General features: G+C 70.9%; 47 protein-coding genes and 1 pseudogene (1 of these 48 running past the window's edge). 13 read left to right on the forward strand and 35 right to left on the reverse strand.

Annotation, left to right across the window (positions count from 1 at the left end; genetic code table 11):
- The 17 genes and pseudogenes from FK267_RS00005 to FK267_RS00085 all read right to left on the reverse strand — a co-directional run.
- Positions 1–412 (reverse strand): annotated as a pseudogene (locus tag FK267_RS00005) (alpha/beta hydrolase); the annotation flags it as partial.
- An 81-nt stretch (positions 413–493) separates the two neighbouring features.
- Positions 494–1,078, reverse strand: coding sequence for a hypothetical protein (locus FK267_RS00010; RefSeq protein WP_141405745.1), 585 nt, complete (start codon positions 1,076–1,078; stop codon positions 494–496).
- Between the two features lie 118 nt (positions 1,079–1,196).
- Positions 1,197–2,450: a DNA polymerase III subunit delta' gene (locus tag FK267_RS00015; protein WP_141405746.1), complete on the reverse strand. Its 1,254-nt coding sequence runs from the start codon at positions 2,448–2,450 to the stop codon at positions 1,197–1,199.
- Positions 2,447–3,235, reverse strand: coding sequence for a dTMP kinase (gene tmk / locus FK267_RS00020; protein WP_141405747.1), 789 nt, complete (start codon positions 3,233–3,235; stop codon positions 2,447–2,449). Before tmk ends, FK267_RS00015 begins: the two co-directional genes overlap by 4 nt.
- Positions 3,236–3,370: 135 nt before the next feature.
- Positions 3,371–4,174: an ABC-2 transporter permease gene (locus tag FK267_RS00025; protein WP_141405748.1), complete on the reverse strand. Its 804-nt coding sequence runs from the start codon at positions 4,172–4,174 to the stop codon at positions 3,371–3,373.
- A gap of 43 nt (positions 4,175–4,217) precedes the next feature.
- Positions 4,218–4,946 carry a hypothetical protein gene (locus FK267_RS00030; RefSeq protein WP_141405749.1) on the reverse strand — a complete coding sequence of 243 codons (729 nt, stop codon included), beginning with the start codon at positions 4,944–4,946 and terminating at the stop codon, positions 4,218–4,220.
- Complete coding sequence (locus tag FK267_RS00035) at positions 4,943–5,656, reverse strand: ABC-2 transporter permease (RefSeq protein ID WP_141405750.1); 714 nt, start codon at positions 5,654–5,656, stop codon at positions 4,943–4,945. The genes FK267_RS00030 and FK267_RS00035 overlap by 4 nt, the downstream gene beginning before the upstream one ends.
- Entirely contained in the window at positions 5,649–6,476 is an 828-nt protein-coding gene (locus tag FK267_RS00040) for an ABC transporter ATP-binding protein (protein WP_141405751.1), read from the reverse strand. The genes FK267_RS00035 and FK267_RS00040 overlap by 8 nt, the downstream gene beginning before the upstream one ends.
- Positions 6,473–6,883 (reverse strand): GntR family transcriptional regulator, encoded by a 411-nt coding sequence (locus FK267_RS00045; protein WP_003787881.1) that lies wholly within the window; start codon positions 6,881–6,883, stop codon positions 6,473–6,475. Before FK267_RS00045 ends, FK267_RS00040 begins: the two co-directional genes overlap by 4 nt.
- Positions 6,884–7,142: 259 nt before the next feature.
- A complete protein-coding gene (locus FK267_RS00050; RefSeq protein ID WP_075379078.1) occupies positions 7,143–7,808 on the reverse strand; it encodes a DUF3060 domain-containing protein in 666 nt (221 codons plus the stop codon).
- An 80-nt stretch (positions 7,809–7,888) separates the two neighbouring features.
- Positions 7,889–9,127, reverse strand: a complete 1,239-nt coding sequence (locus FK267_RS00055; protein ID WP_141405752.1) for an OmpA family protein — start codon at positions 9,125–9,127, stop codon at positions 7,889–7,891.
- Between the two features lie 133 nt (positions 9,128–9,260).
- Complete coding sequence (locus FK267_RS00060) at positions 9,261–10,517, reverse strand: sensor histidine kinase (RefSeq protein WP_141405753.1); 1,257 nt, start codon at positions 10,515–10,517, stop codon at positions 9,261–9,263.
- Positions 10,514–11,242 carry a response regulator transcription factor gene (locus FK267_RS00065; RefSeq protein WP_075379077.1) on the reverse strand — a complete coding sequence of 243 codons (729 nt, stop codon included), beginning with the start codon at positions 11,240–11,242 and terminating at the stop codon, positions 10,514–10,516. The genes FK267_RS00060 and FK267_RS00065 overlap by 4 nt, the downstream gene beginning before the upstream one ends.
- A 7-nt stretch (positions 11,243–11,249) precedes the next feature.
- Positions 11,250–11,867: a DUF3060 domain-containing protein gene (locus FK267_RS00070; protein ID WP_075379076.1), complete on the reverse strand. Its 618-nt coding sequence runs from the start codon at positions 11,865–11,867 to the stop codon at positions 11,250–11,252.
- A gap of 415 nt (positions 11,868–12,282) precedes the next feature.
- A complete protein-coding gene (gene topA, locus FK267_RS00075) occupies positions 12,283–15,195 on the reverse strand; it encodes a type I DNA topoisomerase (protein WP_075379075.1) in 2,913 nt (970 codons plus the stop codon).
- Positions 15,196–15,417: 222 nt separating this feature from the next.
- Positions 15,418–16,752 (reverse strand): PAS domain-containing protein, encoded by a 1,335-nt coding sequence (locus tag FK267_RS00080; RefSeq protein ID WP_141405754.1) that lies wholly within the window; start codon positions 16,750–16,752, stop codon positions 15,418–15,420.
- Between the two features lie 169 nt (positions 16,753–16,921).
- Positions 16,922–18,274, reverse strand: coding sequence for a PAS domain S-box protein (locus FK267_RS00085; protein WP_009405879.1), 1,353 nt, complete (start codon positions 18,272–18,274; stop codon positions 16,922–16,924).
- 302 nt (positions 18,275–18,576) lie between these two features.
- Here FK267_RS00085 and FK267_RS00090 point away from each other — a divergent pair, with 302 nt between their 5' ends.
- Both FK267_RS00090 and FK267_RS00095 read left to right on the forward strand, forming a co-directional pair.
- Positions 18,577–19,323 (forward strand): response regulator transcription factor, encoded by a 747-nt coding sequence (locus FK267_RS00090; protein ID WP_009406511.1) that lies wholly within the window; start codon positions 18,577–18,579, stop codon positions 19,321–19,323.
- 10 nt (positions 19,324–19,333) lie between these two features.
- Complete coding sequence (locus tag FK267_RS00095) at positions 19,334–21,016, forward strand: sensor histidine kinase (RefSeq protein WP_198498111.1); 1,683 nt, start codon at positions 19,334–19,336, stop codon at positions 21,014–21,016.
- Between the two features lie 176 nt (positions 21,017–21,192).
- Here FK267_RS00095 and FK267_RS00100 read toward each other — a convergent pair whose 3' ends face one another.
- The 6 genes from FK267_RS00100 to FK267_RS00125 form a co-directional block, all read right to left on the reverse strand.
- Entirely contained in the window at positions 21,193–22,176 is a 984-nt protein-coding gene (locus tag FK267_RS00100) for a phosphatase PAP2 family protein (RefSeq protein ID WP_141405755.1), read from the reverse strand.
- A gap of 68 nt (positions 22,177–22,244) precedes the next feature.
- Positions 22,245–23,645: a class C sortase gene (locus FK267_RS00105; RefSeq protein WP_075379071.1), complete on the reverse strand. Its 1,401-nt coding sequence runs from the start codon at positions 23,643–23,645 to the stop codon at positions 22,245–22,247.
- Positions 23,646–23,861: 216 nt separating this feature from the next.
- Positions 23,862–25,463 carry a SpaH/EbpB family LPXTG-anchored major pilin gene (locus FK267_RS00110; RefSeq protein ID WP_141405756.1) on the reverse strand — a complete coding sequence of 534 codons (1,602 nt, stop codon included), beginning with the start codon at positions 25,461–25,463 and terminating at the stop codon, positions 23,862–23,864.
- Between the two features lie 89 nt (positions 25,464–25,552).
- Positions 25,553–29,731 carry a SpaA isopeptide-forming pilin-related protein gene (locus tag FK267_RS00115; RefSeq protein WP_232622450.1) on the reverse strand — a complete coding sequence of 1,393 codons (4,179 nt, stop codon included), beginning with the start codon at positions 29,729–29,731 and terminating at the stop codon, positions 25,553–25,555.
- Positions 29,732–30,117: 386 nt separating this feature from the next.
- Positions 30,118–31,782, reverse strand: a complete 1,665-nt coding sequence (locus FK267_RS00120) for a DUF7059 domain-containing protein (RefSeq protein ID WP_141405758.1) — start codon at positions 31,780–31,782, stop codon at positions 30,118–30,120.
- A gap of 86 nt (positions 31,783–31,868) precedes the next feature.
- Positions 31,869–32,879, reverse strand: coding sequence for an MsnO8 family LLM class oxidoreductase (locus FK267_RS00125; protein ID WP_141405759.1), 1,011 nt, complete (start codon positions 32,877–32,879; stop codon positions 31,869–31,871).
- A gap of 324 nt (positions 32,880–33,203) precedes the next feature.
- Between FK267_RS00125 and FK267_RS00130 the strand changes: the two genes are divergently transcribed.
- Positions 33,204–33,782: a peroxiredoxin gene (locus FK267_RS00130; protein WP_009747315.1), complete on the forward strand. Its 579-nt coding sequence runs from the start codon at positions 33,204–33,206 to the stop codon at positions 33,780–33,782.
- Positions 33,783–33,838: 56 nt separating this feature from the next.
- Entirely contained in the window at positions 33,839–34,369 is a 531-nt protein-coding gene (gene ahpD / locus FK267_RS00135) for an alkylhydroperoxidase, AhpD family (RefSeq protein WP_141405760.1), read from the forward strand.
- A 93-nt stretch (positions 34,370–34,462) separates the two neighbouring features.
- Here ahpD and FK267_RS00140 read toward each other — a convergent pair whose 3' ends face one another.
- From FK267_RS00140 to FK267_RS00155, 4 genes are all read right to left on the reverse strand, one after another.
- Positions 34,463–34,975, reverse strand: a complete 513-nt coding sequence (locus FK267_RS00140) for a PH domain-containing protein (RefSeq protein WP_141406226.1) — start codon at positions 34,973–34,975, stop codon at positions 34,463–34,465.
- A gap of 83 nt (positions 34,976–35,058) precedes the next feature.
- A complete protein-coding gene (locus FK267_RS13510) occupies positions 35,059–36,381 on the reverse strand; it encodes a type II secretion system F family protein (RefSeq protein WP_249039326.1) in 1,323 nt (440 codons plus the stop codon).
- Positions 36,381–37,634 (reverse strand): TadA family conjugal transfer-associated ATPase, encoded by a 1,254-nt coding sequence (locus tag FK267_RS00150; protein ID WP_141405761.1) that lies wholly within the window; start codon positions 37,632–37,634, stop codon positions 36,381–36,383. The genes FK267_RS13510 and FK267_RS00150 overlap by 1 nt, the downstream gene beginning before the upstream one ends.
- The gene (locus FK267_RS00155; protein WP_139018994.1) at positions 37,622–38,836 is read right to left on the reverse strand and encodes a cellulose synthase operon protein YhjQ/BcsQ; all 1,215 of its coding nucleotides are present in this window, start codon (positions 38,834–38,836) and stop codon (positions 37,622–37,624) included. The genes FK267_RS00150 and FK267_RS00155 overlap by 13 nt, the downstream gene beginning before the upstream one ends.
- 364 nt (positions 38,837–39,200) lie before the next feature.
- On the opposite strand from FK267_RS00155, the gene FK267_RS00160 reads away from it, so the two are divergent.
- On the forward strand, positions 39,201–40,130 hold the full coding sequence (locus FK267_RS00160) for an HAD family hydrolase (protein WP_075373906.1): 930 nt from the start codon (positions 39,201–39,203) through the stop codon (positions 40,128–40,130).
- A 54-nt stretch (positions 40,131–40,184) separates the two neighbouring features.
- Here FK267_RS00160 and FK267_RS00165 read toward each other — a convergent pair whose 3' ends face one another.
- Positions 40,185–41,162 (reverse strand): Fic family protein, encoded by a 978-nt coding sequence (locus tag FK267_RS00165; RefSeq protein WP_428839582.1) that lies wholly within the window; start codon positions 41,160–41,162, stop codon positions 40,185–40,187.
- 193 nt (positions 41,163–41,355) lie between these two features.
- Between FK267_RS00165 and FK267_RS00170 the strand changes: the two genes are divergently transcribed.
- The 4 genes from FK267_RS00170 (at position 41,356) to FK267_RS00185 (ending at position 46,328) form a co-directional block, all read left to right on the forward strand.
- Positions 41,356–42,294: a hypothetical protein gene (locus tag FK267_RS00170; protein ID WP_232622452.1), complete on the forward strand. Its 939-nt coding sequence runs from the start codon at positions 41,356–41,358 to the stop codon at positions 42,292–42,294.
- 89 nt (positions 42,295–42,383) lie between these two features.
- Positions 42,384–45,221, forward strand: coding sequence for a hypothetical protein (locus FK267_RS13515; RefSeq protein WP_232622453.1), 2,838 nt, complete (start codon positions 42,384–42,386; stop codon positions 45,219–45,221).
- A gap of 61 nt (positions 45,222–45,282) precedes the next feature.
- A complete protein-coding gene (locus FK267_RS00180) occupies positions 45,283–46,005 on the forward strand; it encodes an AzlC family ABC transporter permease (RefSeq protein WP_141406231.1) in 723 nt (240 codons plus the stop codon).
- Positions 46,005–46,328: an AzlD domain-containing protein gene (locus FK267_RS00185; protein ID WP_141405763.1), complete on the forward strand. Its 324-nt coding sequence runs from the start codon at positions 46,005–46,007 to the stop codon at positions 46,326–46,328. Before FK267_RS00180 ends, FK267_RS00185 begins: the two co-directional genes overlap by 1 nt.
- Here the strand turns inward: FK267_RS00185 and FK267_RS00190 are convergent.
- Complete coding sequence (locus FK267_RS00190; RefSeq protein ID WP_141405764.1) at positions 46,309–47,103, reverse strand: TMEM175 family protein; 795 nt, start codon at positions 47,101–47,103, stop codon at positions 46,309–46,311. The two genes, FK267_RS00185 and FK267_RS00190, sit on opposite strands and share 20 nt — an antisense overlap.
- Positions 47,104–47,373: 270 nt before the next feature.
- Between FK267_RS00190 and FK267_RS00195 the strand changes: the two genes are divergently transcribed.
- On the forward strand, positions 47,374–48,282 hold the full coding sequence (locus tag FK267_RS00195) for an alpha/beta fold hydrolase (RefSeq protein WP_141405765.1): 909 nt from the start codon (positions 47,374–47,376) through the stop codon (positions 48,280–48,282).
- A gap of 113 nt (positions 48,283–48,395) precedes the next feature.
- On the opposite strand, the gene FK267_RS00200 is transcribed toward FK267_RS00195, so the two are convergent.
- The 3 genes from FK267_RS00200 to nth all read right to left on the reverse strand — a co-directional run bounded on the left by FK267_RS00200 (position 48,396) and on the right by nth (position 51,614).
- Positions 48,396–49,784, reverse strand: a complete 1,389-nt coding sequence (locus FK267_RS00200) for an ABC transporter permease (protein ID WP_141405766.1) — start codon at positions 49,782–49,784, stop codon at positions 48,396–48,398.
- Positions 49,785–49,818: 34 nt separating this feature from the next.
- Positions 49,819–50,658 carry an ABC transporter ATP-binding protein gene (locus tag FK267_RS00205; protein WP_141405767.1) on the reverse strand — a complete coding sequence of 280 codons (840 nt, stop codon included), beginning with the start codon at positions 50,656–50,658 and terminating at the stop codon, positions 49,819–49,821.
- Positions 50,659–50,864: 206 nt separating this feature from the next.
- Positions 50,865–51,614 carry an endonuclease III gene (gene nth, locus FK267_RS00210; RefSeq protein WP_373693222.1) on the reverse strand — a complete coding sequence of 250 codons (750 nt, stop codon included), beginning with the start codon at positions 51,612–51,614 and terminating at the stop codon, positions 50,865–50,867.
- A gap of 311 nt (positions 51,615–51,925) precedes the next feature.
- On the opposite strand from nth, the gene FK267_RS00215 reads away from it, so the two are divergent.
- The gene (locus FK267_RS00215; protein ID WP_003787943.1) at positions 51,926–52,603 is read left to right on the forward strand and encodes a Crp/Fnr family transcriptional regulator; all 678 of its coding nucleotides are present in this window, start codon (positions 51,926–51,928) and stop codon (positions 52,601–52,603) included.
- A gap of 156 nt (positions 52,604–52,759) precedes the next feature.
- Here FK267_RS00215 and sp36 read toward each other — a convergent pair whose 3' ends face one another.
- Both sp36 and FK267_RS00225 read right to left on the reverse strand, forming a co-directional pair.
- Complete coding sequence (gene sp36 / locus FK267_RS00220; RefSeq protein WP_141405768.1) at positions 52,760–52,951, reverse strand: Sp36 family protein; 192 nt, start codon at positions 52,949–52,951, stop codon at positions 52,760–52,762.
- A 57-nt stretch (positions 52,952–53,008) separates the two neighbouring features.
- Positions 53,009–53,344: a WhiB family transcriptional regulator gene (locus tag FK267_RS00225; RefSeq protein ID WP_075249609.1), complete on the reverse strand. Its 336-nt coding sequence runs from the start codon at positions 53,342–53,344 to the stop codon at positions 53,009–53,011.
- Positions 53,345–53,860: 516 nt separating this feature from the next.
- Here FK267_RS00225 and FK267_RS00230 point away from each other — a divergent pair.
- Both FK267_RS00230 and FK267_RS00235 read left to right on the forward strand, forming a co-directional pair.
- Positions 53,861–55,936: a transglycosylase domain-containing protein gene (locus tag FK267_RS00230; protein ID WP_141405769.1), complete on the forward strand. Its 2,076-nt coding sequence runs from the start codon at positions 53,861–53,863 to the stop codon at positions 55,934–55,936.
- A 51-nt stretch (positions 55,937–55,987) separates the two neighbouring features.
- On the forward strand, positions 55,988–56,974 hold the full coding sequence (locus tag FK267_RS00235) for a metallophosphoesterase (RefSeq protein ID WP_141405770.1): 987 nt from the start codon (positions 55,988–55,990) through the stop codon (positions 56,972–56,974).
- A gap of 174 nt (positions 56,975–57,148) precedes the next feature.
- Here FK267_RS00235 and FK267_RS00240 read toward each other — a convergent pair whose 3' ends face one another.
- A protein-coding gene (locus FK267_RS00240) for an SDR family oxidoreductase (protein WP_141405771.1) crosses the window boundary here: on the reverse strand, positions 57,149–57,671 show its 3' portion. The gene runs 374 nt beyond the window's last position; 523 of the gene's 897 nt are visible here — the last part of the coding sequence; its start codon lies off the right edge, out of view; its stop codon occupies positions 57,149–57,151.

The following is a 57,671-nucleotide window of genomic DNA, read 5'->3' on the forward strand; positions in this document are numbered from 1 at the left end:
ATCCGCCGGGGCCGCCGGGGTTCATGAAGAGGGTGCCCTGGCGCACCGAGCCGGTGGCCAGGTGCTTCTTCATCGCGATCTCAATGGTCTGCCCGTCCGGCTGGGAGTAGTCCAGTGGCACGGTGACCTTGGCGCACTGAAAACCGGTCTTCTCAGCCGACTTCTCCACCCCGGCAGTGGCCACACAGTCGTACCACTCGACCTCCTGACCATAGAAGGACTCCAGCCCCTGGGGAACCGACGCCTTGGAAGAGGCTGCCGGAGCCGGCCCCACGGCGGGCAGCGCAGCAGCGGGGACCACACCGGCCCCCACCCCCAGGCACACACCCGCCACCGCCGCCAGCACCCCGGCAGACACCCGACGGCGTCGAAGCCCTCCGGGGCGTCGCCTCGCCTCCGCGAGCGCAGGCACGATCCGATTCCTTGGATGATGCTTCGTTCTCGTTTCCATACCCAGCATGGTATGAACCGGTCGGTCGGCGTGTGATCCCTCTCAGGGACGAGATGGGCCGTTGACTTCTCCCCCGCGAGTCCCGTTGCCCTTCGGGTCCTCGGCGGGCACCAGCCCCCAGGAGGCGGCCCATGCCCAGAGCCGATCGAGCTCCTCCTCCATGAGGTAGCGGGCCCTGGGCTCGGTGAGTGCTCGAGTACTCATTCCTCCCAGGACCACCGTGCCCGCCTCACCGCGCACCGTCGCCTGCACGCTCGGACCTGCCTCGCGGACACGCAGAGCGGATCGGGGTTGCCGGGTGATGTCGAAGGCCTCCCGGGAGCCGGGCCAGGAGAGGTCATAGGAGCGCATCAGCGTCCTGCTGTGGATGCCACTCCGGTCGAAAACGGTCCGCGGCCGCAGGGTCAGATAGCCCATGAGGAGGCACAGTGCCGCCGCCGCGAAGCAGGCGAGCATTCCCCGGTACTGCCCGGAGGCCATGATCGCCAGCCCGATGGCCAGACCCAGGAGGCCGACGGCGGTCAACCCCCAGGCGATGACTCGCTCCTGCAGGCTCGATCTGCGGATGATCGGCTCGAACCGAGCGGTGTGGCCGCCGTCCTCGCCCCCTGGCTGTATAACGGTCATGTCACGACTCTTCCACACCGGGCCGTGGCCGTCCTGGTTTTGACGGGCGCGTCGACAGTCGCTCGGGGGCTACGACGACGGCCTCATGCCCCACCCCAGGCCGGATGGGGCATGGCGCTCAGCTTCCTTCGGCCTGGGGTCGCAGCTGCACCATGAGGGCCTCGACGGCCAGCAGCGGAGCGGCGTTGGAGCGCAGGCGGCTGCGGCACTCCTCGATGGCGGCGATACGGGCCAGGGACTGCTCGGGGCTCGTCGTGCGGGCGGCCTGGTCGACGGCGTCGGACAGGTCGAGGTTGACGCGCTCGACATCGCTGCCCATCTGAGTGGTGAGCACGTCACGGTAGAAGGACAGCAGGTCAATCATGGCCCGGTCCAGCACGTCGGTACGGGCGCGCTTGGCGCGGCGCTTCTGGTCCTCCTCGAGCTGGCGGATCTGGGCGCGCAGGGCCGCCGGGATCTTCCCGTCGCTCTCCAGGCCGAGGGCGCGGGTGAGCTCGGCCTTCTCGCGGGCGTCGCGCTCGGCGGTGGCCTCCTTGGCCTCGGACTCGGCGGCCTCCACCAAGGAGGCGGCGGCCAGGACCGCGTCACCGACGCTGCGCAGGGAGACGGGGGCGAGCAGGAGGCGGCGGCGCCGGTCCCAGGCATCGGCGTCGGTGGCCAGGTGGCGGGCGAGCCCGATATGCGACTGGCTGGCCCGGGCGGCCCGGGCGGCCAGCTCGGGGTCGGCTCCGTCGCGGCGCACGAGGAGCTCGGCGACGGCGTCGGCCGGCGGGATCCGCAGCGTCACCAGGCGGCAGCGGGAGCGGATGGTGGGCAGGACGTCATCGGCGCTGGGGGTGCACAGCAGCCAGACGGTCTGGGGCGGGGGCTCCTCGATGGACTTGAGCAGGACGTTGGTGGTGCGCTCGGCCATGCGGTCGGCATCCTCGACGAGGATGACGCGCCAGCGCCCGGTCCAGGGGCGGCGCTGGGCCTCACCGATGAGGGTCTTGACCTCCTCCATGGTGATGATGAGCTTCTCGGTGGCCAAGCGCACGACGTCGGGGTGGGAGCCGGCCATGACGTCACGGCAGGGCTTGCACTGCCCGCATCCAGGGACGGGGCCGGTGCACTGCAGGGCGGCGGCGAAGGCGCGGGCGGCGTTCGAGCGGCCCGATCCGGGTGGGCCGGTCACGAGCCAGGCGTGGGTCATGGCGAGCCCGGCCGCCGCAGCCGCCGCGGAACCGGCTCCCCCGTCTGATCCTTCCTTGGGGGCGAGACCGGCGGCGGCCTGTGCCTCGCGCTGCTCAGCTGCTTCTCGGGCGGCCTGGGCTGCGGCGGTGAAGGCGGACACGGCATTCTCCTGGCCGACGACGTCCTCCCACACACTCATGAGCGCGTCTCCTCGCCCGACCCGGCGGCGCTGCGGCGGGCGGCGGCCTCCACGAAGGCCTCCAGGCCCAGGAGCACCCCCTGGTGGGCCCCGCCGTGGGCGAGGTGCACGCCGTGACGGCGCACGGCGGCGACAACGGCCTCGATGACGTCGTCGGCCACCTGGTCGACGGGCCGGTCGGCGTCGACGACGACGAAGCGCTTGGGCTCGGACTGGGCCAAGGTGAGGAACTGCTCGCGCAGGGCCACACGGAAGGCGTCCCCCTCCTGCTCGAGGCGATCCTTGGCGCCGCGGCCGGTGGTGCGTCGCTCGGCCAGGTCGGGGTCGCCGTCGAGCAGAACGGTCAGGTTCGGCAGGAGGCCCTCGGTGGCCCACAGGGACAGGTCGCGGACCTCCTGAGGGCCGAGCGAGCGAGCCGCCCCCTGGTAGGCGACGGAGGAGTCGAGGTAGCGGTCGGCCAGGACGACGGCGCCGCGCTCGAGGGCGGGCCGCACGCGGGTGGCGATGTGGTGGGCGCGGTCGGCGGCGTACAGGAGGGCCTCGGCGCGCGGGGCGACGTGCCCGCCGTGCAGGAGGAGGCGGCGGATCTCGACGCCGAGCTCCGTGCCGCCCGGCTCACGGGTGAGGATGTGGTCCACGTCCGCTGCGGTCAGCAGGTCGGCGAGGATGCGGATCTGCGTCGTCTTGCCGACGCCGTCGCCTCCCTCGAAGGAGATGAACAGACCGGGGCCGGACGGGGGCGGGACGGGGGCGCCGGGAGCAGCGGGCGGGGCAGCGGTGGTCACGAGCCCAGGGTAACGGCCCGTGGGGAAGGTCCCGGGAGCGCATCCCGGTCACCGTTGGGCGCACTGAACGAAGCCAGGCCCTCATCCGTGAAACGGCGTCCTCACCGACACCACTCGTATTCTCAGGCGATCCTCTCAGTGGTCCTGTGTGAGGTAGACACGGCAACAGATCTGCCAGGAGGCGCCCAGTCCCACTGCGGAGAGCGCGGCGATGAGCCCAGACCCCCAGGCCAGCACCACCTGCCGGGGCATGGCCTCCTGCGCGATCACCACCCCGATGACCGCGGGCAGAGTCACGATGACACAGACGGCAAGGCCCCACAGGTCGAGCACCGGCTGGGAGGAGGTTCCGCCGCGAGCCACGAGCAAGGGAGGCATCACCACGACAATCACCCCCAAGCCGATCAGAAACGTCAGATGCAGGCCCACGGCATCATCCGATGCCACACCTCCGAGCAGCACCGCTGCGGAGGTCCCGAGGAGCATGATCGCCCAGCCGACCACGAGCAGGAGGTAGCGGGCAGCCAGGACATCGAGACGGCTGACGGGCAGTGCCCCGTAGAGCTGGCGCATCTGGGTCTCACGGGAGGGCCGCCACAGATCCACGCCCACCACCAGCACAGCGCCCAGCAGGTAGTACACCAGGTTCTCCGGGGAGAAGATTCCCAACCAGCCCCTCAGCCCGGGCACGGCCGCCCCCAGGGCACCGAGCGCGCACGGCCCCAGCAGCGCCGCGGTGTCCCGTAGCCTCCAGGTGAAGAGCAGCTCCAGGCGCATGACGGCGCGCACCGTTTCCCACCGGCTCAGGGCACCCGGCCCCCGCACCGCCGCAGGCGCACTGGGAGCCTGAGTGCCGCAGGACTCGGCGGCAGCGGGCAGGGTGGCTGCGGCCCGCGCAGCAGACACGACGGACTCGGGCATGGGCACGGACTCGGGCATGATCTGTCTCCTCACTTCTTCTTGCTTCTTCCTCGGCCGGGCCTCAGTGGTCCTGGCGCCCGTACCAGCGGAGGGCCACCACCAGGGAGGCGCCCAGGAGGGCGGGGCAGGACAGGGCAGCCAGGACGGCTGGCACCGGCTCGCGCAGTACCTCGGCCACGGGTCCTGCCAGCAGCGGGGTGCCGCCGTAGAGGGCCCCGGCTCCCGCCCCGAGGCACAGCCCCCACATCCACAGGGCCCGCTCGGGGGCCAGGCACAGGAACAGGGGCAGCCCGAGGGCCGCGGACAGGCAGATGACGAACAGGCCGGCCATGAGACCACCCCAGTCACCGGTGAGAGCGGCCGCCGGTACGCGGACCAGGCCGGAGAGGAGCGCCAGGGCGACCCCCTCGGCCCAGCGGGCACCGACCAGCTCGCTGCGCCGCAGCGGCAGCGCCCCGTAGAGGCGCTCCAGGTGGTGAGCGGACTCGACAGCCCTCTGGGCGTACTGGGCGCACAGTCCCAGGGCGACCCCCGCCATCACCGTCGTCTGCAGACGGCCGGCCAGGACGTCCATGGCGATGAACAGCGCGAGCGACAGGGGCAGGAGGAGCAGTGGACCACGACGGCGCAGCACGATGAGGTCGAGTCGCAGCACCGCCTCCACCCTGGCGCGCGCCATCTCGCCGCTGCCGCTTCCGGGGTCGGACGGCCCAGTCGGCGCAGCCCCTCCGATACGCCACCCTCTCACCGACACCGCCCTCGTCGTCGTCCCCATCATCGTGGCGCTCACTGGTCCTGCTTGAGGTAGAGGCGGTGGCTCAGCACCCACAGGCCGATGAGGGCGCAGGCCCCCAGGGCCAGAAGCAGGCCGCCTCCCGTCGTCGTCCCCGCAGCGAGATCCCGGATCGGCCCGAAGCTGGATACCAGCAGGCCCAGCGCCCCGATGGCGAGGATCGCAACCGTCCAGACGAGCAGACCGAGCCCACGCCTGAAGTGCAGGAACACGGGAATTCCCACGGCCTGCCCCACGATGAGGACGAGAGGAAGGACGAGCAGCCGCCCCGGGTGTACGCCCAGGGGGAGGCCTATGGCCGCGTAGAGGGCCGAAGCGGTCAGAAGATGCAGCATCGCGAGCGCCCAGTAGGAGTTGACGACGTCGGACCGGGAGACGGGCAGGGAGGCCAGCAGACGGTTGATGTCGGAGTGCTCGGCCATCACTCCCGATAGACCCCCGGCCAGGGCGGTCCCCGCGAGGAACCCACTGACCGGGACGATACTGCCGGAGACGATGCCGGCGGCGCCGAGAATGAGGAGAAGGCCGAGGAGGGAGGGCAGAGGACCTCGCAGGCTCAGAAGGTGCAACCGCACCAGCGAGATCACCCGAGCGCCCCGTCCGGGCCCGCCCGCGGCACCCCTCATCGTCACACCGGCCGGCGCCTCGGCCACTGCGACTGCCTCGGCGGGGTGCTCGCGCAGATCCGTGGTCATGAGGTCATTCACGGCCCGCCTCCTTGGCGATGTGCACGGCGAGGTCCTCGATGGTGGGGGCCTCGACGACGATGCGGTCCGTCAGCGCGTCTGCGGCGTCGGTCGGCATCATGGCCTCCCAGCCCAGCGACGTGCTGCGCAGCCCGAGGCTGGCCTGGCGCACGGCGTCGGTCAGGTGCTCGGGGATGCCGCGCACGAGTCGGAAGGAGTCGATGATCTCCTCAGCGGTGCCGTTGGCCACGACCCTGCCCCGACTGAGGATGACCAGGTAGTCGGCCAGCCGATCGAGGTCGGAGGTGATGTGGGTGGAGAACAGGATGGTGCGGCCCTCCTCCACCATGAACTGGGCGAGCATGTCCACCATCTCGCTGCGGGCCAAGGGGTCCAGCCCGCCGGTGGGCTCGTCGAGGATGAGCAGCTCGGGATCGTGGGCCAGGGCCACCGCCATCTGCAGGCGCATGCCCATGCCTCGACTGAGCTCCTTGACCTTCTTGGTGGGATTGAGGCCCGCAGCCTGGAGCTCGGCGTCGTAGCGCTCCTGGGACCAGGTGGGGAAGAAGCGCCCGATGCCGCGGCCCAGGTCCTTCAGGCGCCACTCGGGGTTGTAGGGCGGGGCGTCGAAGACGACGCCGATGCGCTCGTGTCCCACAGTGGTGGCCGAGCCGGAATCCGGGTGGATCATGCCCAGGGCGGCCTTGATGGTGGTGGTCTTCCCCGAGCCGTTGGCCCCGACGAAGCCCGTCACGTAGCCGGCGGGGACGGAGAAGGTGACGTCGTTGAGGCTGAAGTCCGGGTAGTGCTTGGTCAGGTGGGAGATCTCGACGGGGTTCACTGCTTCTCCTTGGAAGTGGCGGGGGTGGCGGAGGTGGCGATGATGGTCTGCAGCATGGTGTGGAGCTCCTCATCGCTGAGCTGGGCGAGGCGCGCACGCTCCACGGCACGGTCGAGGTGCTCCTCGACCTCCCGCAGCACCTGCTCGCGCACCAGCTCGGAGTCCCGGGGCAGGACGAAGTAGCCCTTGCCGGGAACATTGGCCAGGAAGCCTTCGGCGACGAGGTCGGAGTAGGCGCGGGTGGTGGTGATGACGCTGACGCGCAGGTCCCGGGCCAGAGCCCGGATCGAGGGCAGCATCTCGTCGGCCTCCACCTGGCCGGTCAGGATCGCGTCCCTGACCTGCTGGGCGATCTGCTCGTAGATGGGAACTCCTGCCGTGTTGGACAGGACGACCGAGAGCGGCATGGCAACTCCTTCTGTACATACACACTATAGACAGTATGTGCACGGGGGAGTCAAGTGCTGGTCCACCGCATACGGCGTGGGACACCTGTGGCCGAGGCGCCTCGGAGCAGAGACGACCCCGGCGACCAGGCCCAGGTGCAGGCCCAGTCGCCGGGATTCAGGAACGGGGCCGGTCACCTCACCCTTCAGACGTCGCCGCTGCACGCCGTCGACTGCCGCGATGGCAGCCGGGCGGGGGAAGGCGCGGCGAGGCGGGGCTTCAGCCCTCGCTTCCCTGCTGGCGGGTCTCAGTGTTGCGGCCGAAGTCCTCCACCTTCGGACTGTTGCCGGCCCAGACCACCTCCGCGTTGGTTCCCTTGATGACGACGCGGTCGACGTCCTTGACGTAGACGGTGACGTTGTTGCCGGAGATGGTCAGCAGGCCGACGTAGTCGGCGAAGACCTTCGTGTTGTTGGCGGTGACACTGAGACTGTTCACCTCCCCCTCGACACGGACGTCGTCGCCGGACTTGTTCAGGAGCATGGTCGGGCTCGCCGAGACGGTCTGCTCCACGAACTCCAGGTCGCTCAGCCAGTCACTGTCGGTGATGGTCGCCCGAGCGCCGGGGCGCTCACCACTGGCAGGCTGAGCGCCGGCCTCGGGTGCGCTGGAGCCGACGGCGGCAGGCGAGGCCTGTTCCTGGGTACTGGGCGCAGCGGCCTGCGATCGGGGCGCCTGGGAGGCGGTCGTCGCAGTCGTTGACGGCGACGACGCTGCCGGCTGCTCCGACGGCGAGCCCTCCTGGCCCGCCGCTGCAGCGGTTCCCTGGTCGGTCGAGCCTCCACCCACTGAGATGGAGCAGGCGCTGATGCCGGTCAGGGACAGGGCCACGAGGATGACGGCGGCTGTGCGGCGAGGACGAAGGGGACGAGTGGTCGGGGACATGATTCTTCTCCGGTATTCAGATGTGGTGAGGGCAGTCGGGTGGGCATCATGCACGTGCGGTCTGATGGCCGGGTGACGGTTCAGAAGGCCGGGACGAAGACCTCGACGCGGCGGTTGAGGCGGCGACCGGCGGGGTTGTCGGAGCCGTCGGGGTTCTCGTTGGGGGCCACCGGCTTGGTCTCGCCGTAGCCGACGGCCTCCAGGTCGGCGGCCACGCCGTCGGACTTCAGGGCGCTCGAGACGGCCTGTGCCCGCTGCTCGGAGAGCTTCTGGTTGAAGGCGTCGTCGGAGACGGAGTCGGTGTGGCCCTGGACCTGAACCTTGGGGGCCTTGGAGTCCTTGATGACGGTGGCCAGGTTGGTGAGCGTGGTCGAGGCCTCGCCGCGCAGCTCCGATGAGCCGAAGTCGAACAGGACGCTGTCCTCCAGGGTGATGACGGTGCCGCAGGACTGCACGGGCTTGGCGGCGTCGATGGAGGGGAAGGTGCCCACCTTGCCGGCCTTAGGAACGGGCTTGGCCGAAATCGTGGAGCCGTTGACGATGGCGGTGCCGTCACCGTTGTTGGTGATGGAGAGCTTGCCGTCAGAGTAGGTGCCCGAGCCGTCACCGTTGTTGGTGATGGAGACCCCGGAGCGGCTGTAGGTGCCCGAGCCCTTGCCGTCGAGGGTGATGGACTCCCCCGTGGTGGAATTGCTGTAGGTGCCTGATCCGTCACCGTTGACGGTGACCGAGAGGTAGTCGTCGCTGTAGGTGCCCGAGCCGTCACCGTTGACGGTGATGGAGACCTTCCCGTCGGAGTAGGTGCCCGAGCCGTCACCGTTGTTGGTGATGGAGACCTTGCCGTCGCTGTAGGTGCCCGAGCCGTCACCGTTGTTGGTGACCGAGGTGCTCCCCGAGCTCGTGGTCATCGAGCCATCACCGCCCAGGACCGTGGAGCCGGAGACGAGCGATCCGCTCGCGTCGCAGCGGGCGGGCCTGACCGTGATGCCGGGCTGGGAGGTGATGGAGCGCGTGAGATCCGGGGTGAAGGCGCCCGTGGACTGGGTGAGCAGGCTGAGATCGGGCAGGGAGATCATGGGGATCGGGGGGATCTGTCCGGGCTCGTAGCCGGCGACGGCCTGGCCCGCAGAGGCGGCCGTTGCCGACGCCGGGGCGGAGGCGGAGCCCTGGGCGCTTCCCGCGGAGCCGGCGGAGTCCGAGCCGGCCTGACTGGCCTGGGTCTGCTGACCCTGAGCCTGCGAGGACGAGCCGCCTCCGACGGACAGGGAGCAGCCGCTCAGCGCGAGGGCGGCGATGAGGGCGAGGGAGGGCAGGGAGATGAGTGCTTTGTCATGACCTGAACGTTACTGAATCGTTGTCGCCACCCGGTTCCCGCCCTGTCGCAGGACTGCGACAGGGGCGCGGCAGGGTGACGGAGGGTTCTTCAGCCCCGGCCGCCGGCGCGCCATGCGGTCACGGCGTATCCGGCGGCCCCGCGACGGGCAGGCTCAGCCACACCCGGGTCCCCACGCCCTCGCGGGAGGCCATGCGCACGCTGCCGCCGTGGCGGCGCACGATCGTGGAGACCAGCGCCAGCCCCAGTCCCGAGCCCGGCAGGCCCCGGGCGTTGCCGGCCCGGGCCAGCTCGCTCCACACGGCCGGCAGGTCGGCCTGCGGCACCCCGATCCCGGTGTCGGCCACCTCGATGGTGACGGTTCCCGACTCCTCCCGACCGCGTACCTCCACGGTCCCGCCGGGCGAGGTGTACTTCGAGGCGTTGGAGATGACGTTGTAGACGGCCGAGTACAGCAGGTCGCCGTCGCCGCGCACATGCGACAGCGGCCACGGAACCTGCGGCAGATCCAGGCGGATTCTGGGCCCGCCACCACGCGCCGCTCCCTCTTCGCCGACCGCCTGGGCGGCGTCGTGGACGGTCTCGGCGATATCGACGTCCTCCAGTGAGAGCGCGGCCGTCTCCAGGTCGGCCAGCTTGCGCAGATCCGTCACCAAGCGCGCCATGCGGCGGGCCTGGGCATCGACGACGTCGACCCGGGCCTGCAGCTCGTGAGGCGGGGCCTGCGGCAGGTCGGCGACGGCGGCCCGCACCGCCGTCAGCGGGTTCTTCAGCTCGTGGTCCAGCCGGCGCAGGAACTGCTGGTGACGGGACCACGCCTCCTCCTGGGCCTGGCTTCGCCCCCGCTGCACCGCCAGGCGCAGCCTGCGGCGGATCACGGTCGCGGCCAGGGCGAGCAGCAGCACAACGATCCCGATCTCCGCCACCACCAGCGGCACTGCCGTCGAGATGACCACCGGAGCCAGCCCGAAGGTCGCATAGGAGACCGCCACTGCGACGGCCACGACCGCCACCGCCAGCACCCATCCGACCCAGCCGGCCCGCCGGGGCTTCTCCGCAGGGGGGTCCAGAGGTGCCGGGGCAGCTTCGGCGGCGGCCCCGGCCAAGGCCTCGACGCTCTGAGGCTCGGCCGTCGCCCGCTGCGGGTCGGCCTGCAGCGGATGGAGATCGGCCGACTGCGGACGGTTCCCCGGGTCACCCGCCATCGGGGGACTGGCCGGCTGCGCGGCCGGCACCCCGGGCCGGGTGACCGGTACCGTGCGCGGCCCACCCACGTCCACCGCCGGCTCCATGTAGCGGGTACGGCCGTCCTGCGCAGGCGCCGGACGCGGCGGGACCGAGGGCGGAAGCTGCGGCGGGATCGATGAGCCGCTCATACCCGGACCTCGGCCCGGAATCGGTAGCCGACGGAGGGGACCGTCTCGATGTAGGTGGGGTTGGCGGCGTCGTCGCCCAGGGCCTGGCGGATCTCGCGGATGCGGTGGTCGACGGCGCGCGTAGAGGTGGCGAAGTCGATGCCCCACAGGGAGGCCAGCAGGGCGTCCCGGGTGTGGAGCTCACCGGGATGGCTCATGAGGTAGTCCAGGAGCATCGTGGCCTTGGGAGTGAGCGTCACCTCGCGCCCCGACAGGGTCACCCGCCGCGAGGTCCGCTCCAGGAGCAGCTCACCGGCCACGAGCCGGGAGGCGGAGGTCAGCGGCTGCGCCATGCCACGGGTGCGGCGCAGCACCGCGCGGATCCGGGAGGCGAGCTCGGCGGGGTCGAAGGGCTTGGACAGGTAGTCGTCGGCACCGTCGTCGAGGGCTGAGACCCGCTCGTAGGAGGCATCCACCTGGGTCAGCAGGATGATGGGGGTCCAGGCCCCACCGGCCCTGACCCGCCGCACCAGCTCACGGCCGTCCATCCTGGGCATGAGGACGTCGGAGACGATGATGTCCACCTGGTAGGAGGCCAGGATGTCCATGGCCTCCGCCCCGTCCGAGGCGAGCAGGACCCGGTACCCGCCGCGCTCCAGGTAAGGACCCAGGGAGCGGCGGATGGGGGCCTCGTCGTCGACGAGCAGGACAGTGGCGGACGGAGCCGGTGCGGCAGGTTGGGTCACGACAGGCTCACTGGGAGAGCTTCCCGGTGGTGTTGTTGGCGCCGCCGTCCTGGATCGTCGGGTCGTCGCCCAGCCAGTGGACGGTGACGTTCGAGCCCTGAATGGTGAGGTGGTCGATGTCGCGGGCGTAGACGGTGACGTTGGAGCCCTGAACGATGAGGTTGTCGACGTCCTCCGCGGCGATCTTGACGGCAGAGCCCTGGACGGTCAGCGTGTCGAGATCACCGACCAGGTTGAGGGCCGCCCCAGCTCCCTGGACGGTGTACGCACCGGAGACCTCGGTGCGCTGACCCGTGCTCTGGATGTCCTTCCAGGTGGGGTCCGTGATGGGGGCGTCGTCGCCGTCCTTGTCGTCATCCTTGTCGCCGTCCTTGTTGCCGGGGGCGGCCGTGGTCTGGGCCGAGCCACCGGAGGAGGACTGGGAGTCGGCCGTGGCGGCCCCCTTGGCATCAGTCTTGGACGAGTCCTTGGAGTCGGCGCCCTGAGTGTCCTTCTGCTCGGACTGGGCGGCCGGCGAGCCGGAGTCCCCGGAGCCGGAGCCGTTGACGGACAAGGAGCAGGCGCCCAGGCTCAGGGACAGGGCCAGGGCGGCGGTGCCGGCGAGAACAATCTTGGGCAGACGCATGATGAGGTCCTCTCAGGAATCATGTGGGGAGTTGTACAAGGAATACAATACCGGCCGATTGTCCCCTCCTCGTCGCAGTGCTGTCGCAGAACTGCGACACGGGCCGCGATGATGCTCACGGGTCACTGGGCTTGCGCGGACGGGGACATTCTGCGCCGTCGGGGACCCTTGCTGGCAACCGGGGGCATTCGACGCCGTCGGGGACAGGAATCCGGTCCCCGGACGCGCGGACTGTCCCCGTGCGGCGCAGTACGCACCCGTCCGCGTGGAATGTCCCCGGCCAAGGCTCACGACGGCGGCCAGCGGCAGTGACCGGCGACGGCGGCAGTGCCAGAGGCCGCGTCAACGCCGCAGGCCTGCACCAACGCTGCACGTCCGCACCAAGGCCGCAGGCCCGCAGCACCGCGGCGGCCCCTCAGCCCTCCTTCGAGGCCGCCGCCTTGCTCGTCGCCGTCTTGGCAGTGGTCTTCTTGGTGGTGGCGGCCTTCTTCGTGGTGGTCTTCTTCGTCGTGGCCTTCTTGGAGGTGGTCTTGCGGGTGGTGCGCTTCTTGGCCGGGCCCTTGGCGCGCTTGTCCGCCAGCAATTCGAAGGCCCGCTCGGCGCTGATGGTGGCCGGGTCCTCGCTGCGGGGCACGGTGACGTTGGTCTGCCCGTCAGTGATGTAGGGGCCGAAGCGACCGTCCTTGATGACCACCGGCTTCTCAGTGGCCGGGTCCTGCCCCAGCTCGCGCAGCGGTCCGCGGGCGGCCGCCTGACCTCGACGCCGCTTGGGCTGGGCGAAGATCTCCAGGGCCTGCTCCAGGGTGACGGTGAAGATCTGCTCCTCGGTCTCCAGGGAGCGCGAGTCCGTGCCCTTCTTGAGGTAGGGACCGTAGCGGCCGTTCTGGGCGGTGATGTCCTCCCCCGACTCCGGGTCCTGCCCGACGACGCGCGGCAGGCTCAGCAGGTCCAGGGCCTGCTCCAGGGTCACGGTGGACAGGTCCATGGAACGCAGGAGGCTGGCGGTGCGGGGCTTGGGCTTGGCCGCCTTGGTGGTCTTCTTCGTCTTCGTCGATTTTGCCGTCTTCGCAGTCTTCGCCGCCTCCGCCTCGGCCGTCTCCTCCGGCTCGGGCAGGACCTCGGTGACGTAGGGGCCGTAGCGGCCGTCCTTGGCGATGATGACGTGCCCGCTGACCGGGTCGACGCCGAGCTCGCGGCCGTCGTCGGCGGCGCGGGTGAAGAGCTCGCGGGCCTTGTCCACGGTCAGCTCGTCGGGGGCGAGATCGGCCGGCACGTTGGCGCGCTTGCCCTCGGCGTCCTCCAGGTAGGGGCCGTAGCGCCCCACCCGCAGGGTGATGCCCTCGCCGATCTCGATGGAGTTGACGGCGCGGGCGTCGATCTCGCCGAGGTTGTCCACCAGCCCCTTGAGCCCTTGGGCGCGCAGCGCGGCGGCCACGGTCTCGAGCTCGCCCGAGGCGGCCTGCTCGGCACCGGCGCCTCCCTGACCGTTGTAGAAGCGCCGCAGCCAGGCGACCCGGTCCTCCTCGCCGGCGGCGATCCGGTCCAGGTCGCGCTCCATGGAGGCGGTGAAGTCGTAGTCGACGAGCTCGGCGAAGTTCTCCTCCAGCAGCCGGGTGACGGCGAAGGCGAGCCAGGTGGGCACCAGGGCCTGGCCACGGTGGTCGACGTAGCCGCGGTCGGAGATGGTGGACATGGTGGCCGCGTACGTCGAGGGGCGGCCGATCTCGCGCTCCTCGAGGGCCTTGACCAGGGAGGCCTCGGTGTAGCGCGGCGGCGGCGTGGTCTCGTGGCCAGAGGCCTCGGCGTCCAGGGCGGCCAGCTCCTGGCCGGAGATCATCGCGGGCAGGCGCACGTCCTTGGAGTCCTTGGCGGCGGCACCGGCGTCGTCCTGGTAGCGCTCGGCGTCGCGCCCCTCCTCGTAGGCGGCCAGGAAGCCGCGGAAGGTGATGACGGTGCCCGACGCCGTCAGGCCGGCCGTGGAGAAGGTGGGACCGGAGTCGCGCGACTCGCCGGCCACCGGCGTCAGCGGCACCTCGACGGTCACCGTGGCGGTCGAGCCGACGGCGTCGGCCATCTGGGAGGCCACGGTCCGCTTCCAGATGAGCTCGTAGAGGCGGAACTGGGCGCCGGTGAGCTCTCCGGAGACCTGGGCCGGGGTGCGGAAGTGGTCGCCGGCGGGGCGGATCGCCTCGTGGGCCTCCTGGGCGCCCTTGGACTTGGAGGCGTAGACGCGGGGGCGCTCGGGGACGTACTCGGCCCCGTAGAGCTCGGCCACCTGCGAGCGGGCCGCGGCCACGGCCTGACCGGACAGGACCGTGGAGTCGGTACGCATGTAGGTGATGAAGCCGTTCTCGTAGAGGCCCTGCGCCACGCGCATGGTCTCGCGCGGGTTCATGCGCAGCTTGCGGGAGGCCTCCTGCTGGAGGGTGGAGGTGGTGAAGGGGGCGGCCGGGCGGCGCTTGTAGGGCTTGTCCTCCACGCCGACCACCCGGGGCTCTCCCCGACCGATCGCCTCGGCCACGGCGGTGGCCCCCACCTGGTGGAGGTGGACGGCGGAGGCCTTGAGCGCGGCCGGGCGCAGCTGGCCGTCGTCGTTGAAATCGCGGCCGGTGGCCACGCGCCGCCCGTCGAGGGTGACGAGCCGGGCGGTGAAGGAGGCCTCCTGGCGGGCGGTGACGTCCACGGCGGACAGGACGGTGGAGAAAGTGGCCTCCACCCCCCAGTAGGAGGCGGAGCGGAAGGCCATGCGCTCACGCTCACGCTCGACGACGAGGCGGGTGGCCACTGACTGCACGCGCCCGGCGGACAGGCCGGCACGGACCTTGCGCCACAGGACCGGGCTGACCTCGTAGCCCACGAGGCGGTCCAGGATGCGGCGGGTCTCCTGGGCGTCGACGAGGTGGATGTCCAGCTCGCGGGTGTTGTCCAGGGCCCGGGTGACGGCCTCGCGGGTGATCTCGGTGAAGACCATGCGGCGCACCGGCACCTTGGGCTTGAGGACCTGCTGGAGGTGCCAAGCGATGGCCTCGCCCTCGCGGTCGTCGTCGGTGGCCAGGTAGAGCTCGTCGGCCTCCTTGAGTGCCTTCTTGAGCTGGGCGACCGTCTTCTTCTTGTCAGGGTTGACGACGTAGTAGGGCGTGAAGTCGTCCTCGACGTCGACCGCGAACTTCCCGTAGGGGCCCTTCTTCATGGTGGCGGGCAGCTCGGAGGGCTGCGGCAGGTCGCGAATGTGCCCCACGGAGGCCTCGACGTCGAACTCCGGACCCAGGTAGCCGGCGATGGAGCGCACCTTGTTGGGGGACTCCACGATGACGAGCTTGGTGGACACGTAAAGCCTTCCTCACGGGTGGTGCGCGGCTGGCCGCGACTGGTGGGTCTGCGGGCGGTTGTCGCCGAGCCCCGACGTTCGCCACGGGATCGTGAGGATCCGGGCGATCCGGGGCCCCGACGAGGGGGACGGTGGGGAGTCGGCGCGTGCCGGCTCCCAGCCGACTGTAACGCACCACCCACCTTTTCCAACCAGGCAGTGCCCGGAAGAACGACTTTCGTCTCAGATGAGCTCGGCCAGGGCGCTGCGCACGGCCGCCAGGCGCTGAGCGGCGATGCGCTCGTCGTAGGGCAGGTGCAGCCCGCGGCACTCGGCGGCCAGCTCGGCCAGGGAGCGGACCTCGGGGAAGCCTCGGGAGGTGAGCTGGGCGACCTCGTCGATGATCGGCGAACCCGAGGAGCCGGCCCCGCCGCCACGCAGGTCCACCCACTGCCCCAGGCGCCGGGCCGCGCGGTCCAGGCTGGAGGTCACGGTGCGCAGGGCGTCGTTGAGCTGGGCGACCTGGGTGCTCACGGCCTGCAGCACGGGGCCCAGGCCGCGGAAGCCGGACTCCAGCGCCTCGCACAGGTCCGTCAGGGAGTGCACGGCGTCCACCTCAGTGCCATCGAGGATGGACTGGGCGAAGCGCCCCACCATGAGGGTGATCAGGCGCATGAGGGCCACGGAGAAGCGCAGCTCGGTGACCGACTGGTGCAGGACCTTGAGCCGTGAGGGCAGCCCGTGCAGCTCGGCGCCCGCGACGCCGGTGAGCTCGGCGATGCGCTCACCGAGCATGAGCACCTTGGTCTGGGCGCTGTCGCCGACGTCGTGGGAGACCAGCTGGCCGATGCGCCCCACCCGCGCCTCCACCGCCCGGGCCGAGTCGTGGGTGGCCTCCATGGTGGTGATGAGCCGCAGGTACTCATCGAGCTCGAAGACCAGGGCATCGGTGTCCTTCTCCATGGCGGCCACCGCGTTGAGGATCCGGGCCACGGCACCCAGGCCCTCGGGGGCGGCCGCCGGGACGCGCACCCCGGCGGTGACCAGGGCGGCCACCTCACGCGGCAGGGTCGCCAAGGTCATGTCGTGCAGGGAGGGGAAGCCCAGGGCCGCCAGCTCCGCAGCCAGCTCACGGCCACCGAACTCACCGAGCTGGTGGCGTGAGGCGCCTCGGGCCTGAAGGTCGCGCTCCTTGGCGCGCACCCGGCGATAGGCCTCCTCGACCCGGTCTCTGGTGGCCCCGTCCATCGGCTTGATCCGCACCGACAGGTAGCCCTGACGCAGCGGCATGATGGTGGCGAAGACCCGATAGTCCAGGCCGTCCACGGCACGGTTGGTGATGTAGCCGCAGGCCGGGCGCCGGGTCTGCAGATCGTCCCAGATGAGGCGGAACAGACCCGCCGGCATGTCCAGGTGACGAATGATGTTGTGCGGAGCCCCGATGAGACGCTCACGCGAGTAACGCGACAGCGTATCGAACGTCCGGTTCGTGTTCTGGATGACGCCTTTGAGATCCGTGGTGGAAAAGAAGATGTCCTGCGGATCGAACAAACGCTCGTAACCGACCTGCGACTCCATGGTGCTTTCCTTCAGGGTGAATAATTCGCGGGAGCACCTCGCCAGAGGACTATTCCTTCAGCTCCTCACACAGTGCCGGGAAGAAGGTAACGAAACGTACGTGCCCGCGGAAGACAATTTATGACATTGTCACCAATAAGGTGGGACCTATATTGTAGATTATCGACAATTACTCCCCCAGGTGGCTCAGAGTCTCACGAACCGTCGCCACTCGCTGACGGATGACGGGTTCGTCCAAGGTCACAACGACACCGCGGGCCTTGGCGGCCAGCTCGGCCAACGAGGCCGTCTCCGGGAAGCCCTGCTCACCCACGGCGACGGCCTCACTCAGGGCCGCCTCGGCGTCGACGCCCTCGACGAGCGCCTGGGCCCCCTCGTCCTGAAGAGCGCGGATCCAGCGCTGGAAGGGCCGCTTGACGCGGTCGAGGTTGCTGACCACGGAGCGAAGATCGCCCTCCAGGCGCTCGGCCAGGTTCGCCGCCTCCTGGCAGGAGGGCACGAGCTCCTCCAGGTCGGAGAGCATCGCCTCGGCGAGGTCGCCGATGGCGTCGCCGGACTCCCCCTCCTGGCCGTCCAGGACGGCGGCGGCGAAGATGCCCGCCATGAGGGTGTGCAGACGCATCATCGAGCTGCGGAAGCGCACCTCGGAGGCCGCCTCGTAGAGCGCCACGAGGGAGGAGTTGAGCTGGCGCAGTACCTCAACGGCCTGAGCCCCACGCTCCTTGACTCGCTCGGAGACGGTGGGCACGGAGGACTCGGCGTCGGGACTGGTCACCTCCCCCATGAGGGAGCCCACGCGGTCGGCCCGGTCAATGACCGAGCGCACCCCTCCGGCCCAGGAGCCCAGGCCGTTGATGAGCTCCTGGTACTCGCCGAGCTGGTAGATGAGCTCGTCGGTGTCCCGCTCGATGGCGGCGACGGCCTGCAGGACGGCGGACATGGGGTTGTCCGACTCGGCGCGCGGCGGCACCCGCACGCCCTCGACGACCAGCAGGGCCAGCTCGCGCGGCAGGGCGGCCCGGGCGAAGTTGTGCAGGTCGTGGTACTGAAGCTTTGCCAGCTCCTCGGTCAGCAGCGCCGCCCCGTGCTCGGCGACCTCCCGGCGCCCGTGGCCCTCCTCGGCGTAGGCACGCTCGGCGGCGCGCACGCGGGCGTAGATCTCCTTGACGGGCGTGAACATGGCGTGGTTGGTCGGGCGCACGCGCACGGACAGGTAGCCGTCGGCCAGCGGAGCGATCGTGGCGAAAACCCAGTAGTCCCGTCCGTCCTGGGCCCGGTTGAGCACGTAGACGCAGGAGGAGCGTCCCTGCTCGAGCTCGTCCCACATGAGCTTGAAGGCACCGGCGGGCATGTCATCGTGCCGGATGATGTTGTGCGGAGAGCCGACGAGCTCCTCGGGGCTGTAACGGGACAGCGAATCAAAGACCCGGTTGGTCCTGCGAATGACACCCTTGGTATCCGTCGTTGAGAAGAACAGGTCCTCGGCACCGAAGCGGCGCTCGTTGCCATCGACGTATTCCATGTCTCTCCTGCTGTTGCTGTCTGAGGGATGTATGAGGGAAATGAGGTCGACGCCGGTTCACCGACGGCGACACACTTGATGAGGGACGGCAGAGATACACTTGGCCGCTCTCTCGGGGGCTACGCTATGAAGTAACGTTCCGGTGCACGCGAATGTGGAGATCAACAACCAAGACGCATACCCGCTTAAGCATGTCACAGCGTTCGAGCCGCCGCGTCTCCGTTCGGTCTCAGATCGGTAACACAGTCGAGACACAGGTTGCGCTGTGGTCGAGCACAGCGCCTTCCTGTTGAATAGATGACGTGACTAACGCCCCCACCGAGAACCTCACCCGTGCCGACGGCTCCCCCTTGCGCGTCCTGGTCGTCGACGACGAGCAGATGCTCGCCGACCTGCTCGCCTCCGCCCTGCGTTACGAGGGATGGGAGGTCACCACTGCCGGGACCGGGATCGCAGCCGTGCGCTCCGCCCAGGAGATCGACCCCGACGTCATCGTCCTGGACATCATGCTGCCCGACTTCGACGGCCTGGAGGTCATGCGCCGGGTGCGCGGCCACCGCCCGAACGTGCCGGTCCTGTTCCTGACGGCCAAGGACGCCGTCGAGGACCGCGTGGCCGGGCTGACCGCAGGCGGCGACGACTACGTCACCAAGCCTTTCTCCCTGGAGGAGGTCGTGGCCCGACTGCGCGCCCTGCTGCGCCGCTCGGGGGCCAGCGAGGAGAAACCGGCCTCCATCCTGGAGGTCGGGGACCTGCGCATGGACGAGGACTCCCACGAGGTCTGGCGGGGCGAGGACGAGATCCAGCTGACCGCCACCGAGTTCGAGCTGCTGCGCTACCTCATGCGCAACCCCCGCCGGGTCCTGTCCAAGCCGCAGATCCTGGACCGGGTGTGGAACTACGACTTCGGCGGGCAGGCCAATATCGTCGAGCTCTACATCTCCTACCTGCGCCGCAAGATCGACAAGGGCCGCGAGCCCATGATCCACACGATGCGCGGCGTCGGATATGTCCTCAAGCCGGCCGCCGGCACCGATGAGCGCGGCTGAGCGCCCGCCGATGTCCCAGCAGCCGGCACCGACCGGGCGGCGGATGAGCCTGCGCTCATGGCGGCCCGGCTCGCTGCTCACGCCTCCTCGCAGTCTGCGCACTCGGCTGGTGGTCGGGGTGCTCGGGCTGGTCCTGGTCATGGCGGCGGTCATGAGCGCCTTCTCCACCGTCAGCCTGCGCCACACGCTCATGGCACGCACGGACAGCCAGCTGATGGCGGCCGCCCAGCGCGCCGCCGACAAGCGCCACGACCTGACCCAGGAGGCCAAGAAGGCCTCCGATGAGGCAGCCCAGGAGGGCACGAAGAACCAGGGAGACCAGCCCGACGCGGCGGACGGAGGCCCCGGCAAGCACGGGGTCCCTCCCGGTCTGGATGCCGCCGGACAGTCGACCGGCACGCTCACGCTCATCACCACGCAGACGTCATCCTCCGACAGTGAGACCAGTGAGACCGCCGCCTACATCGACAAGAACGGCCACTACGCGTCCATCTCCAAGGAGGACTGCCGGCTGCTGCTGTCCCAGGCCACGGAGGACCACCCCGTCACCGTGGACCTGCACCACCTGGGCAGCTACCGGGTGGTGGCCACCCGCGATGAGGCCTCGGGCAGCACGGTCATCACCGGGCTCTCCCTGGAGGGGGACAAGGGGCTCATCCGCACCCAGCTGCTCATCGAGCTGACGGTGGCCCTGCTGGGTGCCCTCGTGGTGGCCCTGGCCGGGCGGACCATGGTGCGCTCCTCGTTGGCGCCCCTGGAGCGGGTGGCCCGCACCGCGCAGCGCGTGGCCTCCCAGCCGCTGGAGCGCGGTGAGGTGAGCATCGAGGACCGCGTGGAGAAGGCGGACCTGGACTCCTCGGCCGAGGTCGGTCAGGTCGGCGGCGCCCTCAACACGCTACTGGGGCACGTGGAGTCCGCCCTGGGCGCGCGCCAGCGCTCGGAGACGCAGGTGCGCCAGTTCGTGGCCGACGCCTCCCACGAGCTGCGCACGCCGCTGGCTTCGATCCGCGGCTACACCGAGCTCATCCGCCGGGAGGGGGCCGACGCCGACCTGCCGGAGGAGGCCACCTATGCCCTGGAGCGCGTGCACTCCGAGTCGGTGCGGATGACGGCGCTCGTCGAGGACCTGCTGCTGCTGGCCCGTCTGGACGCCGGGCGCGAGCTGCGCCGCGAGGAGGTGGACCTGGTTGGCCTCCTGGTGGACACGGTGGCCGATGCCCGCGCGGCCGGCCCCGACCACGACTGGCAGCTGGATCTGGCCGTCCTGGAGCCGCCGGCCGACGCCACGCCGGAGGAGGCCGAGGACTTCCTGCCCGAGCCTCCGCTGGTCATCGGTGACGAGGCCCGTCTGCGTCAGGTCGTCGTCAACCTCCTGGCCAACGCCCGGGTCCATACGCCGGCCGGTAGCCACGTGACCACGACGCTGGCCCGCGAGGGGGACACACTCATCGTGCGCATCCACGACGACGGCCCGGGGATCGCCCCCGACGTGCGCGACCGGCTCTTCGAGCGCTTCGCCCGGGGGGACTCCTCGCGCGAGCGGCGCACCGGCTCCACGGGCCTGGGCATGTCGATCGCTCTGGCCATCGTCCAGTCCCACGGCGGGAGCATTGACGTCGACTCCTCCACCGCGCCCGAGGACCACGGGACCACCTTCAGCGTCAGGCTCCCGGCCGCCGCCGTCGAGGAGTAACGGGCCGGACACTGCACGAGGGCGGGGCGCTATTCGCAGAGGGTTGTGCGTACTGCACGAAGGCCCCACCCACCCGAAGTGCACCCAACCCTCCTCCAGTAGCACCCCACCCTCGTGGAGTGAGCGGCGATCCCCCCCCTCAGTGGGGCTCGTACCCGACGGCGCCGGGTAGGCCGTCAGTCGCGGTGGCGGGCCTCGTGCTTGCGGCGGGTGCGACCCCAGTCGGTCAGCGAGACGAGCGCGGACAGGGCCAGGCAGGTGACACCGACGACGGCCACCGACCCGGTGGCGTAGGCGCCGAAGAGCTGCCAGCGCGTCTCCGGGCCGTCCAGGTGCCACCACACCCAGGCGCCCAGGCTGAGCGCCCCCAGGGTGCACACGATGCCGGCGGTCGCCATGAGAATGTTGCCGAGGAGCTGGTGCCACAGGCGCGGCCCGGCGGCCGTCACCGGGATCGTCCCCACGGTGGTCAGCCCGGGCACCTCACCGGAGCTCTCCTCCCCGGTCCCCTCGCGCAGGGACCAGGGGGCGCGCCAGGCCCCGCCGGCCACGGCGAAGGCACCCCAGGCCACAGGCACGAAGATCCCGGCCAGGACGTCGGAAGGGCGGTGCCACTGGCACACTAGGGTGGAGTAGCCCATGGCGATGGTGAACAGTCCCCCGGCCCAGGCCGACAGCGGCCGCCAGCGCCGCCCGGACAGCAGGATGAGGGCGACCGCGGCCGAGGCCGCCATGGTGGTGTGCCCCGAGGGCAGGGTGTTGGCGTTGTCCCAGCGCTCGGTGATGTTGAAGTCGGGCCGCCACAGGAACTGGTACTTGAGGATCTGGGTGGTCAGGTTGGCCCCGACCACGGCGACGACGGCCCACACCGCGCGCCGGTGGCTGCGCCGCAGCAGACCGATAACGAGGATCGTCACCACCAGGACGACCGCGGCCGGCATGGACACCACCGACAGGAGCCTGCGGGCGTGGGCGCTCACGTAGTGCGAGCCGATCTCCGAGCCCTCCAGGGCCATGGCGTCGAGGGCCTGGCCGGTGTGGGTGAACACGAACAGCCCCCACAGGCCGAGCGTCGCCGCCAGGCAGGACAGGGCCAGCAGGCCCCCGCGCAGGCGCAGCTGCCCCAGGGAGCGGGAGGACTGCGACTGAAAGGAGGCCACCGGCCGATCGTAGGTTCTCGAACGCACCAACCAATAGGAAGTCAGCAGCGATTCCTGTGCGGGACTGCTCACGACTCACGTGCCTTCAGGTCGCTGAAGGGGTCCTCCCCCTGGCCGCCTGCCGCCGGGGTGATCGGCCCGTAGGGGGAGGCCGTCCTGGGGGCCGACTGCTCGACGGGAGCGGCCTGCGGGTCCTGGGAGACGTCACTTCCGGCACTCTGCCCCGCCGCACCTGATGGGCTGATGACCTCGAGCTCGCTGGTGTCATCGGTGAACTGCGCATCGGCCACGGCTGCCCCGGCGGCCCCGGCGGAGCCGACGACGTCCTGCAGGGGGCGTCCGGGCCAGCGCTCGCGCGCGCCGTCGTCGGGTAAGTCATCACCGCGGCCCTCACTGAGGGCATCACTGCGAACGTCACCGCGACCTGCCTCGCGGGCGGCTGAGCCCTTGACGGCTCGCCCAGCGGCACCCCGGGAGCGGCGACGGCGCGTCCACCACAGGCGCACGAGGATTCCGACGACGACGGCCAGGATGATGACGACGGCCACGATGATGGCCTTCATCCAGGTCTGCATGGGGGCGGGCAGGGCCTTGGCCTCCTCGGCCGCGGCGGCCGTGGGGTCCATGGGGACGCGCTCGCCGGTGACCAGGAGGCGGTGGGAGTTGACGCCGTAGGGCGTGCAGGTGATGAGGGTGACCAGGTCGCGTCCGGGGACCTTGCGCAGGGAGTCGGTCTCCTCGGGCTTGACGACGGTGATGTCGTTGACCTCGTACTTGAGGGTCTGCCCCAAGGAGGAGACGTAGAAGACGTCGCCCTTCTTGAGCTGGTTGAGGTTGTCGAACATGGTCGCGGTGGACAGCCCGGTGTGACCGGTGAGGACCGAGTGGGTGGAGGGGCCGCCGATCGGCAGGCTCGTGCCGAACAGGTGCCCGACTCCCTCCGTCAGGGTGCGGCTGTCGGTGCCGTGGTAGATGGGCAGGCTCACGTGGATGGAGGGGATGACGATCCGGGCCATGACCGGGTCGATGTCCATCTCGTGGAGGTAGGCCTGGTACTGGGGGGTGTCGGGGCGCTGCGACTCGAGCCAGGGGTCGAGGATCGGCGCGCTCTCCAGGTTGTTGTTGTAGGTCTCGGCGGAGGCGCGCTCCTTGGCGATGGTCTCCGGGCCGGCCGAGTTCACCGTGGCGGTGTACATCTTGGCCAGGCGCTGCTGCTCGTCGTTGTTGTGCTGGGTCGCCATGACCGGGTACAGGAGGACGGCGACGCCGACGAGGACCAGGACCAGCGGCAGCCAGGTCAGGAAGCGCTCACGCAGGACCTTGCGGCGGGCCGCCTTCTTCGGGTCGGTCTCCGGCGAGGCGGGGCCGTCGGGGCCGGGCTGCGTGTCCGCGCCGTCGGGCTCCCCCTGGGCCTGGCTCATGCGGGACTGGGAGATGCGGTCACGAAGTGATGGGAGTAGCGCTGTCACGGAGAACCGTGCCTTCCTGCGTCGGGTTGTCTGCGGAGCTCGCTGCGAGAGATGGGTGGGGATCGGTTGTGGCTTTAACGATTGGCAGGGAGGATCCCTGCGACGCCCTTGTGGGGGAGACGGGTTCTCCCGCCTCCCCCACAAGGAAGCAGTCAGCGTGATGACGGCCGGCTGGGGCCGGTCACCTCAGTGGCTGCCAGTGGCTGCCAGGGGCTGTCAGTGCTTGGCAACGTGACGGCGCTTGTTGGCGTAGGCGACCACCGCACCACCGGCCACCAGCAGGGCGCCGGCGACGGTCAGGAAGATGACGCCGTTGGCACCGGTCAGCGGCAGGCGGAAGCCGGCGTTCTTCGGGACGTCGGTGACGGTCACCTCGGTCGCGGCCTTCTTCTCGGCCTTCTCAGCCAGGACCCGGAAGGGGAGCGGGTCGGCCTGGAGGTTGTAGCCCTCGGGGGCCTTGGTCTCCACGAGGCAGTAGTAGTCCTCGTCGGTCAGCTGGTCCTTCTTCGCGCCGTTGACGTAGTCGTTGGCGCGCAGGTAGTTGATCTCCACGGTGCCCTGGCCGGCGGTGGTGAAGGTCTTCTCCCCACCGATGGTCAGCGGGTCGACGGTCTGGGTGCTGGGGTCGGAGTCACGCAGCGTGGCACCGCTGGCGGTCTTGGTGCACTCGTAGACCTGGAACTGGGCGCCGTTGTACTTGGTCTTGTCGGCCAGGTCGTCCGTACCGGTCTTGGTGAGAACCACCTTGCCGTACTTGGAAAGCACGGGGGTGGTGGGGATGCCGGGGATGTCCGTGGTGGTGCCGGGGTTGTTCGGGTCCCAGGTGAAGTTGGGGCTGTCGTTGGGGATGAGGCCCGCGGTGTTGGACAGGTCGCCCTCGAGGTTGACGGCGGCGTCGAACTTTGCGGTCAGGGTCACCTCGATCTTGGTGTCACCGTTGCCGTTGTAGCGCGCCTCGGAGGCCTTGCGGCGGCCCTCCTCGGTGAGCTGGATGGTGGCCCAGTTGTGGTCCTTGCCCTCGGCGGTGATGAGGTTGTAGTCGGTGCCGTTCGCCAGGGTCGTCTCGTTCTGCCCGACGATCTTGACGACCGGAGTCAGGGCGTCCTTGTTGATGCGCTTGTCAAGGCGGTCAACGACCTCGTAGCGCTTGATGCGTGCACCGCCGGGGTAGTCCACCTTCGGGATGGAGGTGGTGATGGTGTAGGTGATGTCGCGCCCGGAGCCGGGGGCCGGCTTGTCCGTCACCTGCTTGTCCACACCGGAGAGGGTGTTCTTGGGGTAGACGTGGACGTTGTAGTTCCACTTGGCGGTGTCCTGCGGGTTGGTCATCGGCAGGGTGACGACGAAGTCCTCGGCCGGGATGACCTTGTCGGGGGTGCGCGTCTCACTGACGAGGTAGGCACCGACCTCGGTCTGGGCGTCGGTGAAGGAGGCCAGACCGTTGGCACCGGTGGTGATCTTCTGGACGGTGTTGCTCTTGAGGGCACCGGCCTTGACCACGTCACCCTTGAGGTCCGCGAGGGTCTTCCAGCCGTCGTAGGTCGTCAGGTCCACGTTCAGCTTGGTGATGGTGAACTCGACGTCGGAGACAGGCTTGCACTCGGCCTGGGGGTCCTCGTTGCCGGTCCCCTCCTTGACGCCGTTGGTGTCGGTCTGCTCGCACTTGTGGACGGTCAGCGTGGTGGCTGCGTCGGGGTCGATGGTGGAGCCGTTCGGGTCAGCGGGTGCCGCCGCGCCGGTCGGGGCGACGAGCGCGCCGGCGGCGAGCGTCATCGCAGCGGCGAGGCCGAGGCCCCGGCGCGTGTTGAGGGAGTGCATTGCTGTTCTCTCCTGTGTTGTTGGGATGAATGAGGGATAGAAGGGGTGACCCGCGCGCGACGGAGCGGAGTCGTGGGTTCTTCTCGCGATCAGGCTGAGCGCCCGAACGAGGAAGTCTTTCGTTGACGCAGTGCCAGCAGGCCGGCGCCGGTGATGGCCGCGATTCCGACGGCGATGTTCATGCCGATTCCGCGTCCACCGGACAGTGGCAGGGTGCCGATCTGGAGATCTCGGACGGTGATCGTGTCGTCGGACTTGCTGGCCCCGCTGCGCGAGACCGTCAGGGCCGAGCCGCCGGGAGTGGCGGTGATGAGCTCGATGCCCGTGTCGGTCACCTTGAAGCGGGCCGGCTTGGCCATGAGCTGGTGCCCGGCGGGAGCCTTGGTCTCCACCAGCCAGTACTCGCGGTTGATGGCCAGTCCCGTGGTGGTGAAGGTTCCGGTTCCCTTGCCGCCGGTGAAGGTGACGCCGTCGGTCAGGGGCTTGGCACCCGGGGTGGAGGGGTCCATCGGGTAGAGGTCGAAGGCCGCGTCATCCAGGGGGCCCTGGCTGCCGGTCTTGACGATCGACAGGATGCGCTTGCCGGCATTGGGCGAGACGTTGGCGCAGGCCACGTCGTGGTCGGGCCGGGTGTCGGAGTCCTTGCCGGCCTGAGGAACGACCTTGTTGTAGAGGCCGTGGCCGGGAACGAGGCGCCCCTTGTCCGTGGTGCAGGACAGCAGCTCATCGCGGTATCCGGTGACCGACGGGTCGATCTTCACTGTGAAGGTGACGGTGTAGCGGATCGTCAGGCCCGAGTAGAGGGTCTCGTTGTCGGACAGGCGGTAGGAGCCGTCGGCCTGGGCGTTGACCGTCCGGGTCGGTCCCATCTCGCGCTGCACCTTGACCAGGGTCGGGTTGAGCCCGGGGGCGAAGGAGGGCTTGTCGTTGATCGGTCCGGTGGACACCGACAGCGATCCCTCGTTGACCACGCTCACGGTGTAGACGACGTCGAAGGTCGAGCCGTTGCCCGGCTGGGTGGTGACCTCCTTGGAGAACTTCAGCTTGCCGTCGGTGGACAGGCAGCCGTGGTTGTTCCCCTCGCCGTCGGTGTCGCCTTCCATGGCGATGGTGTTGACCAGGCCGGAGGGCTTGCCGTCGGCGCGCTGGTGACCGCACTGGAAGTCGGACTCGTTGTAGCCCGGGGTGTTCTCGCGAACGGTGAAGGTCATCTGCATCGTGAAGGTACGGCTGCCACCGTCGGCCCCGGCCCGGGGAGCGGCGGCGAGGCTCTCGCCGGTACCGCCCTTGATGAGGGTGATCGAGCCGTTGAGGGTTCCGTTGGCAGGGTTGATGGCGGGCAGGGTGACGCCCTGGGCGTCGACTCCCTTCTCCAGGACCTTGATCCGGCTCAGGCGGGTGCCGGTGGGCATCTGCGGGGTGTCGGTGAGGTCGGCGGCCACCGGGCTGGCGACCAGCGAGGTGTTGGTGACCGTCACCGTGTAGCTGGAGGTGAAGGTGCCATCGCCGTTGCGGACCACGTCGAGCGGGGTCTTGGAGGCCTTGAACTGGGGGTTGGCGGGCAGGGTGCCGCAGGCCGCGGCCTCCTTGGGCTGCCCGTCGCCCTTCGTGGTCACCGAGGCCTTGTTGTAGATGGCCTTGCCCTGACCGACGGCGCCCGGGGTGCAGGTTCCCTGGATGCCGGGCAGTCCGGCGTCGGGTCCGGAGACGTTGAGCACCACCGTGTAGGTGTGCTTCTGGCCTGCGGGCAGGGAGATGCCGGTCTTGACGTAGGGCACTCCGGCCTGAGGCGTCTCGGTGCCGTTGATGGCGCTACCGGAGATGCTGACCTTGTGGACGGTGACCCCGGTGGGGACCTGCCAGGCGTCGTTGAGGTCGTAGGTGAGGCCCGCCTTGGCGGAGGGGTTGGTCACCGTGATGGTGTAGGTCTGGTCGAAGGTGGTGCGACCGTTGACCTTCTCGGTGCTCTTGGTGACCTTGCTGAAGGTCTTGTCGATACCGGCGTGCGGGACGACGGAGTTGACGACCTTGATCCGCACGGCTCCCTGCGTGGAGTCGGGCACGGTGAAGGTGACACCGCCGGCGTTGCCGTTGGTCGGGGCCACGGCGGTGGAGGCGAGCTCCCTCTCCTGGTTGCCGGGGTTGGTGACCACCTTGAAGGCGGCCGGGTCCTTCCAGCTGACGCTTCCGCCGGCGGGGGTTCCGGGCTGCTTGAGTCCCCTGGCGTCACGAGCATCCTCGGTGACGGTGCAGGTGGCGCCCACGCGCTGGGCGGGCAGGTTCGCGGCATTGCCCTGGGCGTCCACCGTGATCTTGCCAGTGGAGGTGCCCTTGCCGTCGGGGCCCGGGGTGCAGGTGTAGCTCAGGGAGTAGGAGCCAGCCGTGGCGGCGTCGGAGGCGCCCTCAACGCTCTTGACCGCGCTGACGGGGGTCTGCTGGGGCTTCTGGTGCACGACGCAGGTGACGTTCTTACCCTCGCCCAGCACGAACTTGTTGTCCGCGCTGACGGGCACGTTGCTGCCGTCGTCGTTGGTGCAGACCCAGGGGCCGTTCTGAGAGTAGCCCTCGGGGCCGTTGCCCGCGGACAGGCCGTAGGTGCCGCCGGCGGTGTAGACCTTGCTGACAGCCGACGAGCCGCTGGCACCGGTGATGGTCTTCTGCCCGAAGAGCCCATCGGTGGCGGGCTTGGCGGTCAAGGTCCACTGCTCGGGCCTGGCGCTGCCGCCGTCGACGATGTTGACGAGGGTGACGCGCCCGCGGCCGACGACGTACTCGTTGTGCCAGACGCACTTGACGGCGACCTCGTCCTGGCGCTCGGCCAGCTGGGTCTCATCGAGGCGGATGGTGCGCTGCTCGAGGTTCACGGAGTCGGACTTGTCCAGGCGGGTGGTTCCGTCACGGCGCAGCAGCGGGGCGCTGCCGTTCCCCACCGTGCAGCTGACGTCGCGCAGGAACCAGCCGGTGGTCCACACATCTCCGGTTGTCCGGTCGACGGCGGCCTGCGGGGTGGTGCCGGCCTCCTGCACCGTGGCGGCGTCGTTGGGGGCCAGCAGGGTGTAGTCCTTGGGGTCGACGTCCTCAGCGTTCCAGGTGGGGGTCAGGGACTTGGGGGTCCCCCAGTTCTTGGCGCCGAAGGTTCCTTCCGGTGAGGCGTTGACGTAGTTGAAGGTGGGGATCGTCAACGATCCCTGAACCGATGAGTCCGCCTTGACGTCCTTGGCGAAGGTCACCGGACGCTCCTGCTCGATGGAGCCGTAGAGGCAGCCGTAGGAGACGGCTCGCTCACGGGTGACGAAGCGCTCCTCCAGCTCGGAGGTCTCTGCCTTCTCCAGGTCAGGTCGGCACTCCTGGTTGTTTCCGTTGTTGACGAATCCCCACAGCTTGAGCTTGTACTTGATACCGGTGTTGGGGTCCGTCCAGGAGGTGTCGGAGCGGTCGGACATGATGTCGAGGATGTCGTCGGCGCAGCTGTGTCCGATCTTGTCGGTGAAGTCCTGGGTCATGGAGCCGTTGAACCGGACCAGGGAGCCGTTCTTGTACATGTAGGTGTAGGTGGACCCGTCGTAACGGCCAACCCTCCCGTTCCGGTCGTAGGCGTACTGCGTCCTGACCGCCTGATTCTCAGTGCCGTAGTCACCGATGATGAGCTTGCCGTTCGAGTCGAGCTTCCCGGTGCAGACGTTCGTGGTGTCGAACTCACTCCACGGGAAGTCGGCCTGAATCGTCTGGGCGGTGTTGATGTTGAAGCTGCCGTAGTAGGTGGTGCCCTTCCCCTGGGAGGGGTTGGTCGTGGAGTAGTTGTCGGAGTAGATCGGGCTGTTGACGTGGCGCATCCGTCCCACGAGGAAGACGTTTCCGGCCTTGACGCTCGTGGTGTTGGAGGGCTGGAAACCCAGCGAGGTCTGCACATCCCCCGGCTCACCTTGGTAGGAGGTGGGGCAGGGGCCTTCATCAGTCTGGCGCCCATAACCGACCGCCGCGTACTGATTGGAGCTGCCGCGAACATAGTCAGTCCAGTAGGCGTTGGCTCCCGGCGAGTAGCGAGTGCAGGCACGCAAGTAGGCCCACTGCCACGGGTAGTAGTTCTGGCCGACTCCGTTCACCGTGTCGTACACGGGATTAACAGTGTCAATGGTGCGCACATAGGAGATCTGCACCGAGGTGTCCCCCAGGGGAATGGTGAGGTCACTGGTGGAGGCGTCCGCGGGAGGCGCCGTCCACGGGAGCGACACCATGGTCACCAGGACGACCGCAAGAGAACCGACCACTGCAAAGAATCTGCGCAGTAGTCCTTCACGCCCGCACTGCGGGCGACGTGATGACTGGGACATGCCGATGGATTCCGATCATGAGGGATGGGTGCGCGGGGAGCGCACGACAAATGTGACTGCCGAGGAATGTAGGTCATCCGACCTCTTCCTCAACACCTCAGAATCGGCTCACGGGGCAACGATCGCGCATCATTGCACGCCGCAGACACTTTCCCTTGGAATGTCGCCGCACAGGAAGGGTTTCAGTTGTATCTCATTGATGACGAGGACGTCACGACAATAGAGGAAAGACAACAACAAACCCGCGACTATCTCAGAAAGGAATCATACCCACCGGACGTTCGCCGTCATTTGTTTCCCTCAAATCCCCATTCTGTCTGTCGTCACTTTCCTGGACGCAGGAATCCTGTGGTCAGGAGATGACGGGTCGCCTCAACCATCTCCGCGCGCAGCGCGAGAGCGTCGGCCGCATTCAGCTCACTGAGGGCGGCGACCGCGGAGGCGACCTGCCCGACGCTCAGCTCGCCGTCGGCCACCCCGGCCAGGGCGGCCACCGCCGTGGAGGCCTGCAGAGTGCGCCCCAGCCCTCCGCCCTGACGTAGCAGGATGACCGTGGGCTCGGCGGCACCCGGAATGAGGTGACGCTCCTCAGTGACATCGGGGGCCAGGAGCGGGCAGAGGTCGGCGACGGCGTCGTCGTCGAGGCCGGCGAGGCGCTCGCGCACCTCCAGCACCTCAGCGATGTGCGGCCCCAGGACCCCCTGTCCGGAGGTGGCCACCTCCTCCAGGAGGCGCCAGGGCTCGCGGGGGCGGCGGGGACGGTGGACGATGAGGTAGCCGAAGCCGACGCCCCGCACGTCGCGGGCCTCGAAGTCGTCGATCCACGCCTCCAGGGCGGCGTCGAAGGCCTCCGGGTCGCGCTCGGGGGTCAGGCCACCGTCGCGCAGCCACATGGTGGCGTACTCCACCGGGTCCTGGAGCTCGCGCTCAAGGATCCAGGCGTCAAGTTCCTCGGGGAGCCAGGCGGCCACGGCGTCGCGCCACGAGCCGGCGCCACGGTGCTCCCAGTTGCCGAGCATGACGGCGGTGGCGCCGGGCTCGAGGTGCTCGGCGAGCCCGGCGACGAGCGCCGGCAGGATGGGGCCGCCGGCGTCGCGGTACTCCATGAGGGGCAGGCCGGCCTCGCGTACCGCCGGCGGGGTGAGGACGAAGGGCGGGTTGGAGGCGATGAGGTCGAAGCGGCGACCGACCACCGGCTCCAGGAGGGAGCCGCGCAGGAGCTCCAGGCTGCCGGAGCCCGAAGCGGGGCCGGGCTTGACGTCGGCCTCGGAGGCAGCACTAGGGGCGGAGCCGGTGACGCTCACGCCGGCCAGGGCCGCGTTGAAGGCGGTGAAAGCGAGGGCGCGCGCGGAGATGTCGGTGGCCACCACGTGCTCGGCGTGACGCAACAGGTAGAGGGTCTGGATGCCGCAGCCGCAACCCAGGTCCAGGGCGGTGCGCACGGGCGTGCGTGGGGTCAGGCCCGCCAAGGTGAGGCCGGCGCCGCCGACGCCCAGGACGTGATCGGGGGCCAGGGCCCGGCCGGTGACGAGCTCGCCCAGGTCGGAGGCCACCCACCAGCGGACCTCACCGGCGTCGTCGACGGCCTCGTGGGGGCGCAGGTCGACCAGGGCACGGACGTATCCGGCCCCGTCGGGCTCGCCGACCAGGCCGACGGCGGCGGCGCCCGCCGCCGTTGTGCGGGGCAGGGCGGCGTCGAGGGCGGTGGCGGGGACCGGCTCACCGAGCATGAACAGGGCGGTCAGGACGGCCACGGGTGAAGGGACGGCCCCGGCGGCCAGGGCGGCGCGCACGGCTCGCAGGGCGGGCAGGCGGATCTCGCGGCGCAGGGCGGCGTCGGCGACCTCGCCCAGGAGGGCGGCCACCGCCTCCACTCCCCAGCCGGAGTCGGCCAGGTCCGCCCGCAGGCTCGCCGCCTGCTCGGGCGTGGCCGCCGGGGGCGGGAAGGAGGAGGACTCTGAGGCGGACCGGGCGCTCGCGGGGCTCATGGAACCGACCGTAACGCGGGGCGCCACTCATCTTTGGCGCCCCGCCGCGCGGGAGGGCGCCGGGGTGCCCAGGGCTCCCCGCCGGCTCACAGGAGGCGGGCGGCGAGCTCGGCGTACTGGCGGGTCTTGACCTCGACGTCGTCGATGTAGCTGATGAGCATGACCTCCTCGGTGCCGTGGTTCTCGGCGAAGGAGGACAGGGCCTGGGCGACCTCGTCGTAGGTGCCCACGATGATGGCGGTGTCGCGCTCGAGGTAGCGCTCGACCTCGGCGCGGTAGGCGGCATCGAGAGTGGCCGGGTCACGGAAGCGCATGGGGCGGCCGGTGCGCAGGCTGAAGCGGGCGTCGGCGGCCACGAGGGCCTGCTCACGGGCCTCCTCGCGGGTGGCGGCGGCGCTGACGCACAGGGCGGAGAGGGTCTGGCCCCCGTGGATGGCGCCGCGGCCGGACCCCTCGGGGAGGTGGGCGCGGTAGTGGTTCATGATCTCGACCTGCTGGCGGCCGGTGAAGAACTGGGCGTAGGCGTAGTTGAGGTCGTGGACGCCGGCCCAGGCGGCCGACTGGCCCGAGGAGCCCAGGAGCCAGACCTCCGGCATCTGGGCCGGGAGGGGGTGGACCTCGACGGAGGCGTAGGGGTGGGTGGCGGGAAGCTCGTCGCGCAGGAGGGCGACCGTCTCCTCGATGAGGGTGTTGATGGCGTCGGGGTCGATGACGCGGCCCTGGTTGAGAGCTGCGGCCGCGCGCATGTCCCCGCCGGGGGCGCGGCCCAGGCCCATGTCGACGCGACCGGGGTGGAGGGCGGCCAAGGTGGCGAAGCGCTCGGCCATCTGGAGCGAGCCGTAGTGCATGGCCATGACGCCGCCCGAGCCCACCCGGATACGGTTGGTGGCGTCCAGGATGTGCATCATGAGCAGGTCGGGCGCTGAGGACAGGAAGGAGCCGGTGCTGTGGTGCTCGGCCAGCCAGAGGCGGTGGTAGCCGGACTCCTCCAGGCCGCGTCCCAGGTGGACGAGGTCCTCCAGGGTGCGGCGAACGTCCCCGCCCTCGAAGAGAGGGACCTGCTCGAGGACGCTGATCCGGCTGAGACGAGGACTCATGGCTTCTCCTGACCTGGTTGCGCGGGCGTGCGGCGACAGTGTGACAACACCGCCGGGCGGCGATTCATTCCGACGGGGAGCACTGTCTGGTGGAGGCACTCAGCCGCCGGGCTCCGACAGCCGGGATCGGACGGCGTCACCACAGCGTCACCAGATAAGGTATACCTTCTTAAAAATAGGACACGGCTTAGTTGCACCTATGACCCTGTCCCCTTACGGTTGGACCGACGGAGGCGCCCCGCACCGGCCCCACCCGGGGCCGGCACGGGCCGGCGCAGACCCGCACCAACTCGCACCGCGATTCGCATCTTTCAGGAGGCACCCATGGCCGTTCTCACCATCGGAGACCAGTTCCCCGCCTACGAGCTCACCGCCGTCGTTCCCGGCAACCTCAAGGAGGTTGAGGCCAGCAAGCCCGAGGACTACTTCACCACCGTCTCCTCGCAGGTCCCCGCCGGCACCTGGCGCGTCGTCTTCTTCTGGCCCAAGGACTTCACCTTCGTGTGCCCCACCGAGATCGCCGCCTTCGGCGACCTCTACCAGGACTTCAAGGACCGCGACTGCGAGGTCGTGGGTGTCTCCGTGGACAACGAGTACACCCACTACGCCTGGCGCCGCAGCCACGACAAGCTCCAGGACCTGCCCTTCCCCATGGCCAGCGACCTCAACCGCGAGCTCACCGAGGCCCTGGGCATCAAGCGCGCCACCGGTGAGGCCGACCGCGCCACCTTCATCATCGACCCCCACAACGTCATCCAGTCGGTCTCCGTGACCGCCGACTCCGTGGGCCGCAACACCGAGGAGATCCTGCGCCAGCTCGACGCCCTCCAGTCCGACGAGCTGTGCGCCTGCAACTGGCAGGCCGGCGCCGCCACCATCGACGCCCTGGGCCAGATGGGCTGACGGGCCCCGCCCCAGCCCCTGACCTCGCCATCTCCACGACGACGAAACGAGAACACATGAGCATCGACAACCTGCGCTCCGCCCTGCCCGAGTGGGCCAAGGACCTCTCCCTGAACCTGTCCACCCTGTCCCGCTCCTCCTCGCTGACCGAGCAGCAGCAGTGGGGCACCTTCGTGGCCGCGGCCGCCGCGACCCGCAACGAGTCCGTCCTGGTCCAGGTCATGGAGGACGCCCGCACCCACCTGTCCGAGGAGGCCATCAGCGCCGCCCTGGGCGCCGCCTCCATCATGGCGATGAACAACGTCGCCTACCGCACGCGCCACTTCCTGGGCTCGGCCTACGAGAACGAGCGCATGGGCCTGCGCATGAACATCATCAGCACCTCCGGCGGTGTGGACAAGGTCGACTTCGAGCTGTGGAGCCTGGCCGTGTCCACCATCAACGGCTGCGAGAAGTGCGTGACCGCCCACGAGGCCACGGTGCGCGGCGAGGGCCTGAGCACCGAGCAGGTCTGGGAGGCCGTGCGCATCGCCGCCACCCTGACCGGCGTGGCCCAGGCGGTCGGCGTCGTCGAGACCCTCGACTGACCCGATCACCACGATCACGACGGCGGCCGCCGGCTCCCTCTCTGGGGGACCGGCGGCCGCCGTCTTCTCTACGTATCGACGCCTCCGCGCCGCTCAGCTGCGGGGGTCGGCGTCGATGGCGCCCTGGGTGTCGTCGAAGATCAGGTTGGAGATCTCCACCTGGACCGTCTCGACGTGGGGGACGTCGTGCAGGAGGAGCGGGTCATCGGCGGAGGTCTGCAGGGCCAGCGTGCCGCAGCCGAAGAAACGGTCGGAGACGTCCTTGTCCATCTGGATGTCGGAGATCCGGGTCAGGGGCAGGTCGTGGCCGACGCGGCTGACGATGCCGGAGCGGGTGATGATGCGCTTGGTGGTGATGGTGTACGTGCGCATGTACCACTGCAGCCACGGCAGGAGCAGCAGGGGGACGCTCACGACGAGGATCACCACCCAGATCGCCACGATGCCCCAGGGCTGCCAGCTGGTGGGGGCCATGACCGAGGCGACGACGCCGACCACGAGCAGGAGGATCTCGACGACGAACCGCCACAGGAGGACCTTGATGTGGGTGTGCATGTGCCGCACCACGACCTCGTCGCGGCTCAGCAGCTTCTTCGACAGTGCCATGCCCCCATCGTGCCAGGCCGCCGGGGGTTCGCGCACCCACGAGGGCAGGAGTACCCGCTTGAGCATGCCTCGGGCGGGCGTCGTCACCCACTGAGCATGCTCATACCGACCGAGGCGACGACTGGCGCGATCCCCAGGATGACGAAGGCTGGCAGGTGGCAGGCGCCCAGCGGCAGGACCAGGCGCACCGCCAGGCGCTCGGCGGCCTCCTCGTCACGGGCGTGCCGCCCCGCGCGCAGGCTCGCCGCCGTCGCCGCCAGGAGGGCGGCCGGTGAGGCCCCGTCCTCCCAGCCGGGGCGCAGGCAGGACTCCAGGCGGGAGCGCCGTGCCCTCCACTGCTCGTCCTCGGGCGCCTGCCAGGCCTCCTCCCACGGGGCGCCCAGCAGCAGGGCCCGCCCCACGACGCCGGCCCCCTCCTCCTCCAGGGCCGCACCTAAGGCAGTGAGCACCCCGGGCACCGAGGCCCCGGCGCTCAGGGCCGCGGCGGCCAGATCCAGGACCAGGGCCTCATCGACGACATCGCCCTCCTCGGTCGCGGCCCGTATGAGCCGCCTGGTCACCAGGTGCCCCACGACCATGAGCCCGATGCCCAGCGCCCCCACGGCGCTACCGACGCCGCCGTCGAGCAGCAGGGAGGCAGGGTCGGCGCCCACGAGCACCCCCAGCCCCAGTCCGACCACGGGCAGGCAGGCCAGGAGACGGGCGGTGCTGCGGGGGCCGGCCAGGGCGGCCCGGCGGGAGGCCTCGGCGCGACCGGACTCAGCGACCCCGCCGGCCACGGTCTGGAGGATGTCGGCCAGCGGCGCCCCCAGGGCGGTCGACAGGCGGCAGGAGGCGACAGCGCCCGGCACCCCGGCGGCGGTGGCCCGCCTCTGCCGGGCCCGCCGGCCGCGCGGGGGCGGGTGCCAGCGCAGGCGCCCCTTGCTCCATCGGGGCAGCCACGAGTCGTGCTGAAGGTCCGCGAGCGCGCGCAGCACGGGCGGGACGCCGTCCTCGTCGGGCTCGGCGCCCTCGGTGAGGCCGGCACGCCCGCAGGCGCGCGTCCAGGCCCGCTGCGGGGTCGCGCCGGCGCGCAGGAGGCTGGCGACCTCGGTGAGCAGCAGCCCGAGGTCCGGTTCTGGTGCCCCGGTGCGTCGGGAGTGCAGCGCGTCGAGCGCCGCCTGCCGCATCGTCGGGCGTGCCTGGGCCGCGGGGGTGCCCGTGGTCCAGCCGCGGGGCAGGTCGCGGCGGGCCGGCAGCAGGAGCACGGCGGCGGCCAGGGCGACCAGGACCGCCGCGATCCAGGCGCCCGGCACCGGGCCTCCCGCCGTCCCACCCACCAGCCCGGCCAGGCGGGCTGCCGGGGGTGGGATCGCGGCCGTGCCCGTCACGCCAACCAAGTCCACTCCACTGGTCGCGTCAGTCATCACGGCCTCCTCTCCCCCGCCCCGGGCAGTGCGTCAAGGCCGGTGCGGGCGAAGGCCTGCGGGCCGATCCGCTCCCGCAACGCAGATACGGCCGGGCCGGGCCTGAGGCGGCCGTCGCCCGTCACGTGCAGGGCCTCCTCGCAGATGAGGACCGCTCCGGCCGGGCTCGCCTCACGCCGCAGCACGCCGATGGAGCCGACATAGCGGCGCGCCCCGGTGGTGCCGGCCTGCCGGCGCAGGTGGACGACGGCGTCGAGGGCGCTGGCCGCCTGGGCGGCGACAGCCGCCTCGTCGAGTCCCGCGAGGGCCCCCAGGGCGGTCAGGCGGGCAGGGACGTCGGCGGGCGAGTTGGCGTGGAGGGTGGCCCAGCCGCCCTCGTGGCCGGTGTTGAGAGCGGTGAGGACATCGCGCACCTCGGGGCCGCGGCACTCTCCCAGCACGATCCGATCGGGCCGCATGCGCAGGGCGGTACGCACCAGGGAGGTCATGGCGACCGCCCCGACGCCCTGGACGTTGGCGCCGCGCTCCTGAAGGTGGACGACGTGGGGGTGGAGGGGGCGCAGCTCACTGGCCTCCTCGATACACACGATGCGCTCGGTGGCCGGGACGAGTGAGAGCAGGGCGGCCAGGAGGGTGGTCTTGCCGGTACCGGTGGCGCCGGTGACCAGGCAGCTGGCGCGGCCGGCCACCAGGGCGGCCAGGACCTCGTCCAGGCCGGGGGCGATCGTGCCGGCGGCGGTGAGCTCGTCCAAGGTGAAGCCGCGGCGGCGCTTGGTGCGCAGACTGATGAGAGTGCCATCGGCGCTCAGGGGCGGCAGCACCGCGTTGAGTCGGGTGCCGTCGGGCAGGGTGGCGTCGACGACGGGGCAGGCGTCGTCGAGGCGCTTATGCGCGGAGGCGGCCATGCGCACGGCCAGGGCCCGCACCTCGGGCTCATCCATGGCGGCTGCGGGGACCGGTTCGAGGCCGCGCCCCCGGTCGATCCAGGTGCGCCCGTCGCTGACGAGGACGTCGGTGACGCCCTCGGTCTCGATGAGGGGCTGGAGGATCGGCCCGGCGCCGTCGACGTCGGCGCGCACCCTCTGGCCCAGGCGCGCCATCCCCACCTGTCCGGTGGCGGGGGCGGCGGCATCGTTGAGGGCCTCCTCCAGACCCACGCCGCGAGCCAGGGCGCTGCGGACACGGGCGAGCTCGGGGCCGTCTGCCCCACCCCCGCCGGAGGCACCTGGCTGACCGGGACTTACCGGGACCATGACTGCCTCCTGGACTGATCGCCTGACTGATTCACTGACTGGCTCGTTGGCCGGCTCGCCGACTGATTCGCCAACTGGTTCGTTGTGCGGGTCTCCGACGCTGCGGCGTCGGCGAGCCGGGGCAGCAGCTCGCGGGCCAGGGCGCTCGCGGCGCGCCGGAGGGCCGAGCGGGACCGCACCGGGTCCTCCCCGAGGGCCAGCCGCTTGGCCAGGACCCGGTCGGTGGGCACCTGCCCCAGGACCGGGCAGCCGGTGATGAGCTCGAGGTCCTCGGCGAGGACGTCCTCACCCACCTGGCGCGCCACGAGCCAGACCGGCACCCCAGCAGCGGCGTCGGCGGCCGCGGCGGCTTCAGCATCGGCGGCCACGACAGCGGCGGGCGCCGTGCCCCGCAGTCGCGAGGCGATGCTCTCGGCGGCGACGGCCGAGCGCAGGTCGAGCCCGGTGACGATAAGGACCCCGGCGCCCGGCGGCGGGGACGCCCCGCGGGGCAGGTCCACCAGCACGACGTCGTGCTCGGCCCGCATGGCCTCCAGGACCGCCGCCGCGCACGGCAGGGGGCCTCCGCGCACATCCCCGGTGAGGACCGGCATGGCGTGCCACACGGGCAGTGCCCCGACGAGGTGGCCGGGCCGGAAGGCCGACTCCTCTGCCGGCAGGTCCGCCCAGCGCAGCCCGGTCAGGACGCTCTGCCCGCACAGGAGGTCCAGGCCGCCGGTGGGGTCGAGGTCCATCATCGCCACCCGTCTGCCCGCGCGGCCCAGCGCCCACGCCAGGTGCAGCAACAGGACGCTGGCCCCCTGGCCCCCGCGGGCGCCGGTGACGGCCAGGACCTGGGCAGGGCGCCCCGAGCGCGCCGCCCCCGGGATCCTTCCCCTCTCCCCCGGCTGTGCCTCAGCACCGGACTGCGCAGGCTCACCGGCGGAGGGCCTCAGGGGAGGGAAGGAGACGTCTCGGCCGTCCCACACCGGCCTGCGCCCCGTCGCCGGTCTGACCCGCGCCACCTGCCTCGCCCTGGCTCCTTCCGTGGCCTCCGACGTCGGGTCCTTCTCCTCCGGCTCTGGAGCCGCCGCGCCCCCGGACGCCGCCACTGCCGGGATGGTCAGCGTCTCCTCCGGCTGCGCCGATGTCCCAGGCAGCTGTGGCTGCCCCGGCTGCCATGCGCCGTCCCCTGCGGGAACGGGCGTCTGCCTCACAGGCATCTCCACCGGCATCGCCCTCTCCTTTCGGCTCCCTCACTGTCTCCCCGGTCCTGCCCACGGCCGGCCGTTGCCACAGCCGCCTCCCGGCTCCCCGGCCGGTAGCCCGCACGAGCGGTACGGCGGTACTGCGGCGCCGCCGGCGGCTCTCCACCAGGGTGCGGGCCCGTCCGCGGCTGCGCCCAGCGACGTCGTCGGCCCTGTGGAGACGAGGCGCAGAAACGCACCTGTGGCCCCGCGCCCACCGCGTCCCACCGCGCCTCACCGTGGCCCGGGGCCGCCCAGCGCGGCAGCCTCGGCGACGACGCAGGCAACCGAGGGGCTCACACGCCTGACACCGGAGCTCCCCTCGTGATGAGATGGGTCCATGAGCGCGCAGGACCGCGCAAGCGCCCCCTCCCGACTGCCGGCGACGTCACCAGTGACGGCACCGACCGCCCCACCGGCTGCGCCGGAGCTCCCGCCTGCCGGGCCGGCCCCCACCGGGCACCGTGCGGCGGCCTACTTCGACCTGGACAAGACGATCCTGGCGACGTCGTCGACCTGGGCGCTGGGGACCCCGATGCGGCGCAGCGGTCTCATCTCCTCCCGCGCCCTGGCCTACGGGCTTATCGCCCAGATCCCCTACCTCCTGGTGGGCGCCGGCACCCAGCGCTCCAGCAGCCTCATGGAGCATCTGGCCCTCATGTCGGCCGGCATCAGCCGCCGGGACCTGGTGGAGGTCGTCGAGGGCGCCCTGACCACGGCGATCGAGCCGGCCGTCTACGCCGAGGCCCTCGACCTCATTGAGGGCCACCGCCGGGCCGGGCACGATGTCGTGGTGGTCTCGGCCTCCATCTCCGAGATGGTCGCCCCCATCGCCCGCCTCGTCGGGGCCGACCGGGCTGTGGCCACCCACATGGAGGTCGGTGAGGACGGTCTGTTCACCGGGCGCATCTCCCGCTCCATGCTGCACTCGGAGAAGGTGGTGGCGCTGCACGAGGACGCCGCCGCCCACGGTATCGATCCGGCCCGGTGCTGGGCCTACTCCGACTCCATCTCCGATGAGCCGATGCTCAGCGCCGTCGGCCATCCGGTCGCCGTCAACCCCGACCGGGACCTGCGGCGCCTGGCGCAGGAGCGGGACTGGCCGGTGCGCGACTTCGCCCGCCCGGTGCGGCTACGGCCGCGCTGGGAGCCACCGAGCCTGTCGACCCGGGCCTCGGTCATCGCCCACGTGGCCGGCGTGCTGGCTGTCGGGGGCACCGCTGCCTGGCTCATGGCCCGACGCCGCCCGCGCGGCGCCCGCGGCCTTTGAGTCCTCCGGCCGGGCTCAAGCAGGGGTGAGCTTGGCTCACCTGGGCGGCCCGACTCACCCGGCCCGCCAGGTGCCGGCCTGCACCGCCCGGCACAGGCGCTGGGCCTCCTGAACGCCCGCGAGCACCGCCTCGGCCTGCCACACCACCCAGGCCACCACCCCGTCCATGGTGCCCGAAGCGTAGGCCCCGGCGGCCTCGGCGTAGGCCGCCGGCACCCGACCGGGGTAGAGGTCGGTGACGGCCGTACCGGTCGGCTCAAGCCCATCACGTACCAGGAGGTGACGCACCAACAACCGCCCCACCGCGGCGTTCCCGGCGGCGAAGGGGCGGGCGGCCAGCATCTCGGCGTGCACGATGGCCGCCCGCACCAGCGCCGGCGCCTGCGGCGCCTCGATGAGATCGACCAGCCCCGCCAGCCTCGCCGCCAGCTCCTCGCCCTGCGGCGCGCCCCCCGGACCGCCCTCCCGGGCGGGCGCCTGCCCGGCGCGCGGCACACCGACCTCCCCCAGGCCCACCCGGCCGCCGGCCGCCAGGGGGCCGACGATGTCGCGGTGCAGCGCCGCCAGCAGCGAGCGCGCCGGGGGCACCACCGGCCGTCCCCGGCCCACCAGGTCCGGCATCCAGCCGACCAGGCGGGTCCCGGCGCGCCACAGCCCGGCCACGGCGTCCAGGCCCGCGTCTCCGGTGACGGCCTGGGTGAGGGAGCCGGCGACCACCTGCTCGCGCAGGACCTCGGCGGAGACCACCGCGCCCTCGACGCCGCCCGAGGCGATGGCGCCCCGGATCGCGGCCTCGGCGCGGGCCTCGCGCCACCGGCGTCGCAGGGCCTCGTTCCAGCGCAGCTCGGAGCAGGCCTCACGCACCGCGGCCTCGGCGGCGCGCACTCGCTCATCGGCGGCCACGGCCCTGAGCGCCTCCAGCGCCGGATCCTCGGGCGAGGGGGCGCCGTCGGTGGCCGCCCCGGCCCGCGCACCTGCGCCGACCCCACCAATATTCAACCCGTCGGTCGGCATGCCGGCTCGACCCGTCACGCCCCGCGCCACGGGCCTCCTGGGTCCCCTGGGTCCCCTGGGCTCCGACGAACCGATCCCCACAGACATTCGCACCACGCCCCCACTGTGGCACACCACGGTCATCGCCGGCCACAGACGCCCTCAGGCGCCCCCTGGCCCCGTATCCCGAGGAAACCAGCACGAGGCGAGCGCACCCCCTAGACTCGATCAGGTGAGTGACTCCCCCTCCCATGACGCACCGGGCTCCGGCCCGCCGCCCGCGACCCCTGGCGCATCGGGTCGGCCACCACGCAGTCGCCGCCCCGACTACGTGCTCACCGCCGTCGTCGGAGTCCTCTTCTCCCTGGGTGCCTCCGCCCTGCTGGGCCTGGCCGCCGACCAGACCTCGATCCTGCGCACCGGCCTGCTGCTCGGCGCCCTCCTCATGCTGTCCGCCGCCGCCGCCGTGCTGTTCGCCAGCCGCTCCTCGCTGGGCGCGCTCGTCACCGGACTGACCGCACTGACCGCCCAGTCGATGGTCTTCCTGGCCCCCATTCACGCGGCCTCCTTGACTGAGCCCTGGCTGCAGCGGCTCGTCAGCACCGGTTTCATGCTCACCCTGGCGGGCCTGTGGCTGGGTGGCTCCTGGGGGATGCGCCAGGCCCGCCGCGCCGGCCAGGCCCAGGGGCACGCCGCCTTCCGCCTCACCGAGGCCGACCGGACCGTGGGCTCCACTCCGACGCCGCCGCCCTCGCGCCGCCGCGACCACCTCCTGTCCCTGCCCTGGGTCATCACCGGGCTGGCACTGGCGGCCTTTCTGCTGCCCCGTACCTACCTGCGGGCAGTCGCCCCCGGTGTCCAGACCGGGCCGCTGCTGATCGCAGCCGTCCTCGTCTCCCTCCTGGCCCTGGCCGCGGCCGGCGCCTCGACGGCCCGCTCCACCCTCGGCGCGCGCGTCATCGGCCCGGTTCTCGTGCTTGCGGCGGTGCCCACGCTCAGTAACGGTATGATCCCTGGCGGCCACCTGGTCTCCAGGCTCCTGCCGCACGGCCCGAACGCCGTCGTGCTCACTGCCATCGGCATCGAGCTCATGGCGATCGGCTGGGGAGCACATGTGGCTCGCCGGCAGGGCCGTGCCAACGCGCTGGCCAGGCTGCGTTCCGGCGTCTGAGGGGCCCATGCCCGAATTCGTGTCCTGGAGATGACCGGCCCCATCCGGCATCCCCCTCCTACTACCGTGTGCATGCGTAAGGAGACCTCGTGAGCACCGACAACACAGACCGCACCGCGCCGCAGGCGCCCCTCACCTCCGACGACGCCGCCCCGTCCTCCCCAACGACGTCGACGCCCACCGCGCGGACACAGGCCACGGACCAGCGTTCAGGAGAGGCGACGGCCAACCCGACCGATCAGCCCGCCGCCTCGCCCTCCCTCGCGAGCTTCATCGGCAAGGCCAACCGGGTCTCCCAGTCCTCCTCCCCCGCGCCTCAGGCAACGGCCGCCCAGGCCAGCGCGGCCGCTGCGGCCGGTGCCGGCGCCGCCACCGACGACGCCGATACGGTCGATGCGGCCGATACGGTCGATGACGCAGCCCACGACGGGGCCGGCGAGAAGGGGGCCAAGGCCACTGACGACGGGGGCGACACCCTCAACCTCCGCGAGCAGGCATCCTTCCCCGCGGCCGGGAACCAGGCCGCCGCGGCCGCTGAGTCCGCTGAGACCACCAAGACCACTGCCGCGGGCGCTCAGGCAGCTCCAACGCCATCCAGGACCGTGACGCGCAGCAACGAGGCCGTCGCACCGGCGGTCAGGACCGCTGAGGCCGCCGGGATGCCGCCGTCGATTCCGCCGTCGTCGGAGCCCGGCGAGGTGGGCGACGAGGTGGGCAACGAACAGACACCGGTCGCCGTCGAGGCCACGACGACCACGGCTCCTGAGCCCGCCGCAGTCCTCACCGGTTCCACGGTCTCCGCCGGCTCGGCTGTTACTGCCCCGGAGGCGTCGTCGCCCGCCCCGGTGGACGATGTGGATGACGAGGCCGAGGCGCCGGCCCCGACGGTCAGCGCCGAGCCCCTCAGCCGGCCGGCCGACCGACCGACGACAGCAGCCGCCACCGCGCCTGCAACCACAGAGGCCGCGGTCGCGCAGGGACCCGCCTCCGTGACCGAGACCGCCGAGACCGCCACAGTGTCGGAGGGCCGCATCGAGGTTGAGGACTTCGAGGCGTTCGACGACGTCGAGGACATCGAGGACCCAGCCGAGGGCGACGACCTCGACGGCCAGGACGCGGACGACGACCGCACCCCCGAGACTCCGGCGATCCCCACCCCCGTGACCGGCTCCCCGGCCGTGAGGGCCGTACCCGTCTCGGTGGCCACCGGTGCGGCCCGATCCTCGAATGGGATCGCGGAGGCCACCCCGCCGACCCCCTCCACCGCAACCGGCACCGCGGATGCCGCCGTCAGCCTGGACGACACTGACAACACCGACGTCGACGACATCGATGACTTCGACGGCGAGCACGACGAGGAAACCGACAAGGCCGGCGAGACCGAGCAGGCATCCGGTGCCGACGAGGACTCCAAGGACAGTGCCGAGAAGCTTGCTGAGAACGTTGCCGAGGAGGCTGCGCAGCCGGCCGCCGCCTCGGAGCCCGCCTCGGATCCCTTCCCGACAGCCCCCACCGCGCAGCCCTGGAGGCCGGTCCCGCCGACCTCCGGCTCCCAGACGCCCACCGACACGACCGCAGCAGCCGACGCAGCCGCCGTCGAGGACGTCGATAACACTGATGACGGCTTCGCGCCCATCGAGGCCCCCGCCGTCTCGGCGGCCTTCGCGGCTCCCGCCGCGCCGTCGGCGACCGTGACGACACCGGCCGCCCCGTCAGCGGACTCGCCGGAGCCCGCCTCATCGAGCCGGCCCGGGGCCGAGCCGCAGGAGCCGGCGTCAGCGCCGTCAGCGACCTCGGCGCCATCGGTGCTCGCATCGACGTCACCGGCCGAGCCGGAGGCGGCAGCGCCGGTGAACGCCGCGGCGGACAACCGCCCCTCGGCCCCGTCCTGGCCGGCGACCCCCGCGGCTCAACTGGCCCGGACGGGCTCTGCCGCCAGCGCCCCCTCGGCGCGTTCCACCGGGTCGGCGCCCTCCGCTCGCCCCGCCTTCTCCTCCGGTACCCCGGCCCCCACCGCCTCGACGGAAGGGATGGGCGCGGGGCTGGGAGCAGCCCCCCGGGCCGCCGCCTCCCCGTACATCGAGCACTCCAGTGACCGCCCTGAGGTGCCTGCCAGCGCACCGGCCCCTACCCCGGTGCAGGCGGCGCCGCAGCCCGAACGAGCCCCCTCTACCCAGCCTGCCCCCGCCGCCACGAGCCCCCGGGACTACCGCCCGACCCCGGCAGCCTCGCCGTCGGCCCCCTCCCCGCAGCAGACGCCCGACTGGTTCGCAGCCGCCCCCACCGGGCGGGGCCTGTCCGCGAGCGCCGACGCCGGTCAGAGTGACGACCCGGAGGAGCGCGGCCGTTCGCGTGCCCGGCAGGCTGCCATGGCCATGACCGGTGCCGAGGAGGAGGACGACGCGATCCTCCTCAAGGGCGCCAGCGCACTGAACGCCCCGAGCTCGCGAGTCGAGACCCACTGGGCCGGGGTGCTCGTCGCCATCGTCCTGTTCCCTCTGGCCTGGTTCCTCGTGCACGACGGTGCCGCCACCCTGACCGGCGGCAACCCCTCGGCCTGGCCCTCGGCCGCCTCCCCGATGGGCGCGCTGGAGATCCTGGGCGGGACCGCGGCCTGCGCCGCCGCCCTGTTCATGATCTCGCGCTCCTCGCTGGGGGCCTTCGTCGTCGGCGCCCTCAGCACAGTCATCGGCCTGCCCTTCATCCTCATGCCGGGGGTCACCAAGTCGATCCTGGGGCCCACGGTCAATCGGCTTCAGGCCCACTCCGACCTGGGCAAGGCCCTGTCCACCTACGTCATGGACGACGGCCTCTCGGGCCGCTTCATCCTGATGGGCGTGCTCACGATCATGGTCGCCGTCGTCGGCCACGTGGCTCGCCGGTCCGGGCAGCGCACGCAGGACGAGGGCCGCGGCCCGCGTGACTGATCCCGACACCACCCCGACGCCTTCCGGGGCCGAAGAGGCAGGAGCGCCGTCGGCTCGGCGGATGCAGACCCTCGCCGATGCGGCCCGGGACGCAGTGCCCATCGTCGTCGGATACGTGACGCTGGGGCTGGCGGCCGGGATGCTGCTGGTCGCCGAGGGCCTGGCCTGGTGGTGGGCGCCGGTGTGGAGCCTGGTCATCTACTCCGGGACCATGCAGATGCTGCTGGTGCCGCTGGCCGGTGGTGGCGAGCCGCTGGCGGCCATCGCCCTGTCCACCGGTTTCGTCTCGGGCCGGCACGTCTTCTACGGGCTGGGCTTCCCCCTGGAGCGGGTGCGTGGCAGGGCGCTCACGCGCCTCTACGCCGTCCACGCGATCACCGACGAGGTCTACGCGCTGCTGGCGGCACGCGACCGGCGGGCCATGAGTGGGCGCTACCTGGTGGGCGTGGAGGCGATCAGCCACGCCTCCTGGGTGTCGGGCACGACCGTCGGGGCACTGGCCGGCACGGCGCTGGCCTCCGTGGTGGGTGAGCGCATCGAGCTGCTCGGCTTCGTGCTCACGTCCCTGTTCGTGGTCCTGGCCATTGAGAACTGGCGCAATCACCCCGATATCGGGGTGCTGTGCGTGGGGCTGGTGGCCGGCGGGATCGGCCTGGCCATCGGTGGTTCGGCGGCACTGCTGACCGCGCTGGTGATCCTCGCCGTCGGCCTGGTGGGGCTGTACGCCTGGCGCGGCCGCCGCCCCGGGGCAAGCGCGCCGGAGCCCGGGCGGAGGGACAGCTGATGCTCACCAACTCGCAGATCGCAGTCGCCGTCGTGGTCGTCGCCGTCATGACCTTCGTGTGCCGGATCGTGCCTTTCGTGCTGCTGCGCGGGCGTCAGGACAGCGCGGTGCTGGCCTTCCTGTCCCGGGCGATGCCGCTGGGGGTCATGATCGTCCTGGTGGCCTACACGCTGGGCGGGGTGGGTCTGTCGCCGTCGACCTGGCTGCCGGCCGCCGCCGGGATCGGGGCGACGGCGGGCCTGCACCTGTGGCGGCGCTCCATCGGGCTGTCACTCATCGGCGGCACCGGCGTGTACGTCACCCTCAGCCTCCTGCTGGGCTGACCCGCCGCGGCCGGTGGCCGACCATGTAGAAGACGATGAGGGCCACGTAGGTGACCACGCTCAGCCAGGCGCTGACCATCCCCAGCAGCGCGGCCAGTGAGTAGAGCCATGGCCCCATCGCGAAGCGCCGGGTCATGGAGCGCACCTCCGCCTCGGAGACCCCTGCTCGCAGGCGGCCGCGATCCCGGATGGAGGCCCGCCACAGGGCGTTGAAGAACAACCCACCGACCACCATGACCATCCCGTAGAAGACGGCGCCCGTGCGCTCGTCGTGGCCGGACTCCAGGGACCGGGTGAGGACCGAGGTGGCGAAGGGCAGGAAGGCGACGTCGAGCAGGAGGAAGAGGTTGCAGATGAGCATCCACTGGTCGACGCTGCGCACCCGCACGAAGATGGCGTGATGGTTGAGCCAGACCTGTCCCACCAGGAGGAAGCTGAGGACGAAGCCCAGGTAGCTGGGCCACAGGGAGGTCAGGGAGTGCAGGAGGCTCCCGCCGCCGTCGGGCAGCTTGATCTCCAGGCTCAGCAGGGTGATCGCGATGGCGATGACCCCGTCGCTGAAGGCCTCCAGGCGTCCGGGTGAGACGGGCGCCGTTTCCTCCTCCCCTTGTGCGCCGCCGGCCGCAGCGGCCGCCCCCTCCTTGGGTGCCGGGTCAGTAACCGGGTCTGTGGCCCCGACATCCGCATGTGCACACCCGCAGGAGTCAGTGCGGGCACCCTCGGCGAGGTCATCGGCAGAACCATCAGCCGAGTCATGGTGGCTCTGGGCAGTCATGCCTTCTCCTTCCCTCCGCGGACAGGGACATTCTGCGCCGACGGGGACACACCTGCACCCGCGGGGACATTCCAGTACCACCGGGGACTATCGACGCCGCCGGGGACCGAATTCCAGTCCCCCAACGCGCGTCTTGTCCCCGGCCGGGACGACACGCACCCAGCCGCGCAGAATGTCCCCGGCGGGCGCCCCTGAGGCGGTGCAGGACGACGTGGGCGGTGCCGGGCGGCCCCGTCGCCGGTACGGGGCGCCGACCAGTAGGCTGCGGGCGTGCCTGTTGACGTCAATCGCCCCGGCCCCTGGACCCACCGCAACCTCACCGCCCGCGGCACTCGTTTCCATGTCGCGCTGGCGGGCCCCGAGGCCCCGGCCGGAGCCGGCCCCCTCACCCTCCTGGTGCACGGCTTCCCCGAGTGCTGGTGGACCTGGCGTCACGTCATCCCCGCCCTGGCACAGGCCGGGCACCGCGTGGCGGCCCTCGACCTGCGTGGCTTCGGCGGCTCGGACCGGCCGCCGTCGGGCTACGACCTGGTGACGCTCGCCCAGGACCTGGCCGCCGTGGTCCGCTCCCTGGGGCACGAGCGCGCCGTGGTCGTCGGCGCGGGGCTCGGCGGTCAAATCGCCTGGGCGCTGCCGCACCTGGCCCCGGACCTGACGACGGCGATCGTCCCGGTCGGCGCCCCCCACCCGCTCGCGCTGCGCTCGCTGCGGACCCGGGCCCTGTCCGGGCCGGCGCTGCAGTACGCGAGCCTGCGGATCCCGGGCCTGGCCGAGCGCCGCCTGCGCAGCCGCAGCGCCCTGGAGGGCCTGCTGCGTTCCTGGGCCGGGCCGCACACGCGCGAGGCACTGGCCGAGGAGGCCCCCTACTACGCCGAGCTCCTGTCCCGACCCGGCGCCGCCCGCAGCGCCCTGGAGCCGCTGCGCAACCTCGTGCTGTCCCGGGCGGAGACGGCGGCCCTGGACAAGCCGGTGGCGGTGCCCGTCCTGTCGGTGCAGGGCGAGCTCGACCCGGTCCAGCCCGCCCAGGCCTACGCGCGCGACACCCACCACGTGGCCGGCAACCTGCGTCAGGTAACAGTCCACCGCTCCGGCCACTTCCCCCAGGAGGAGACCTCTGCGGGGTTCGTCCGGGCCCTGCTGCCCTTCCTGGCCGACGTCGCCCCGCCCGCCTCCGCCTGAGGCCGCAAGCCGGGCACTTATCGCGCAGCCCCGTTGTTCTTCGGTAGGTCTGCACATGAAGTGCCCGGCTCGGCGGGTGCAGCACGGTCAACCCGGCGCCGGCTCACACCGTCTCACACCGGCTGGCGCAGGTTGTCCATGAGGGAGCGCCGGTCGAGCTGGGCGGGCAGCCAGGTGGTCGCCACCGCGAGCGCCAGCGAGATCCCGCTGACGAGGGCCAGCAGCCCCACCGGAACCGAGGCGACCAGGACCGCCATCCCGCCCCCGGAGTACAGCGCGGCGTAGACGGCGCTGAAGGCGGTGGCCGCCAGCCCGAAGAGGATGCCGGTGACGGCGTAGATGACACCCTCCAGCGCCGTGGAGGCCAGAACCGTGCGGGTGCGCGCCCCGATAACCCCCAGCAGCGCCCCCTCCTGGCGTCGGGCCCGCCCCACCATGGCGATATTGGCGATCCCGCCGACGCCGGAAATGAAGAAGGTTGGAACCCCGACGGAGAGGAACCCGCTGACCGAGCCCTCCGCACCGGTCGCCTGGCCGGCCCCGACGGCGGCGTAGACGGTGCCGGTCAGGGCCACGGCGATGGCGAAGGGGACGATCGTCGTCATCGACAGGGAGGCGCGGTGGCGGGCGTTGGCGCGGGCGGCGAACCAGGCGGGGCTGCGGCCCGGGATGAGGGCGGTCCACCAGGTCAGCAGTGGCCGCAGCGTCCAGTTGGGCACGCTCAGGGCAGCGATCGCGGCGAGGAGCCCCATGGAGGCGCCGGCCATCGCGCGATCCCCCGGGTCATTGAGGTTCATACCGGACGTGGCCATCTCCGCCCTCTCCGCGTCACTCATGGGTAGAGAGCTCTCGAAGGGGGTCATGACCAGCCCCAGGAGCATGATGCCGACGACCACCCACTGCCACCACCGGGTCCGGGTCTGCGGAGCCGTGGCCTCCCGCAGCGCCTGCATCTCGGGGACCGACGCCGCCCGCCGGGCCGGCCCCATCGCGCCCAGGACGCAGAACAGCATCGTCACGGCGATGGTCAACGGCACCCCGAAGCCCGGCATGATGATGGGCAGATTCTGAGGAAACACGTCGAACTCCCGCCAGGTGAGCAGGTAGACGCGGACCAGCGGCAGGCTGACCACCGCCCCCATGACGCCTCCGAGCAGCCCGATCACCCCGACCTGCGCCAGGATGATGCGGCGGATGCGGCTACCGGGGATGCCCAGGACCTTCCACAGCGCGTGGGAGCGCTGCTGGGCCGAGACGGTCAGGCCCAGCGTCGTGGACAGGATGACGGCGGTGGCCAGCCCCGCGTAGGAGACAAGGCTGGAGCCGATGATGTGGGCGGCGTTGATGAGCTCGGCCGAGCCCTGGGCCTGGGCCCAGCTCAGAGCGCTGTACCAGGCGGTGATGATGACGCCGATGATGGCGCCGCCGACCGTGGCGACGAGCAGCGACCACAGCCACTGGCGGGCGTGGTGGCGCAGGTCGTTCCAGATGAGTGTGACCATGATCCTCTCCGATCCTCTCCTGCTCCTGTCCCGGTCAGGCGGCGCGCGCGGCTCGCGCCGAGTGGACGAGCTCGGCGATCTGGCGGGCGTCACGGCAGTCGGTCCACTGCACCAGGTGCCCCTGACTCATGACGGCGACCGCGTCAGCTCTGGCGGCGGCCTCGACGTCGTGGGTCACCATGACCACGGTGGTGCCCTGCTCGGTGAGCCGGCGCAGCCAGTCCAGGACGAGGGCGGCGGAGTCCAGATCGAGGGCGCCGGTGGGCTCGTCGGCGAAGACGATCCGGGGGCGGCTGGCCATGACGCGGGCGATGGCCACGCGCTGGCGCTCCCCTCCGGAGAGCTGGTGGGGCTTGAGGCCGGCGCGGTGAGCGAGCCCGACGGCGTCAAGGGCCTCCCGGGTCTGGGCGCCGTTCAGGGGACGCCCGGCCAGCCGCGAGGGCATGGAGACGTTGTCGGCGGCGCTCAGGGAGGCGATGAGGTTGTACTCCTGGAAGACGAAGCCGACGTGGCGGGCGCGGAACCGGGCCCGCTCGGCGGCCCGCATCCCGGAGGTGAGGGCGCCGAGCATGGTCACCTGTCCGCTGGTGGGCTCATCGAGGCCGGCCATGCAGTGCAGCAGCGTGGACTTGCCCGACCCGGAGGCCCCGACGACGGCGGTGAAGCTGCCCTCGGGCAGGTCGGCGTCGACATGGTCCAGGGCGGTGACGCGGGCGTCCTGGCGTCCGGGGACCTCGTAGACGCGGGTTAGGCCGCGCAGCCGGATGGCGACCGGCGACGTCGGGCCCGGCCCGGCAGGCGGAGTGGCGGACGGCAGGGATGAGGCGGGGGCGGCGGTCGGGTCGGAGGGGGCCAGGGGCGAGTGAGCCGTCATGACTCCAGCCTGACGGCGCCGGCCCTCCCAGCCCATCCGGCCATCTGGCGAATCGAAGGTGGGGCTAGCCCGACACCGGTCCCGGACACCTCCACCTGACGTCCCCGAGAAGCGCATTCTTCGCGTATCCCTGCAGAAACGGTAGGACGACGCAGCGTCCGCCCGGCTCGGCGTCAGCTCGGCGCAGGCCTACACGGGCTCGGCCCTCAGACCCCCACCTGCGGGCACAGCCCGGCCTCGAGCAGCGTGCACTGGCCGCAGCGGGGCGAGCGGGCCGAGCACACCTGGCGCCCGTGCTCGATGAGCCGGTGGCAGCCGTCGGTCCAGCGCCACGGCTCCCACAGGGCCGCGATGTCCTTCTCCACGCGCAGCGGGTCCTTCGACGTCGTCCACCCCAGGCGGCGCGAGAGCCTGCCCACGTGGGTGTCCACGGTGATGGCGGGCCGGCCGAAGGCGTTGCCGAGCACGACATTGGCGGTCTTGCGCCCCACTCCCGGCAGGGCCACGAGCTCCTCGCGGCTGCGCGGGACCCGCCCCTCGAAGCGCTCGGTGAGTGCCTGACCGATGCCGAGCAGGTGGCCGGCCTTGGCGCGCTGGAAGCCGAGCGGCCGCAGGATCGCCTCGAGGTCCTCGCGCCGGGCGGCTCCCAGGGCGGCGGGGTCGGGGTAGTGCTCGAAGAGCTCGGGGGTGACGGTGTTGACGCGCGCGTCGGTGGTCTGGGCCGACAGGACGGTGGCCACGAGCAACTGGAAGGGGCCGTCGTGGTCCAGGGCGCAGGCGGCGTCGGGGTAGAGGGTCATGAGCTCGTCGTCGACGGCGCCCGCACGCCGGGCCGTCTCGGTCGTCAGCGCCGTCTCGGCAACCTCGGGGGCAGCCCCGGCCGCCCCCGCCACCTCGGCCTCAGCAGTCTCGCTACTCACTGCCCTGCGCACTGTGTCCTCTCTCCGCGATCTCATCGGCGGCACCACCAACACCACCCGCGCCCCAGCACCACCCGCGCCGGAGGGTTCCTCCTGCGAGCCCCGGTCCGCCTCTGAGCGGGTCGTCCTCCGCAAACCGCCATTGCAGTCGATCCCGCCGCCTGCCCGCAACCTCACGGATGGGACCGTGTCGCACGACGCACCCGATGTTGCTCACTTCCCTTTGACCTGCAACACACGGGGGCTACAATGCTCGACGGCGTGCCACAGGTCACAAGCCGTGGCAGGATAGACCCGAGGGCTCCCGCATGCGGGATGCCAGCCCCCTAACCACCAGGAGGATCTCCGTGGAAGACAGCATTATCTCCAGGATCCCGCTCTTCGAGGGCCTGAGCCCGGAGGAGCAGGAGGAACTGCGCGCCATGATGACGCAGACGACTCTGCGCCGTGGCGAGACCCTCTTCAACGAGGGCGACTCAGGCGACCGCCTCTACATTCTCCTCTCCGGGAAGGTGAAGCTCGGCCACGCCAGCGCCGACGGCCGAGAGAACCTGCTCGCGGTGCTCGGCCCCGGCGAGATCGTCGGCGAGCTGACCCTGTTCGACCCGGGCCCGCGCTCCACCACCGCCACCGCCGTGGCCCCCACCGAGCTCCTGACGCTGGACCACAACCAGCTCATGACCTTCGTGGAGTCCCACCCGCAGCTGGCCAAGGACATGCTGCGCGCCCTGGCCCAGCGCCTGCGCCGCACGAACACCGCGCTGGCGGACCTCGTCTTCTCCGACGTGCCCGGCCGCGTGGCCAAGGCCCTGCTGGACCTGGCCGACCGCTTCGGCTCACCCACCGACGACGGCGTCCACGTCCCCCACGACCTCACCCAGGAGGAGCTCGCCCAGCTGGTGGGCGCCTCGCGCGAGACGGTCAACAAGTCGCTGGCCGAGTTCGTCTCCCGCGGCTGGATCCGCCTGGAGGGCCGGGCCGTCACGCTGCTCGACGTCGACCGCCTGCGCCGTCGCGCCCGCTGAGGTCCCGTCTCGGGTCGCGAGCCCTCAGCGCAGCGCACCGGAGAAGCCGCCGGGCGCTGACACCCACATCAACCGCAGAGACGACGCCGCGCCTGCAGCCGGAAGGTACCGACCGCAGGCGCGGCGTCGTGCGTGCCGGCCTCGCCGGGCGGCCCGTCAGGACCGGGGGCGCTTGAGGTAGGCGATGAGGTTGTCCGTGCCGGAGGGGCCGGGCACGACCTGGATGAGCTCCCAGCCGTCAGCACCCCACTGGTCGAGGATCTGCTTGGTGGCATGGGTGATGAGGGGGACGGTGACGTACTCCCAGGTGGTGGGCGCAGCGGATACGGGCTCAGAAGATGCAGTCATGGGTCTCAGCCTAGAGCCCGCCGCCAGGCGCCGGAAGCCGGCAACGCGGGACGGCCCTCAGGAGGCGCAGCGCACCCGGGCCAGGATGCGAGGGGCACGGCGGGCGTGGATCTCGGCGACGAGCTCGTCATCCTCGCGCTCGAGCCACAGGCCCCAGTCGTCCACCTCGGGGAAGCGCCGCAGCAGCGCCCGCCTCTCCCGCTCGGTCAGCCCGCCCCAGACGCCGAAGCTGGACTCGGAGTTGAGCGCCTCGGCCAGGCACTCCATACGAACCGGACATGCGAAGCACAGCGATCTTGCGTCGCGCTGCTCAGCGCCCTTGCCGAAGAGCTGGTCAGGCTCGACGGCGGCGCAGGCCGCTTGGGCCGCCCAGGTCTGATCGTCTTGAATCATGCTCACTCCCGATCCATTCAACGGCCGACGCCGTTGTCGGTCACGTCACAGCCGTTACCGTATGGCAATCGAGCGTCTCTCTCCAAATCCTCCCCCCGAGACCTGGCCAATCCGATGCCCGCAGATCCCCGACAGCGCAGCGAGGATCAGCTCTCACAAGGAGAGTTCTCTGATAGCGAGCCAATTGTCGGACGTCGAACCCGTCGCACCCCAAGCCTTTCCTACGGCCGGGGATTCCGGTTCTCACGGACGACAGGCCGCGCTCGAGCCGCGACTCGCCTCAAGGGGTCGTGACATTGCCGTGACTCTCACCTGAATATTTCTTAAGAACTACCTGAGCGCCAGAACCGTCTCGCCATGTGGTCGGTCCGCCCCGCCGCCGGGTGCCCGCCACGCCGTCGAATCACCCCGCAGTCCCTCAGGCGGAAGGCGCCGAGCCGGCCTCCAAGGGTCTTCCCAGCCCGAAGAGGGTCTACGCCACTGCATCCTTCAAGCGATTCCACGTAGGCTGGCGCCATGGCGAAATCCTCTGCGCGCGGGCGCTCACTGACACCACCCCAGGTCGTCTCGATGCTCGTGGTCTTCCTGACTCTCTCGTGCGTCGGCGGCGTCCTGTCAGCGGGCTTCGCTGCCCCCTTCGTGGGCGCCACGGCAGCGCTGACCAAGGCTTCCGCCGAGCTCTTTGAGGAGCTCCCCAGCGACTTCAACGTCCAGCCGCCCAGCCAGATCTCCACCCTCCTGGCGGCCGACGGCACTGAGATCACCAAGTTCTACGCGGAGAACCGCATCGTGGTGCCTCTGAACTCGATCTCGGTCAACATGCAGAACGCCATCGTCGCCGTCGAGGACCAGCGCTTCTACCAGCACCAGGGCGTCGACCCCACCGGCATGGTGCGGGCCCTGGTGTCCAACAACGCCGGCGGCTCGCGTCAGGGCGCCTCCACGCTGACCCAGCAGTACGTGCGCAACACCCTCATCGAGACCGGTCTGAAGAACGACGACCACAAGCTCATCCGGGACGCCACCGAGAGCACCGTGGCCCGCAAACTGCGGGAGATGAAGTTCGCCCTCAGCCTGGAGCAGAAGTACTCCAAGCAGCAGATCCTCGAGGGCTACCTCAACATCGCCGCCTTCAGTCCCTCCACCTACGGGGTCGAGGCCTCCTCGCTGCACTACTTCAATAAGCACGCCAAGGATCTGACGGTGGCCGAGGCCGCCCTGCTGGCCGGAACCACCAACGCACCCAGCGCCTACGACCCCAAGTCCCAGCCGGAACTGGCCAAGAACCGTAGGGACTGGGTGCTGGCCAAGATGCTGGAAGAGAAGTTCATTACCAAGCAGCAGTACAACGAGGCCGTCAACTCCGAGATCAAGCTCGATATTCAGGACTCGCCCGCGGGCTGTGGGGCTGCGGGCAGCTACGCCTACTTCTGCACCTATGTGGTCAATGAGATCCTCGGCTCGGAGAACTTCGGACCTAATGTCGCCGCCCGCCGTCAGCTCCTGACGCGCGGTGGCCTGAAGATCACCACCACCTTGAACCTCGAGCGTCAGAGTGCCGCCGACTCCGTCATTCAGGCCAGAACTCCGATCGGGGGCTCCGACGGAGCCAACTCCACCATCGTCTCGATCGAGCCCGGCACAGGACGAATCCAGGCGCTGGCTCAGAACACCAATTACGAGGACTCCCAGCTCGTCTTCGCTGCGGACGCCAAGCACGGTGGAATCGAGCTCCCCGACGGAAACGTCGGCTTCCAGCCGGGGTCGACCTTCAAGGCAATCATCCTGGCCGAATGGCTCAAAACCGGCCACACGCCCTACCAGATGCTGAACGCGTCCGCGCCGAAGAACTACGGGCCCAATACGTTCACAGTTTCCTGCGATCCCGACCGTGCGGCCGGTCCCTGGCTCGTCAACAACGTCGCCGGAACCAACGCCGGCATGATGACCGTCAGAGAAGCCACGAAGCAGTCCATCAACACGGGCTTCACCGAGATGCTCAGGGACCTCGATGTCTGTGAGGTCACGAAGCTCGCCGCCTCCATGGGCATCACCAAGGCGGACGGGAGCCAGCTGGATCCTGATCCCTCCATCGCCCTGGGAAGCACACCCGTCCCACCGCTCAGCATGGCCAACGCCTACGCAACCTTCGCCTCCGGCGGCAAGTACTGCAAGCCCATCGCCATCGACCAGATCCTGGACGCCAGCGGCACCTCGATGGCCGTACCCAGCGCTGACTGCACCCAAGCCATGGACCAGGGTGCCGCGGACGAGACCGCAAAAACGCTCCGCGCCACATCCGAACCAGGAGGTACCGCTAAGGACGCCGTCTTCGGTCGACCGATCGCGGGCAAGACCGGAACCACGGATGAGGCTGAGAACACCTGGTTCGTGGGATTCACCCCGCAGCTGTCCACCGCGGTCTGGATCGGTGACGCCACGGAGAGCGGCAGGAGCCTTGTCGGCAGGACGATCGGAGGGGTGTACTTCCCGAAGATTTACGGTAGCGACCTGGCCGTGCCGATGTGGCGCGACTACATGTCCCAGGCCGTGGCGAACGATCCTGCCCTGCCCATTCCCTCCCACGGGTGAGCGACTCTCCCCGCGAGAACGACAACTGCACAGAACAGGACCCGACTCCCCATGACGCCCTGCCCTGCCGGCCGCGCCGCCCTGTCCGTCATCGGCACCACCGCTGCCCTGGGAGCGGCCACGCTGGCCTACAGCCTCATTGAGGCCAGGTGCCCCGTGCTGCGGCGCATCGACGTGCCGGTGCTCGCCGCCGACGAGGAGCCCCTCACGGTGCTGCACCTGGCCGACCTTCACCTGACGGGCCGCACCGAGGCGCGCGTCGCCTGGGTGCGGCAGCTGGCGCAGCTGCAGCCCGACGTCGTCGTCAACACCGGCGACAACCTCTCCCTGGCATCCGGGCTGGAGCCGCTACGGCGGGCACTCGAACCGCTGACGGGCCTGCCCGGGGCCTTCGTCATGGGCGACCATGACTACCGCTCCACCGTCTTCCGCCTGCCGACGCGCTACCTGCACCGGGACCCGCGCAAGGCTTCTAGCCGCGTGCGCGACGAGGACATCGAGGCCCTGCCCTGGGAGGAGGTCCGTGACCTGCAGGCCGCCGGCGGCTGGGTGGACCTGACCAACCGGCGCGGCTCGCTGACCGTGCGCGGGCGGCGCATCGAGCTGGTCGGCGTCGACGACCCGCACGCCAACCGCGATGTCCTGCCCGTCCCCGAGGCCGCCGACTCGGCGGAGTCGGCCACCTCCCTGCCGGCGATCCGCGACCACGAGGGCCGGGCTCTGCGGCTGGGGCTCACGCACGCCCCCTACCGGCGGGTCCTGGAAGCCATGTCGGCCGACGACGTCGACCTGGTCCTGGCCGGGCACACCCACGGCGGGCAGCTGTGCGTGCCCGGTGTGGGGGCGCTGGTGACCAACTGCGACCTCGACCCGGGGCGCGCCTCGGGGCTGTCGCAGTGGCCAGGCCGGCTCGGGGACCCGCGGGCCGCCGACCACATGTACCTGCACGTCTCCGCCGGACTCGGCACGAGCCCCTACACGCCCGTGCGCCTGGCCTGCCGGCCCGAGGCCACGCTGCTGCGCCTGCTGCCGGCCTGAGACGGCACACCCCGCCAACACTCCCCCCGCCAACACTTCGACAGAATCTTCAGAATCGACGCGGCTCCGGGTCGTTTCTGAAGATTCTGTCGAAGTGTGTGGGGGTCCGCAGGGTGCGCGCAGTGGGACGGGGCAGGCAGAGCGCACAGGTACGCCGGCGCCCGAGCGCGGCAGTCAGCGGCGCCAGCGGGCGAAGCCGCCCTCGGAGTTGATGACCTGCCCGGTGATCCAGCGGGCCTCGTCGGTGAGCAGCCAGGTGATAAGGCGGGCGGCGTCGTCGGGCTCGCCCCAGCGCCCCTGGGGGAACATGACGGCAGTCGCCTCGCAGTCCTCCTCGGTGACGTAGCCGGTGTCGACGGGGCCGGGGTTGACCGTGTTGACGGTGATGCCGACGTCGATGAGCTCCTCGGAGATCGTCGGGGTGAGGCCGGCGATGGCGGCCTTGGCGGCGGCGTAGGAGATCTCCCCGGGCAGGGGGCCCAAGCCCTGGCCCGAGGTGAGGAAGACGATCGACCCACGGCGGCGCGCGGAGCCGGACGGGGCGGGCGAGGCGAAGCCCTCCTGAGCGGCGAAGGCCTGCGCCAGGAGGATGGAGGCGCGGGCGTCGACGGCCCAGTGAGCGTCCAGGACGGCCTCGGTCATCTCGCTGGGCGACCCGTCGGGGCTGCTCATGGCCTGGTTGCACACGAGGGCGTCG

The organism is Actinomyces oris (assembly GCF_006546825.1).
Lineage (GTDB): Bacteria > Actinomycetota > Actinomycetes > Actinomycetales > Actinomycetaceae > Actinomyces > Actinomyces oris.

Coding starts and splice junctions, on each gene's coding strand:
- FK267_RS00010 (WP_141405745.1), bottom strand. CDS start 1,078: ATGACCGTTATACAGCCAGGGGGCGAGGACGGCGGCCACACCGCTCGG.
- FK267_RS00015 (WP_141405746.1), bottom strand. CDS start 2,450: ATGAGTGTGTGGGAGGACGTCGTCGGCCAGGAGAATGCCGTGTCCGCC.
- FK267_RS00025 (WP_141405748.1), bottom strand. CDS start 4,174: ATGCCCGAGTCCGTGCCCATGCCCGAGTCCGTCGTGTCTGCTGCGCGG.
- FK267_RS00045 (WP_003787881.1), bottom strand. CDS start 6,883: ATGCCGCTCTCGGTCGTCCTGTCCAACACGGCAGGAGTTCCCATCTAC.
- FK267_RS00050 (WP_075379078.1), bottom strand. CDS start 7,808: ATGTCCCCGACCACTCGTCCCCTTCGTCCTCGCCGCACAGCCGCCGTC.
- FK267_RS00060 (WP_141405753.1), bottom strand. CDS start 10,517: ATGAGCGGCTCATCGATCCCGCCGCAGCTTCCGCCCTCGGTCCCGCCG.
- FK267_RS00070 (WP_075379076.1), bottom strand. CDS start 11,867: ATGCGTCTGCCCAAGATTGTTCTCGCCGGCACCGCCGCCCTGGCCCTG.
- FK267_RS00080 (WP_141405754.1), bottom strand. CDS start 16,752: ATGGAGTCGCAGGTCGGTTACGAGCGTTTGTTCGATCCGCAGGACATC.
- FK267_RS00085 (WP_009405879.1), bottom strand. CDS start 18,274: ATGGAATACGTCGATGGCAACGAGCGCCGCTTCGGTGCCGAGGACCTG.
- FK267_RS00095 (WP_198498111.1), top strand. CDS start 19,334: ATGTCCCAGCAGCCGGCACCGACCGGGCGGCGGATGAGCCTGCGCTCA.
- FK267_RS00110 (WP_141405756.1), bottom strand. CDS start 25,463: ATGCACTCCCTCAACACGCGCCGGGGCCTCGGCCTCGCCGCTGCGATG.
- FK267_RS00120 (WP_141405758.1), bottom strand. CDS start 31,782: ATGAGCCCCGCGAGCGCCCGGTCCGCCTCAGAGTCCTCCTCCTTCCCG.
- FK267_RS00125 (WP_141405759.1), bottom strand. CDS start 32,879: ATGAGTCCTCGTCTCAGCCGGATCAGCGTCCTCGAGCAGGTCCCTCTC.
- FK267_RS00130 (WP_009747315.1), top strand. CDS start 33,204: ATGGCCGTTCTCACCATCGGAGACCAGTTCCCCGCCTACGAGCTCACC.
- ahpD (WP_141405760.1), top strand. CDS start 33,839: ATGAGCATCGACAACCTGCGCTCCGCCCTGCCCGAGTGGGCCAAGGAC.
- FK267_RS00140 (WP_141406226.1), bottom strand. CDS start 34,975: ATGGCACTGTCGAAGAAGCTGCTGAGCCGCGACGAGGTCGTGGTGCGG.
- FK267_RS13510 (WP_249039326.1), bottom strand. CDS start 36,381: ATGACTGACGCGACCAGTGGAGTGGACTTGGTTGGCGTGACGGGCACG.
- FK267_RS00150 (WP_141405761.1), bottom strand. CDS start 37,634: ATGGTCCCGGTAAGTCCCGGTCAGCCAGGTGCCTCCGGCGGGGGTGGG.
- FK267_RS00155 (WP_139018994.1), bottom strand. CDS start 38,836: ATGCCTGTGAGGCAGACGCCCGTTCCCGCAGGGGACGGCGCATGGCAG.
- FK267_RS00160 (WP_075373906.1), top strand. CDS start 39,201: ATGAGCGCGCAGGACCGCGCAAGCGCCCCCTCCCGACTGCCGGCGACG.
- FK267_RS00180 (WP_141406231.1), top strand. CDS start 45,283: ATGCAGACCCTCGCCGATGCGGCCCGGGACGCAGTGCCCATCGTCGTC.
- FK267_RS00185 (WP_141405763.1), top strand. CDS start 46,005: ATGCTCACCAACTCGCAGATCGCAGTCGCCGTCGTGGTCGTCGCCGTC.
- FK267_RS00190 (WP_141405764.1), bottom strand. CDS start 47,103: ATGACTGCCCAGAGCCACCATGACTCGGCTGATGGTTCTGCCGATGAC.
- FK267_RS00200 (WP_141405766.1), bottom strand. CDS start 49,784: ATGGTCACACTCATCTGGAACGACCTGCGCCACCACGCCCGCCAGTGG.
- FK267_RS00205 (WP_141405767.1), bottom strand. CDS start 50,658: ATGACGGCTCACTCGCCCCTGGCCCCCTCCGACCCGACCGCCGCCCCC.
- nth (WP_373693222.1), bottom strand. CDS start 51,614: ATGAGATCGCGGAGAGAGGACACAGTGCGCAGGGCAGTGAGTAGCGAG.
- sp36 (WP_141405768.1), bottom strand. CDS start 52,951: ATGACTGCATCTTCTGAGCCCGTATCCGCTGCGCCCACCACCTGGGAG.
- FK267_RS00225 (WP_075249609.1), bottom strand. CDS start 53,344: ATGATTCAAGACGATCAGACCTGGGCGGCCCAAGCGGCCTGCGCCGCC.
- FK267_RS00230 (WP_141405769.1), top strand. CDS start 53,861: ATGGCGAAATCCTCTGCGCGCGGGCGCTCACTGACACCACCCCAGGTC.
- FK267_RS00235 (WP_141405770.1), top strand. CDS start 55,988: ATGACGCCCTGCCCTGCCGGCCGCGCCGCCCTGTCCGTCATCGGCACC.